At 31.8% G+C, this 53,279-nt stretch carries 47 protein-coding genes, 3 tRNA genes and 1 pseudogene (1 of these 51 only partly in view); 26 read left to right on the top strand and 25 right to left on the bottom strand.

Annotated features, from left to right (window positions below):
• Positions 1-249 (bottom strand): annotated as a pseudogene (locus BP92_RS0109250) (IS982 family transposase); the annotation flags it as partial.
• Positions 250-348: 99 nt separating this feature from the next.
• Here BP92_RS0109250 and BP92_RS0109245 point away from each other — a divergent pair.
• Positions 349-852, top strand: a complete 504-nt coding sequence (locus tag BP92_RS0109245) for a hypothetical protein (protein WP_026725805.1) — start codon at positions 349-351, stop codon at positions 850-852.
• A gap of 34 nt (positions 853-886) precedes the next feature.
• Here BP92_RS0109245 and BP92_RS0109240 read toward each other — a convergent pair whose 3' ends face one another.
• The 12 genes from BP92_RS0109240 to BP92_RS0109185 form a co-directional block, all read right to left on the bottom strand.
• Positions 887-1,318 carry a protease complex subunit PrcB family protein gene (locus BP92_RS0109240; RefSeq protein ID WP_026725804.1) on the bottom strand — a complete coding sequence of 144 codons (432 nt, stop codon included), beginning with the start codon at positions 1,316-1,318 and terminating at the stop codon, positions 887-889.
• Entirely contained in the window at positions 1,318-2,448 is a 1,131-nt protein-coding gene (gene bshA, locus BP92_RS0109235; RefSeq protein ID WP_026725803.1) for an N-acetyl-alpha-D-glucosaminyl L-malate synthase BshA, read from the bottom strand. The genes BP92_RS0109240 and bshA overlap by 1 nt, the downstream gene beginning before the upstream one ends.
• 65 nt (positions 2,449-2,513) lie before the next feature.
• Positions 2,514-2,969, bottom strand: a complete 456-nt coding sequence (locus BP92_RS0109230; RefSeq protein WP_026725802.1) for a DUF1801 domain-containing protein — start codon at positions 2,967-2,969, stop codon at positions 2,514-2,516.
• A gap of 39 nt (positions 2,970-3,008) precedes the next feature.
• Entirely contained in the window at positions 3,009-5,927 is a 2,919-nt protein-coding gene (locus tag BP92_RS0109225) for a glycoside hydrolase family 3 N-terminal domain-containing protein (protein ID WP_026725801.1), read from the bottom strand.
• A gap of 144 nt (positions 5,928-6,071) precedes the next feature.
• Complete coding sequence (gene serB, locus BP92_RS0109220) at positions 6,072-7,295, bottom strand: phosphoserine phosphatase SerB (RefSeq protein WP_026725800.1); 1,224 nt, start codon at positions 7,293-7,295, stop codon at positions 6,072-6,074.
• Between the two features lie 20 nt (positions 7,296-7,315).
• The gene (locus BP92_RS0109215; protein WP_026725799.1) at positions 7,316-7,798 is read right to left on the bottom strand and encodes a hypothetical protein; all 483 of its coding nucleotides are present in this window, start codon (positions 7,796-7,798) and stop codon (positions 7,316-7,318) included.
• Between the two features lie 2 nt (positions 7,799-7,800).
• Complete coding sequence (locus BP92_RS0109210; RefSeq protein ID WP_026725798.1) at positions 7,801-8,406, bottom strand: hypothetical protein; 606 nt, start codon at positions 8,404-8,406, stop codon at positions 7,801-7,803.
• Between the two features lie 13 nt (positions 8,407-8,419).
• Entirely contained in the window at positions 8,420-9,211 is a 792-nt protein-coding gene (locus BP92_RS0109205; RefSeq protein WP_026725797.1) for a (Fe-S)-binding protein, read from the bottom strand.
• A 32-nt stretch (positions 9,212-9,243) separates the two neighbouring features.
• Positions 9,244-10,566: a (Fe-S)-binding protein gene (locus BP92_RS0109200; RefSeq protein ID WP_026725796.1), complete on the bottom strand. Its 1,323-nt coding sequence runs from the start codon at positions 10,564-10,566 to the stop codon at positions 9,244-9,246.
• 10 nt (positions 10,567-10,576) lie between these two features.
• The gene (locus BP92_RS0109195) at positions 10,577-11,530 is read right to left on the bottom strand and encodes an MlaD family protein (RefSeq protein WP_026725795.1); all 954 of its coding nucleotides are present in this window, start codon (positions 11,528-11,530) and stop codon (positions 10,577-10,579) included.
• Between the two features lie 35 nt (positions 11,531-11,565).
• Positions 11,566-12,693: an N-acetylmuramoyl-L-alanine amidase family protein gene (locus BP92_RS0109190; RefSeq protein WP_051604434.1), complete on the bottom strand. Its 1,128-nt coding sequence runs from the start codon at positions 12,691-12,693 to the stop codon at positions 11,566-11,568.
• A 13-nt stretch (positions 12,694-12,706) separates the two neighbouring features.
• Positions 12,707-13,810, bottom strand: coding sequence for an N-acetylmuramoyl-L-alanine amidase family protein (locus BP92_RS0109185; RefSeq protein WP_026725793.1), 1,104 nt, complete (start codon positions 13,808-13,810; stop codon positions 12,707-12,709).
• 122 nt (positions 13,811-13,932) lie between these two features.
• Between BP92_RS0109185 and BP92_RS0109180 the strand changes: the two genes are divergently transcribed.
• The 3 genes from BP92_RS0109180 to BP92_RS0109170 all read left to right on the top strand — a co-directional run bounded on the left by BP92_RS0109180 (position 13,933) and on the right by BP92_RS0109170 (position 17,648).
• Positions 13,933-16,569, top strand: coding sequence for a putative LPS assembly protein LptD (locus BP92_RS0109180; RefSeq protein WP_026725792.1), 2,637 nt, complete (start codon positions 13,933-13,935; stop codon positions 16,567-16,569).
• Positions 16,570-16,580: 11 nt separating this feature from the next.
• Positions 16,581-16,961, top strand: a complete 381-nt coding sequence (locus BP92_RS0109175; protein ID WP_026725791.1) for a RidA family protein — start codon at positions 16,581-16,583, stop codon at positions 16,959-16,961.
• A 126-nt stretch (positions 16,962-17,087) separates the two neighbouring features.
• Positions 17,088-17,648, top strand: coding sequence for a hypothetical protein (locus tag BP92_RS0109170; protein WP_026725790.1), 561 nt, complete (start codon positions 17,088-17,090; stop codon positions 17,646-17,648).
• 786 nt (positions 17,649-18,434) lie between these two features.
• Here BP92_RS0109170 and BP92_RS0109160 read toward each other — a convergent pair.
• The 5 genes from BP92_RS0109160 to BP92_RS0109140 all read right to left on the bottom strand — a co-directional run bounded on the left by BP92_RS0109160 (position 18,435) and on the right by BP92_RS0109140 (position 26,422).
• Positions 18,435-18,806: a methylglyoxal synthase gene (locus tag BP92_RS0109160; RefSeq protein ID WP_026725788.1), complete on the bottom strand. Its 372-nt coding sequence runs from the start codon at positions 18,804-18,806 to the stop codon at positions 18,435-18,437.
• An 88-nt stretch (positions 18,807-18,894) separates the two neighbouring features.
• Positions 18,895-19,746: an N-acetylglucosamine kinase gene (locus tag BP92_RS0109155; protein ID WP_026725787.1), complete on the bottom strand. Its 852-nt coding sequence runs from the start codon at positions 19,744-19,746 to the stop codon at positions 18,895-18,897.
• Between the two features lie 74 nt (positions 19,747-19,820).
• Positions 19,821-20,831: a type I glyceraldehyde-3-phosphate dehydrogenase gene (gene gap, locus BP92_RS0109150; RefSeq protein ID WP_026725786.1), complete on the bottom strand. Its 1,011-nt coding sequence runs from the start codon at positions 20,829-20,831 to the stop codon at positions 19,821-19,823.
• 27 nt (positions 20,832-20,858) lie between these two features.
• Entirely contained in the window at positions 20,859-21,845 is a 987-nt protein-coding gene (gene pfkA, locus BP92_RS0109145; protein ID WP_026725785.1) for a 6-phosphofructokinase, read from the bottom strand.
• Between the two features lie 137 nt (positions 21,846-21,982).
• Positions 21,983-26,422 (bottom strand): translocation/assembly module TamB domain-containing protein, encoded by a 4,440-nt coding sequence (locus BP92_RS0109140; RefSeq protein ID WP_245598371.1) that lies wholly within the window; start codon positions 26,420-26,422, stop codon positions 21,983-21,985.
• A 162-nt stretch (positions 26,423-26,584) separates the two neighbouring features.
• Between BP92_RS0109140 and tsaD the strand changes: the two genes are divergently transcribed.
• The 9 genes from tsaD to BP92_RS16050 all read left to right on the top strand — a co-directional run bounded on the left by tsaD (position 26,585) and on the right by BP92_RS16050 (position 34,520).
• Entirely contained in the window at positions 26,585-27,607 is a 1,023-nt protein-coding gene (tsaD, locus tag BP92_RS0109135; RefSeq protein ID WP_026725783.1) for a tRNA (adenosine(37)-N6)-threonylcarbamoyltransferase complex transferase subunit TsaD, read from the top strand.
• A gap of 4 nt (positions 27,608-27,611) precedes the next feature.
• A complete protein-coding gene (locus BP92_RS16055) occupies positions 27,612-28,580 on the top strand; it encodes a prolyl oligopeptidase family serine peptidase (protein WP_150111903.1) in 969 nt (322 codons plus the stop codon).
• Between the two features lie 5 nt (positions 28,581-28,585).
• Positions 28,586-29,290 (top strand): 16S rRNA (uracil(1498)-N(3))-methyltransferase, encoded by a 705-nt coding sequence (locus BP92_RS0109125; protein ID WP_026725782.1) that lies wholly within the window; start codon positions 28,586-28,588, stop codon positions 29,288-29,290.
• Positions 29,283-29,921 carry a DUF4159 domain-containing protein gene (locus BP92_RS0109120; RefSeq protein WP_026725781.1) on the top strand — a complete coding sequence of 213 codons (639 nt, stop codon included), beginning with the start codon at positions 29,283-29,285 and terminating at the stop codon, positions 29,919-29,921. The genes BP92_RS0109125 and BP92_RS0109120 overlap by 8 nt, the downstream gene beginning before the upstream one ends.
• 225 nt (positions 29,922-30,146) lie before the next feature.
• Complete coding sequence (locus BP92_RS0109110; RefSeq protein WP_026725780.1) at positions 30,147-31,112, top strand: zinc metalloprotease; 966 nt, start codon at positions 30,147-30,149, stop codon at positions 31,110-31,112.
• A 79-nt stretch (positions 31,113-31,191) separates the two neighbouring features.
• On the top strand, positions 31,192-32,286 hold the full coding sequence (locus BP92_RS0109105; RefSeq protein WP_150111902.1) for an AI-2E family transporter: 1,095 nt from the start codon (positions 31,192-31,194) through the stop codon (positions 32,284-32,286).
• A gap of 2 nt (positions 32,287-32,288) precedes the next feature.
• Positions 32,289-33,467, top strand: a complete 1,179-nt coding sequence (locus BP92_RS0109100; RefSeq protein WP_026725778.1) for a class I SAM-dependent methyltransferase — start codon at positions 32,289-32,291, stop codon at positions 33,465-33,467.
• A 5-nt stretch (positions 33,468-33,472) separates the two neighbouring features.
• Entirely contained in the window at positions 33,473-34,042 is a 570-nt protein-coding gene (locus BP92_RS0109095) for a hypothetical protein (protein WP_026725777.1), read from the top strand.
• Positions 34,043-34,067: 25 nt separating this feature from the next.
• Positions 34,068-34,520 (top strand): NTF2 fold immunity protein, encoded by a 453-nt coding sequence (locus BP92_RS16050; RefSeq protein ID WP_150111901.1) that lies wholly within the window; start codon positions 34,068-34,070, stop codon positions 34,518-34,520.
• Positions 34,521-34,573: 53 nt separating this feature from the next.
• On the opposite strand, the gene BP92_RS0109085 is transcribed toward BP92_RS16050, so the two are convergent.
• The 3 genes from BP92_RS0109085 to BP92_RS0109075 form a co-directional block, all read right to left on the bottom strand.
• A tRNA-Arg gene (locus tag BP92_RS0109085) sits at positions 34,574-34,647 on the bottom strand.
• A 14-nt stretch (positions 34,648-34,661) separates the two neighbouring features.
• Positions 34,662-34,736 (bottom strand) — tRNA-Pro (locus BP92_RS0109080).
• Positions 34,737-34,751: 15 nt separating this feature from the next.
• Positions 34,752-34,835 (bottom strand) — tRNA-Ser (locus BP92_RS0109075).
• Positions 34,836-35,104: 269 nt separating this feature from the next.
• On the opposite strand from BP92_RS0109075, the gene BP92_RS0109070 reads away from it, so the two are divergent.
• Together BP92_RS0109070 and BP92_RS0109065 are read left to right on the top strand one after the other, a co-directional pair.
• Positions 35,105-36,283, top strand: coding sequence for an acetyl-CoA C-acyltransferase (locus BP92_RS0109070; RefSeq protein WP_026725776.1), 1,179 nt, complete (start codon positions 35,105-35,107; stop codon positions 36,281-36,283).
• An 86-nt stretch (positions 36,284-36,369) separates the two neighbouring features.
• The gene (locus BP92_RS0109065; protein ID WP_026725775.1) at positions 36,370-37,131 is read left to right on the top strand and encodes a C40 family peptidase; all 762 of its coding nucleotides are present in this window, start codon (positions 36,370-36,372) and stop codon (positions 37,129-37,131) included.
• A gap of 31 nt (positions 37,132-37,162) precedes the next feature.
• Here the strand turns inward: BP92_RS0109065 and BP92_RS0109060 are convergent, their stop codons facing one another.
• Together BP92_RS0109060 and gyrA are read right to left on the bottom strand one after the other, a co-directional pair.
• Positions 37,163-38,272: a tetratricopeptide repeat protein gene (locus BP92_RS0109060; RefSeq protein WP_026725774.1), complete on the bottom strand. Its 1,110-nt coding sequence runs from the start codon at positions 38,270-38,272 to the stop codon at positions 37,163-37,165.
• A 54-nt stretch (positions 38,273-38,326) separates the two neighbouring features.
• Positions 38,327-40,876, bottom strand: a complete 2,550-nt coding sequence (gene gyrA, locus BP92_RS0109055; RefSeq protein WP_026725773.1) for a DNA gyrase subunit A — start codon at positions 40,874-40,876, stop codon at positions 38,327-38,329.
• A 253-nt stretch (positions 40,877-41,129) separates the two neighbouring features.
• Between gyrA and BP92_RS0109050 the strand changes: the two genes are divergently transcribed.
• The 7 genes from BP92_RS0109050 (at position 41,130) to BP92_RS0109020 (ending at position 47,162) form a co-directional block, all read left to right on the top strand.
• Complete coding sequence (locus BP92_RS0109050) at positions 41,130-43,679, top strand: ATP-dependent Clp protease ATP-binding subunit (RefSeq protein ID WP_026725772.1); 2,550 nt, start codon at positions 41,130-41,132, stop codon at positions 43,677-43,679.
• A 78-nt stretch (positions 43,680-43,757) separates the two neighbouring features.
• Positions 43,758-45,125, top strand: coding sequence for a 30S ribosomal protein S6--L-glutamate ligase (gene rimK / locus BP92_RS0109045; protein WP_026725771.1), 1,368 nt, complete (start codon positions 43,758-43,760; stop codon positions 45,123-45,125).
• Position 45,126: 1 nt separating this feature from the next.
• On the top strand, positions 45,127-45,309 hold the full coding sequence (locus BP92_RS0109040; protein ID WP_026725770.1) for a GldL-related protein: 183 nt from the start codon (positions 45,127-45,129) through the stop codon (positions 45,307-45,309).
• Positions 45,306-45,821, top strand: a complete 516-nt coding sequence (locus BP92_RS0109035) for a DUF421 domain-containing protein (protein WP_026725769.1) — start codon at positions 45,306-45,308, stop codon at positions 45,819-45,821. The genes BP92_RS0109040 and BP92_RS0109035 overlap by 4 nt, the downstream gene beginning before the upstream one ends.
• A gap of 1 nt (position 45,822) precedes the next feature.
• Positions 45,823-46,404: a TMEM175 family protein gene (locus BP92_RS0109030; RefSeq protein WP_026725768.1), complete on the top strand. Its 582-nt coding sequence runs from the start codon at positions 45,823-45,825 to the stop codon at positions 46,402-46,404.
• A gap of 3 nt (positions 46,405-46,407) precedes the next feature.
• Positions 46,408-46,770: a DUF1304 domain-containing protein gene (locus BP92_RS0109025; RefSeq protein ID WP_026725767.1), complete on the top strand. Its 363-nt coding sequence runs from the start codon at positions 46,408-46,410 to the stop codon at positions 46,768-46,770.
• On the top strand, positions 46,767-47,162 hold the full coding sequence (locus BP92_RS0109020; RefSeq protein WP_026725766.1) for a hypothetical protein: 396 nt from the start codon (positions 46,767-46,769) through the stop codon (positions 47,160-47,162). Before BP92_RS0109025 ends, BP92_RS0109020 begins: the two co-directional genes overlap by 4 nt.
• Positions 47,163-47,202: 40 nt before the next feature.
• Here the strand turns inward: BP92_RS0109020 and hutH are convergent, their stop codons facing one another.
• Positions 47,203-48,705, bottom strand: a complete 1,503-nt coding sequence (hutH, locus tag BP92_RS0109015; RefSeq protein ID WP_026725765.1) for a histidine ammonia-lyase — start codon at positions 48,703-48,705, stop codon at positions 47,203-47,205.
• Positions 48,706-48,870: 165 nt separating this feature from the next.
• Here hutH and gcvT point away from each other — a divergent pair, with 165 nt between their 5' ends.
• The 4 genes from gcvT to BP92_RS0108995 all read left to right on the top strand — a co-directional run bounded on the left by gcvT (position 48,871) and on the right by BP92_RS0108995 (position 52,502).
• On the top strand, positions 48,871-49,953 hold the full coding sequence (gcvT, locus tag BP92_RS0109010; protein ID WP_026725764.1) for a glycine cleavage system aminomethyltransferase GcvT: 1,083 nt from the start codon (positions 48,871-48,873) through the stop codon (positions 49,951-49,953).
• Between the two features lie 255 nt (positions 49,954-50,208).
• Positions 50,209-50,928, top strand: coding sequence for a YebC/PmpR family DNA-binding transcriptional regulator (locus BP92_RS0109005; RefSeq protein WP_026725763.1), 720 nt, complete (start codon positions 50,209-50,211; stop codon positions 50,926-50,928).
• Positions 50,929-51,075: 147 nt separating this feature from the next.
• Complete coding sequence (locus tag BP92_RS0109000) at positions 51,076-51,972, top strand: hypothetical protein (protein WP_026725762.1); 897 nt, start codon at positions 51,076-51,078, stop codon at positions 51,970-51,972.
• 80 nt (positions 51,973-52,052) lie between these two features.
• Entirely contained in the window at positions 52,053-52,502 is a 450-nt protein-coding gene (locus tag BP92_RS0108995; RefSeq protein ID WP_026725761.1) for an SRPBCC family protein, read from the top strand.
• A gap of 22 nt (positions 52,503-52,524) precedes the next feature.
• Here the strand turns inward: BP92_RS0108995 and BP92_RS0108990 are convergent, their stop codons facing one another.
• On the bottom strand, positions 52,525-53,279 hold the 3' portion of the coding sequence (locus tag BP92_RS0108990; RefSeq protein WP_026725760.1) for an FUSC family protein. It continues 319 nt past the right edge of the window; the window shows 755 of its 1,074 coding nt (coding positions 320-1,074); the start codon falls outside the window, past its right edge; it ends in the stop codon at positions 52,525-52,527.

Genomic DNA, 53,279 nt, shown 5'->3' with positions numbered 1-53,279 from the left:
AAACAGCTTTTTTCGTCTTTTATTAAATTGACTACGCTCAATTAGATTGGAAATTTCACCTGGTAGTAGCTGTTTGAAAAGTGAATTTTCGCTGTCTATTGACATAAATTCTGCTGTCAAACTCAAGGCAACTACTTCTATGTCAGACATTTTTGGCTTTCTGCCAATTCCTGATTTAAAATCCAACTCAAAATTCAAAGAACTTATAACTTCTAATACTCTAAAATAATTTTTAACTATATTTGTCATAAATGTTGGTTGTTTTGCGACTTCAAGATACTGATTTTCAGTATCTTGACCAACATTTTTTCAATTTATTTTACTTCAAATAATTTCACCCAACGGGTTATGAAGAAATTAATTTTATCTGCTTTTATGCTACTAGGCTTAGCATTCAGCGCACAGGCTCAGGACATTTCTAAAAACGCATTAGGATTGCGTTTAGGTGACAACGATGGTTTTGGTGGAGAAATTTCTTACCAAAGAGGTTTGAGTAAAAATAATCGTTTAGAACTTGACTTGGGTTGGAGAGATGGAAAAGATTATAATGCATTCAAATTAACAGGTATCTATCAATGGGTTTGGAACATTGAAGGTGGTTTTAATTGGTATGCTGGAGTTGGTGGAGGAATTGGCTCATGGAGTGGTAAAGATTATACATTTAATGGTGTAAAATACAATGGTGAGAATGAAACAGTATTATTTGTTGCAGGTGACATCGGAATCGAATACAATTTTCAAGAAGCTCCAATACAATTATCATTAGACTTTAGACCTGAAATTTATTTTAATGATAACATTAATAATGATTTTGGTCCAGATATCGCATTAGGAATTAGATATAGATGGTAAAATATAAAAGTCCCGATTAATTCGGGACTTTTTTTTATTCTATTATTAATTTTTTGCCTTTTGGTATTAAAGCTATACAATAAGGTGACGTAATTACAGTTGTTGTAATTTCACCTGCTTTAGGTTGTATTTCTTTTTTCTTTACCACTATAGTGGAATTATCATTTACTACTGATTCAACATCAATTGAATAACCTCCAGATGTTTTTTGTCCTTGATATAAAACTAATACATCTTTCTTTTTAAAATCAACTTTTAAAAAATTAGCATATTGCGATTCGTCTAATTTTAGAGATTCTATAAATTGAATATACGATTCATTATTTTGTATTAACAAGTGACTCGATTTTTCGGCTCCACCTATTTCACTTTTAAAAATTACCGAAAAAGAAGAGTCTACTACTTGTTTTGGAGACGAAGTACTACAAGATATAATTACTAAAATTAAAGGTAAAAATTTGATCATTATTTTGAATTTAAAGCTTTAAAATAAACTTGCTCATATAAAGGCATGATATTTTGAATATCAAAAAGTTTAGCTGTTTCTAAAGCATTCACTTTAAATTGCGCTAATTTTTCCTCATCTTTTAACAACGAAATAGCATCACGACTCATTTTAGTGACATCGCCAACATCACTCAAATAACCAGAAAAGTCATCTTTATTTACTTCGGGAAGTCCACCAGAATTACTTGAAATTACAGGAACACCACAAGCCATAGCTTCTAATGCGGCTAATCCGAAACTTTCGGTTTCTGAAGGTAATAAGAACAAATCGGAGAAACATAAAATTTTATCAATTTCATTACTATTTCCAAAGAAAATCACTTTATTTTGAATTCCTAATTGTTCACATAATTGCTCTGCTCCTTCTTTTTCTGGACCTTCTCCTACCATCATTAATTTAGATGGCACTTCTTTCTGAATTTCATAAAAGATTTTTACAATATCTTCGATTCGTTTTACTTTTCTGAAATTGGAAATATGAGTTATAATTTTCTCATCCTCATTCGCCATTAACGAACGATGACACGGAATATTTTCTTTTAATTTATCTTTGTTTAACTCGATGAAATTCGGGATAACTTCAATTTCTTTTTTAATATCAAACAAACGATACGTATCGTCTTTTAAACTTTGTGAAACACTCGTTACCACATCTGATTTATTGATACTGAAACTTACTGCTGGTTTGTAAAATGGGTGATTTCCCACTAACGTAATATCGGTTCCGTGAAGCGTGGTGACCATTGGAATATGAATGCCTTCATCTGCTAACATTTGTTTTGCCATGTAACCTGCATAAGCATGTGGAATGGCATAATGCACGTGTAAAACATCAATTTTGTACAATTTCACCATATCAACCAACTTACTAGAAAGTGCTAATTCGTAAGGTTGATAATGAAACAACGGATATTCTGGAACGTGAACTTCATGGTAATGTACATTTGGATTTAACAATGCCAAACGCACGGGTTGACTGTATGTAATGAAGTGAATTTCATGACCTCTTTTAGCTAACTCCAAACCGAGTTCAGTAGCAACTACGCCACTTCCTCCAAATGTAGGATAACAAACTATAGCAATTTTCATTTATATAAATTTTGAAATAAAATTACCACTTCTAGCGTTGGCAACTCTAAAACATTTGTTAAAAATTATTTTTTAAAAGCTGCTTCATAAGTAGCTATCCAATCTTGTACTGTAACTTTTTTTACTAATTCCCCAATCAATTCAAACGGAATATTTTCAGGCTTTTTGATGCGCAAACAGCTTTTGCCAATGTCTAATTTTTGTTTAGAATGTTTTGGGTATTCGGTTACAAACCAATCATATAATTCAGGCTTAGCATAAATTCCCATATGATAAAAATTGATGCTATTCTTCTGACTTGCGAATGACATGAATGGTAAAGGCAATTCTGGAGTACAGTGATAACCTGGAGGATAGATTGAATGAGGAACAGAATAACCAATCATACCATAACCAATTCCTTCCTGAAAACCTTCTGGAAGATTTTCTAAAATTATATTTCTTAATTTGTGTAACGCTTCTCTTCTGTCTTCTGGAGCTTCGTTGATGTATTGTTCTACTGTTATTGCTGCTGATGTCATAGTTGTTCTTTTAAAATTAGAATATTAAATTTACAAAAATTACTCAACAATAGCTTCGTAAATTACTTTCTGAATATTCTCTCTGATATTTTCTTTAGATAATTTATTCGCAGCGTTAGAATCTGGATATGTCCTGTTAGATAAGAAGACATATACAATCTCTTTTTCTGGATCAGCCCAAGTCATAGTTCCTGTAAAACCAGTATGTCCGAAACTTGTTAGTGAAACGCAACCACATGTTGGACCTTCATTTCCTAATTGCGGTTTATCAAAACCAACTCCTCTTCTATTACCATCTTTACAGAAATAACAGGTATTGAACATATTAAACGTATTTTCAGAAATATAAGTTCTACCCCCATAACTTCCCTTTTGAAGATACATTTGCATCACTTTTGCTACATCTAAAGCATTTGCAAACAATCCTGCATGACCAGAAATTCCGCCTTGCATCGCAGCCGCCATATCATGTACATATCCTTGCACTAACTGATGTCTGAAATACGTATCATTTTCCGTCGGAATAATTCTATTTGCATTCATTTTTCGTAACGGATTGTACATAATAGAATTAGCACCTAAAGGCTCGAAAAAATTTGTATGAGCTAATTCTTCAAGTGATTTTTTGCTATGTAACTCTAAATATTCTTTAAAAAGAATAAAAGTAAAATCGCTGTATTTGTATTGTTTTTTTGGTAATAAATCACTTTTTAAAATAGTATTGATAATGGTATCATTATAATCTTTTCTCAAATATAATTTATCGGCAACGTGGATTGGAAAATCATCTGAAAATTCAGTTCTGTAAAAATGCGTACTCGGACGGTTCAAACTGTCTAAAGTAGCTTTATAAAAAGGAATCCAAGGTTGAAAACGAGCCTGATGTGTTAACATATCTAAAACTGTAGCATTAGCTTTATTAGAGTTTTTAGCTTCAGGTAACATGGTTTTTAATTTCGTTTCTAAAGTTAAATGACCTTGATCAAATTCTTGCATGACATTTGGTAAAGTTGCAACAATTTTTGTCAAAGAAGCAATATCATAAACATCCGTATTACTTACTTTTTGATTCGATTCATAGGTGTGATTTCCAAATGATTTTTGGTAAATAACTTTTCCTTTTCGAGCTACAACCACTTGAAGTCCAGGCGTCATTCTCTTAGAAATAGCATGATTAGCAATGGAATCAATTTTTGTTAATACTTTTGAATTCATGCCTACGTTTTCTGGAATTGTAAATCCTAAACGTTTGATTTCTAATGTTTCAATTCCTTCATTTACTTTGAATTCGTCATCAATTGAAACAGGTAGTTTTCCTTTAGCTCCCATTGCTCCAAAGATAATTTGTGGCGCAATCGTTTGGGCAATATCGTTGTTTTGATAAGCAACTATAATAGTTTCAATATCTTCAAAATTCTTTAAATTAGTTAACGAATATGGTTTCGTAAAACAAGTCAAAATCACATCATTTTGCTTCGCAATTTGATTAATCCAAAGCATTTCTTTAAAATTCAAATTGTGATTTCTCCAAGCACCATCTTGTTTGTGATATCCAATAATCACTTTCGTATAATCTTGTAATTGTACTAAAACCGAATCTAAATTCTTATTGGTAATTTCACTAATAGAAGCGTAATTTCTCAAATTTGCTAGAAAGGTATCGGATTTATCGTTTCCTAATTTAATGTAAGCGATTTTCTCTTTTTCAATATCGCGAACCGGAACTAATTTATCATGATTTTTGACAATAGTAACGGCATTTTCGTATAATTTATAATTTAAAGCATCATATTCTACTGCATTCAAATCTTTGTATAAATTATCTAAAACAATTGGTTGGTAGTTGTTCAAATTTGATTTGTATTTATAGGCTAAAATCTTTTTTACTGAATACATCAAACGATCTTCAGTAATAATTCCTGTATCAAAAGCTTCTTTAAATTTTTTAATCGCAACAGGAACATTTTCTGCAAATAATAAAACATCATTACCAGCTAAAAAAGCCTCCAAATCAATATCTCCTGGTTTTTTAAAATTACTTGCCCCTTTCATATTTAAGGCATCAGTAAAAATTAAACCTTCAAATTGCAATTCTTTTTTAAGAATATCAGTAACTACAGGATAGGAAATAGATGTTGGGTAATTTTCTCTTGGCTCTAAACTTGGCACATTTAAATGCGCCACCATAACACTAGTTAATCCGTTTTTAATCAATTCTTTATATGGAAAAAGTTCCACATCATTTAATCGATTTCTATCAAAATTTACAACCGGTAATGTATGATGTGAATCAGTTGAAGTATCGCCATGACCTGGAAAATGTTTCGCTGTTGCATAAACGCCTTCGTCTTGTAAACCTTTCATTAAAGCAATGGCTCTAGCGGTTACGTTTTCTTTAGTTTCTCCAAACGAACGATTGCCAATAATTGGATTTTTTGGATTCGTATTGATGTCAACAACTGGAGCAAAATTGAAGTGAATTCCCATTCGCTTTGATTGTTTTGCCATTTGATTTCCAGCTTTTTCAATCAATTTCATGTCTTGAACTGCACCTAATGTCATGTTCCATGGATAACAATAGGTAGAATCCAATCGCATGCTTAATCCCCATTCGGCATCAATTCCGATGAACAATGGCACTTTTGATTTTGCTTGATATCTATTGGTTAATTTTGCTTGACGCACTGGTCCGCCTTGAAAGAAAATCAAACCTCCAATTTTATATTCTTCAACTAATTTATCGATGGATTTATTGTGTGCTTCATCTTTATTGGAATACGCGGCAACCATAAACAACTGCCCCACTTTTTCTTCAAACGAAAATTGGTTGTAAATACTGTCCACCCAAACTTGTTGGGAAACCACTTTTTTAGCAGTTAAAACAGGTTTAGTTTTATTTTGGGAAAATGATATATGTATGAAAACTACCGAAAACAGTAGGGTGAGCACTCTTTGCATAAATTATTGTTTGATTTTTTAACTTAGAACTAAATCCATGCCAAAATACTACATCTTAGCTTTAAAATAAAGTGTTTTAGGTTTATTTTATGAAGAAAGTTGTTAACTAGGGATTCTATTCTTTTTTACGAAGACATGAATAGACTAATCCATCAAATCGATATGGCGGTCGTGGTAGCCTAACAAATACAAAACACCATCTAAACCAATGCTTGAAATAGAACTTTGAGCGTTGTCTTTTACTTTTGGTTTTGCATGAAAAGCAATTCCTAAACCAGCTAGATTCAACATAGGTAAATCATTAGCGCCATCACCAACAGCAATGGTTTGGTTAATATGAATTCCTTCTTTGTGTGCGATTTCTTTTAGATATTCGGCTTTTTTATTTCCGTCTACAATTTCACCAATATATCCACCGGTTAGAACTCCATCTTTGATTTCTAATTCATTGGCATAAACGTAATCGATTCCTAATTCTTTTTGTAGATATTTTCCAAAATAAGTAAATCCACCTGATAAAATTGCCGTTTTAAAACCATACGATTTTAAAGTATCGATTAATCGTCTTGCTCCTTTTGTGATGGGTAAATTAATGGCAACTTCTTCTAGAACTTCTTCACTTAAACCTTTTAAAAGTCGCATTCTTTGTTTGAAACTTTCTTGAAAATCAATTTCGCCTTGCATTGCAGATTCTGTAATGGCTTTTACTTGTTCGCCAACGCCTGCGAGTTCAGCTAATTCATCAATTACTTCGGTTTGGATTAAAGTGGAATCCATATCAAAGCAAACTAAACGTCTGTTTCTTCTAAAAATATTATCTTCTTGAAAGGCAATATCTAGATTTAATTCGGACGAAATAGCCATGAATTTTTCGGTAAATTCAGATTTATCATGAATTACTCCTCGAATTGATAATTGAATAGAAGATCTTGGATAATCATCTTCTTTAACTAGAGAAACTCTTCCTGTTAAACGCTTGATAGCATCGATATTTAAATTCTTTTCAGAAATAACCTGTGTTACACGAGAAATTTGTTCGGCAGTTAATTTTTCTCCTAAAAGCGTTACGATATAACGGTCTTTTCCTTGAAGATTAACCCATTTCTCGTAATCTTCAAGAGAAATGGGTTTAAATTTTGCTTTAATTCCTAATTCATAAGATTTGAATAAGATATCTTTTAAAACAGCAGCCGATTTTTTTCCAGATTTAATTTGGAATAATATACCTAATGAAAGTGTATCGTGAATATTAGCTTGGCCAATATCGAGAACATTTGCATCATACGCTGCTAAAACAGCTGTTAATGAAGATGTTAATCCCGGTTTGTCGTGACCAGAAATGCTTAATAAAAATATATCGCTATCCATGAGCTTTTTTGAAAATGAATCTAAAAAAATCTATTGTGCCAACTTTCACTAGCAGGAACTTCCCAGAAATCTTGCCACTCTCCTAAAGTATTTAAAAGATTATTGAAGACAATTGTATTTTCTGAAACAGCTTTTTCTTTAGCCATTTTTTTAAATTCGATAAGCGGTTTAAAAGCAACATGATCGCCTACTTTGAAAGTAACGTTCATTTTGTCTAATAAATCTACATTATATTTTTGTTCTAAGTTTTGGATAAATTGTACCGAAGCATCAATAGAACAACCAGTAGCAGCTTGTACTTCCTGATTTACAGCAATAATAATAAAACGATTATATCTTGTTACAAACGAAGCTTCAAGATGTTGACCATGAGCAGTCCAATTCTCTAAAAAGGAAGTCAAGTCTTTTTCAATTTCTTGAATTTCTTCATCAGAAAATTTTCTATTGGACTGATAAATCCAAATTTTTGATTCTTCTGGTAAGGTATCAAATGGTACAAACATGATTATTTTTTTGTGATATCAGTAACAATTTTATAAGATACGAATTTACCTAATTTAGCATCAAATAATTCCATTTCATAATAGGTAACATCAACAGCATCAGTAGCTTTTAATACTTTATCTGTTAATAAAAATGCATTATCAAAACTACTTAATAAAATAAATTGATTTGTTTTACCTGATTCTTCTTTAACAATAAAAGTTAAAAACTGTTCAGATTTAATTTCAGCAATTTTTCCAGTAATAGTAAGTTCATCTGAATCATCTACATCAGCACTATCACCTTCTTCATCCTCTAACATGAATTTAAAAACTGTTGGACATTTCAAACCCATTTTTTTTCCAATTTCATATCCCAACTCTTCCATTTTTTTGTCGTTAGAAATTACATCCTTACCATAATGTTTTTCTACATCTTTTTCGTAAGCATTAATACCTTCTAATAGACAAATTCCAATAGTTAATTCAAAATTATCTTTAGTAATCTCTTGCTTTTCAGCACAACCACAAGCTTTTTCAGCTAATTTTTCAGATAATTGATCTTTAGTTAGTTTTTGAGCAAATGCAACATTTCCTACAAGGACAAGTAATAATAAGATTTTTTTCATGTTCAGTTTTAAATTATAAATTTTGTGCGTTTGCTATTATTTCTGCAATATCTAACACTTTAACTTCGTTTTCTTTGTGTGCAAATTTTACTCCATCGGTCATCATTGTATTACAATAAGGACATCCTGTAGCGATAATATTTGGGGTAGTTTCAAGCGCATCTTGTGTTCTTAAAACGTTAATATCCATGTTTCCTTTTTCAGGTTCTTTAAACATTTGAGCACCACCCGCTCCACAACATAATGCAGAACTTTTACTTCGTTTCATCTCAACAATTTGAGCATTTGTTTGAGACAAAATTTCTCTTGGAGCTTGATATTCATTGTTTGCTCTACCTAAATAGCAAGGATCGTGAAACGTTATACGGCTTCCTTTATACGTATCTTTATTAAAATCAATACGCCCTTCTTTTAAAAGTTGTTGAATAAATTGCGTATGGTGTAAAACTTCATAATTTCCACCTAAACTTGGATATTCATTTTTTAAACAGTTAAATGAATGTGGATCACAGGTTACAATTTTCTTTACTTCGTAAGCATTAAGCAATTCAATATTCATGAAAGCTTGCATTTGAAACAAAAATTCATTTCCAGCTCTTTTGGCTATATCTCCTGTACAACTTTCTTCGGTTCCTAAAACTGCAAAGTTAACATTTGCTCTATTTAAAATTTTAACGAAAGCTCTTGTGATTTTTTTTGCCCTGTCATCGAAACTACCAGCAGAACCTACCCAAAATAAAATTTCAGGTTGTTTTCCTTCGGCCATCATTTGGGCCATTGTTGGTACAATTAAATTTTCTGACATATTATATACTATTTAAGATAGTTAATGTAAAATTATTCGTTTACCCAATTTAAACGATCCATTTGATTATAAGGCCAAGGCGCACCATTATTTTCAATATTACTCATCATATTGTTAAGTTCCATTGGGGCAGCACTTTGTTCCATTACTAAGTAACGACGCATATCGATAATAATTGATAGCGGACTAATATTGATTGGACATTCTTCCACACAAGCATTACAAGTTGTACAAGCCCATAATTCTTCTGTAGTAATGTAATCGTTTAATAATGATTTTCCATCATCAACAAATACACCTTTATTTAAATCGATATTTCTTCCTACTTCCTCTAAACGATCACGCGTATCCATCATAATCTTACGAGGTGATAATTTTTTACCTGTTTGGTTCGCTGGGCATGATGAAGTACAACGACCACATTCGGTACAACTGTAAGCGTTTAATAACTGCACCCAATTTAAATCTTGAACATCAGAAGCACCAAACTTTGCTGGAACAGCATCAGGATTTGCTGGCGCTGCGAATGGATCAGCATTTGGATCCATCATTAATTTAACTTCATTTGTTACACTTTCTAAGTTATTTAATTTCCCCTTCGCATTCAAATCTGCAAAGTACGTATTTGGGAAAGCTAATAAAATGTGTAAATGTTTAGAAAAATATAAATAGTTTAAGAAAACTAAGATTCCAGCAATGTGAAACCACCAAGCAGTTCTTTCAATAAGTACAACTGAACCTTCACTCATACCATTGAAAATTGGAGCAATAAATTGAGAAATTGGGAAACTTCCTGCTTGATTATAATGACCTATTCCTAAGTTTTGCAAATGGAAATCAGCTGCATTCATTACTAAGAATAACGTCATTAAAACTACTTCAAAATATAGAATATAGTTGGCGTCATTTCTAGGTTTTCCATCCAAATCTGAACTAGCGAAACGACCTAATTTGGTAACATTTCTTCTAATCCAGAAAACAATTACAGCTACTAATACTAAGAATGCTAATATTTCGAATGAACCAATTAACACATCATAAAATCCTCCCATGAAAGACAAAACACGATGCGTTCCGAAAAGTCCATCAATAATAATTTCAATTACTTCGATGTTGATAATTACGAATCCTACGTATACTATAATGTGTAAAAATCCTGCAACAGGACGCTTTACCATTTTAGATTGTCCTAAGGCAACCATCGTCATATTCTTCCAACGTTCAGAAGAATTATCAGTACGATCTATATCGTGACCTAATTTAATATTACGAATTAGTTTTTTTACATTGATTGTAAAATAACCTACACCTGCTGCTAAAAGCAATGCGAAGAAAATATTATCTAAAAATTGCATCGTATAAAATTTACTTTTTGATTGTATCGTTAACTGGAGCTACATAAGGTTTGTTTTTCTTTCCAAAAAGAGAAACGTTTACATAACGTGTTGGATTTAAGCGAAGATCTTGTAATAACAACTCTAATTCTTTAGACGTATTAGTGAAATTAGTATACATAGCATCGTCTTTCATCAATTTACCCATAGTGCCTTTACCACTATTGATATCGGCCATGATTTTATCTACACTTGCCAATGTTTTTTCTAAGTTTTTAACGGTTTGACCCAAGTTTGCTTTTGCAAGTGAGTCAGACATTTTAGAAAAATTAGCAGTAGTTTTATCTAAATTAGTCATTGTAGAATTGATTTTCGATTTGTTATCTGCAATCATTTCATTGATGTTTTTTGAAGCAACACTAAATTCAGAAAGTGTTTTGTTTAACTCCGCAATACTACTTTTCAGATTTTGTTTTGTTTTTTCATCTAATATATCGTTTACATTAGAAAATAAAACATCAGCATTATCTAATAACTTTTGAACTTTATCTTGTAAGGGTTCTAACTGTTGTGCTAAAGCATCTGTTAATCCTAGCTTACTACTTGCTTTCAAATAATCACCAGAAACAACTAAATTATTATCCGAATCATTTGGAATAATAATAATTTCTTTTCCCCCTAATGGAGATGATCCTCTAAGTTCTGCAACACTTGTTTTTGAAATTGGATAATCTGAAGTGATTGCTAATTCAACTACAACCTTTTTATTTTCTAAAAAAGAATATGAATTAACTCTTCCTACAGGAACTCCTTTAATAGTAACTATAGATGATGGAGCTAATCCTTCAACAGAATCAAACACTACATACAATTTGTTGCTATTATCGAAAAGGTTTTTTCCTTTTAAAAAATTATATCCCCAAATGAATAATAATATAGATACAATAACGAGGACGGCGGTTTTGATTTCTTTTGTTAGTTTCAAAGCTTAATAATTTTTAACAAAAATAAACTTTTATTTTATTTTATTGCATCGGTTACGCTTATTTTTATTCCATCTTTATAAGCAACAATAAAGGCTGTAGAATATCCTTTTTGCTTGGCCTCCTCCAATTTTTGCTTAGCAGCATCGTAATTTTTTTCGGACGCAAAAAAGTATTTATATAAACTTCCTGTAGATTCAACAGAAATTGGACTTAATCCTTTAAAGTTTGAAGGAGTTGTTGCTAATTCTTTAGTACTTGCCGAAATTTGAATTTTAAAAACAATTCCTTTCTCGGTAACTATTTCTTTTGCTTTAATTGGAACCTCTTTTTTTGGAGTGTCTTTAACTATTGTTTCCTCCTTTTTATCTACAACTTTTACCTCTTCTTTACCGTTATCATTATTAGAAGGATTGAAAAACTCATTTTTATAATCCATAATAGCACCCGCAATAGCTTCAGCTAATTTATCTTGACCTTCTTCTGAATTTAAAAATGCTCCTTCTTCTTTATTTGAAACGAATCCCATTTCAATCAAAACTCTTGGCATTGTAATTTGTCGTAATACTAAGAATCCTGCTTGTTTTACCCCTCTATTTTTGTTGTCGGTTTTCTTAGTAAAAAATTCCTGAACTCTTCCTGCTAATTCGATACTTTGATCTAAATGTTCTTCTTGAAGTATTGAAATTCCAATTACGGATTCTGGAGAATTTGGGTCGAAACCATCGTATTTTATTTTATAATCGGTTTCTAAAGTAACTACTTCATTTTCGTTTTTTGCTACTTCTAAATTGGAAGCATTACGAGTAATACCCATAACATACGTTTCATTTCCTGAAGCCGCTTGATTTTTATTAGCATTACAATGCATGGAAACAAAAATGCTCCCTTTAGACTTGTTGGCAATATTAGCACGTTGTTGTAATTCGATAAAAACATCTGATTTACGCGTATATACAACATCAATTTGAGGATCTTTTTCTAAAATAGCGCCAACTCGTAACACCGTTTGTAGGGCAATATTTTTTTCAATATTACCATGATACACTGCTCCATAATCTTTTCCACCGTGACCCGCATCTAAAACAACTTTAAATTTTTGGCTTTGACCGAATACTGGAAAAACACACATTGCAATCACTACAAAAACGATTCTCTTTAACATATGCAATTGATTATTAATTCTTAAAAGTTACAATATAAGCAGAAGTATATCCTTTTTTCTTAGCTTCATCTAATTTTTTCTTACAAGCATTATAATCCGTTTCTTCACCATAAAAATACTTGTATAGTTTGTTTTCTTTTTCAAAAGTAATTCCTTTTAAACCTTTAAAATTAGCAGGTTTTGTTTCCACTTTTTTATTTCCAGCACAAATTTGTACTTTGTAATAGGTTTTACTTGATTTTGAGTTATTCTTTTCTGTTGTAACTCTTTCTGAATCTGTACTTGTCTTAGTAGAAGTTGATGCTTTTGGCACAACAACAGTTTCTATTTCTGTCACTTCTCCTCCACTGAAAAAATCATTTTTGTAAGCCAAAATAGCATTAGAAATAGATTCTGACATTTCTTCTTTTCCGCTTTCAGAACTCAAATATTTAGCTTCATCAGGGTGAGAAACAAAACCCAATTCAATAAGAACACCAGGCATAACTGTAGCATCTAAAACCCATAAAGGTTGTTGATGAACTCCTTTATCTTTTCTTTTTAATTCATATCGAAATTGATTTTGAATTAAAGTTGCTAATTCAATACTCTGCAGCAATGACTCTTCTTGTATGATTTTTAAACCAATTAATGTTTCGGGATTATTGGGATCAAAACCTTTATATTTCGTTTTATAGTCTGTTTCTTGAAAAATTACTGCATTTTCTGTTTTTGCAATTTCTAAATTGGTTCCGGTTCTTGACATTCCCATTACCAAAGTCATTGCTCCAATTGGATTTCCTGTCTTAACCGAATTACAATGAACGGAAACAAACAAATTAGCTTTAGCTTTATTTGCGATGTTAGCACGTTCTCTTAATTCTATGAAAACATCTGTTTTTCTAGTGTAGATAACTTCAACATCTTTATTTTTTTCTAAAATTTTTCCAATTTTTAATACCACATCAAGTGCAACATCTTTCTCTTGCACTCCATTTTTTACAGCTCCTGGATCTTTTCCTCCATGACCGGCATCTAAAACCACTTTAAATTTAGCATTATTTTGACTAAATCCAAAGGTGATAGATAAAAGTAAAACCCATAAAAACAGCTTTTTAGTATTTTTTTTTGATGGCATAAAACAAATGATAGGTATTATAAGTTATAATTTTATTAAAACATTATTTTTGCAAAAAAATATATGTAAGTTTGACACTTCAAAAAGTGAGCCAAATTTTTACAAAAATACTATTAAAAGCATTGCATACAAAGTTATTTCATATCGTTTTTTCAGTAATTTTTCTAACACTAGGAACCACTTCTGTTTTTTCTCAAGATAATCCGATTCCGGGTACTGTAACTTTAACAAAAACGGATCTTCAAAAAGTAAAAGATTCTACTGTTGTTGATACCTCTAAAAAGAGTAAACCATTTTTAGAAGGCGTCGTTAACATGAAAGCGAAAGAATACGAAAAACTTGATCAAAAGAAAAAAACAGTAACCCTACACGACGAAGCAGAAATTTATTATACGGATTTTGAATTAAAAGCTGGTAAAATAGTTTTAGACTACGAAAAAAACCTTGTATATGCTGGAAGACTTAAAGATTCTGCAGGAAATTATATTCAACGCCCCGTTTTTAAACAAGGTCAAAATATTATTGAACCCGATTCGATTATTTTCCATACCAAATCAAAACGAGCAAAAGTTTGGAACTCAAGAACTACACAAGGTGAATTATTCATAAAAGCCGAAATTTCTAAAAAAGAAAATGATTCCGTATATTTTATGAAGAATGCCCGAATGACAACTTCAAAAAATATCGACGATCCTGAATATTATTTTTTAGTTAGAAAAGTAAAATTTGTTCCAAAGAAAAAAGTGGTGGCAGGATTAACGAATATGGTAATTATGGACGTTCCTACTCCCATAGGCTTACCATTTGCTTATTTTCCAATAACAGAAAAAAGTTTATCTGGATTTATTATGCCAACACCAGGACAAAATAACAGACAAGGTTATTTTCTTCAAAATGGCGGTTATTATTTTGCTCTAAGTGATTATTATGATTTAGCTGTACTTGGTGACTATTACACCAATGGAAGTTACGGTTTACGGGCAGAGAGTAATTATGCAAAACGTTACAAATTTAACGGACGTGTAAATATTAGATTCGAAAATAATATTGTTAGTGAAAGAGGCTTTCCTGATTATGTGAAATCTAGACAATATAATATTCAGTGGTCACATGCACAAGACGCAAAAGCTTCTGCTGATTCAAGATTTTCTGCTTCTGTAAATTTAGGAAGTAGTCAATACTTTAGACAGTCTATTAATATGAATAACGTTGGCTCTAGTTTAAACAACAACTTAAGTTCATCGGTATCTTTTTCTAAAACATTTAGAACTGTACCGCAAGTAAACATGTCTGTTTCAGCAACGCATTCTCAGAATACGAATACTCAAATCATTAACATGACACTACCTACATTTCAAGCTAGTGTTGATCGTATTTTTCCGTTTGCTCCAAAAGATGGTATCAAAAAAGGAATAATAAAAAATATCAATCTTCAATATAATTTAAGAGGAGAAAATCGAATCCAAACTAATGATTCTCTGTTTTTTACTTCTCAAATGTTTAGAGATGCAAAATCTGGTTTTCAACACTCTATTCCAATAAGCACTAATTTTAAAATATTTAAATATTTTAGTGTTTCTGCTGGAACAACTTATAATGAAGTCTGGGTTATGAATACCATAAAAAAGAGTTTTAACCCAACGGAAAACAAAGTTGTCACTCAAGATGTTAATGGATTTGAAGCTTTCAGAACTTATAACTTTACAGCGGGTATTGGAACTACGCTTTATGGAACCTTCAATTTTGGAGAAGATAAAAAAATTCAAGCTATACGCCATGTAATGCGTCCAAACATTGGTTATGGTTATACGCCAAATTTCAATCAGTATTTTGAAAAGTATGCTTTAGATGCCACGGGTATTAATTTTGCAGATTATACCAAATTTGAAGGTGGTCTTTTTGGATCTCCATCTAATAATTTTTCAAATCGAATGAATTTTTCGGTAAGTAATACATTTGAAGCCAAAGTAAGAGATAAAGAAAGTAAAAAAGGAGAAGCTAAAAAAGTAATGCTTTTGAACAATCTTAATTTCGCAATAGGTTATGACATTGCGGCTGATTCTTTGAAATGGTCAGAAATATCAGTATCTGGAGGAACACAACTTTTAAAACAAAAAATGAATGTGAATTTTGCTGCCATATTAGATGCTTTTGCAATAGACAATACAGGGAGAAGAATTGACAAATTAAACATTGATAATGGTGGTAGTTTATTGCGTTTGCCAAGAGCTAACATGACTATTAACTACAATTTTTCAAGTAATGATTTTGACAAAAAAGACAAAGAGTCGAAACAAAACTTACAAAATGGAGGAACAGGTGATGATTTGTTTGGAAGAAGTACCGATTTAAGTGATTCACGTCAAAGTTTATTTAACAAGGATAAAGAAAATGATAATAAAAATTTAGAATGGTACAGTTATAAAATTCCTTGGGATTTAAGATTGGCATATTCTGTAACTTACAATAATTCTAACAGACAAAATGAAATTCAATCTCATTCTGTTATGGCTTCAGGAAATTTTGAATTAGCGCCAAGATGGAAAGTAGGTTTCTCTTCTGGTTATGATTTCAAACAAAAAGGAGTAACTTTTACGCAACTACGTTTTGAACGCGATTTGGAAAGTTGGAGAATGAGTTTTAACTGGGTACCTTTTGGAACCAATACCTATTGGGGATTCTTCATCGGAATTTCCTCTTCAATATTTAGTGATATTAAATACGAAAAACGTCAGTTACCAGACCGAGTATTCAGATAATATATAACAACATGAAAAAAATCATTTATACCGACAAAGCGCCTGCTCCTATTGGGCCTTATAACCAAGCGGTTTTAGTTGGCAACACTTTGTATACTTCAGGACAAATTGCACTAAACCCAGCTACTATGGAGTTGGTTTTAGACGATATTGAAACCGAAACCAAACAAGTAATGGAAAACATGAAAGCCGTTTTAGCCGCAGCCGACATGACATTTGAAAACGTAATTAAAACCACCATTTTCATTATGAATATGGGAGATTTCACAAGAATTAACAGTGTTTACGGAAGCTATTTCGACGAAGCCACAGCACCAGCAAGAGAAACGGTACAAGTTGCGTGTTTACCAAAAAACGTAAATATTGAAATCTCAATGATAGCGGTGAAATAAACTTACTACACTTTATAATTTGAAATCCTCACAATTTTTGTGGGGATTTTTTTATATATTAGCTAATCGTAATAACTTTATGTTGTTATTTACTAGTTAACCGCTATTAAAACTCAACGAAACGTAATGAAATATCTATCGTATTTAACTCTAATAATTTTTACGCTTTTATCTTGCAATCCGAAGAAAATCGAAGCAGACAAAATAACTATTATTCCAAAAAAAATAATCGGAAAAAAATTCTTTGAATATGATCAAATAGATTATTATTTCAATGATTTTGATGAAAAAAAACTCAATGAACTATATGATAATCAATCTAAAACTGAAATTGATTCATTCAAAATGGGTGTTATTTTGGATCGAATTCCTAAAGATAGTTTAGATTTAAGTTTTATTGATAAACTAGAAAAAATTGGATACGTAAAAAGCAAGATTGAAAAATCAAAATTTAAAGAAATTGACAATATTTTTATCGAAAAATCAGTAAACGAACAAACAGCAACAGGTTGCATTTATGTTTACCGTGACATATTAATATTTAAAAAAAACAATAAAGTAATTGGAACAGCGAAAATCTGTTTTGGTTGTGAAGCAAGTCAAATAACTGGAACAAGCGCTAATACATTTAACTTTGGCCAAGATGGTGATTATAGTGTATTAGAAAGTGTTTTAAAAAGAAAATAAAATAAACAGCGGTTAACAGCGGTTTTAAGAAATGGCTAGGTCAGTGATTTTTTGGAAAAGCTAGTGTTTGCATTTTTTCTTAAAAAAGAAGTTTTTTCTTAAACACTTTTCGGTATATTTGTGATGGCTTGTGAAGAAAATTACGCCACTTCTTAAAGCCGCAAAACGTTAGCAAAGATTTAGAAAAACTAAACTAAAAATTGGAAGAATTATTTACATCAATACTTAAAATCTCTTTGGTTTTATTAATCGTAATTTATCTATATTACTTTTATAAAGCCTCAAAAGAACGAAAATTTATTAATTCAAAAATTAACTCTAAAACTTCGCAAACAGAAGATATTAGAATTTATACTAAAACTTCAAAAAAATCTTTTGAAGAATTCGATTATTGCAAATTTTATTTTATTGATAACGAAATCTTTTTAAAGTTTAGAAAATCGTGGCCGACAAATTTCTATAGTATTCCATTAGTTATAAAAAAAACTGAAACTAATAAATATTCTATTTTTAATTTATATACAATTACTTTTGTTGAATTAAATGAAACTAAATTAAAAATACGATTTGAAAGTAAATCATTTTTGAAGACAGAATTCTTTCTAAATCTAGAAAATATTTCAAATAAAGATTTTTTACTGCTGAAAGAAAACCTTTGCTAAAAGCGGTTTGCTTCAGTGGCTACTTCCGGATTTTCTATTGAAAATAAGCTGCTGAATGGAATGTTTAGTTGTATTTATAATGTTTGGTACTAACTAAACCTCAATGAAATCAAACCGCAAACATTCAAACTTCATCCAATCCCAATAACAACAACTGCGCCGTAGCTTCATTTGTCGCTAAAGGCACATTGTGAACATCACAAATACGAATTAGCATGTTAATATCTGCTTCGTGGGCGTGACTGGAATTTGGATCTTTGAAAAACAACACCATTTTGGTTTTTCCTTCTGCTACGCGTGCTGCAATCTGAGCATCTCCACCTAAAGGTCCTGAAAGCATTTTCTTTACTTTAAAACCGGCTGCTTCTGCCCTTCCGCCTGTGGTACCAGTAGCAATGATTTTTATTTTTTCTTTCGATAAAATGGTTTTGTTCTTATTTAAAAACTGCACCATATCGGCTTTTTTTCCGTCGTGTGCTATAATGGCTATTTCCATGAGTAACTAATTTCCTTACAAAGATAAAAAGAAAAAATCCCAAATCAATTGCTTCTGATTTGAGATTTTAACTACTTTAAATTTATTTTTATTTGTTTAAAATGTGATATTCAATTAAACCATCGATTGGTCTTCGTAACACATTTCCTATTGTAATTCCGCGTTTTTCAAGAATTGCTGTTAATTCGTCTTTCAAATAAAACGCAATCGAGCCAATAAAATGAACGGGAACTTCTTTGCAATTTTCGAACTGTTCAATATAATTTTCTACAAAAGCTTCCATTTCTTTTTGAATGAATTTTTGGCAGAATTCGGTGTCTTTATGACGAATTAAAAACTTAGCAAAAGTGGCTAAATACGCATTTGGATTGGGTTCTTTGTACAAATTATGTTTAATATAATCAGCATCCACATTGTATTCCTCTTCAAATTCTTGTGCTAATTCTTTTGGCATTTTGTTAAAGTAATAAGCACGAATCAAATGACGCCCAAAACGATTCCCAGAACAATCATCCATTGCAATATAACCCAGCGATTGTACTTTTTGATGCAATACTTTTCCATCAAAATAAGAACAATTAGAGCCTGTTCCTAAGATACAAACAATCGCTTTTTCATCTTTTGGAGTAGTAGCATATACCGCAGCATAGGTGTCTTCATGAACTACAACAGAAGCATTTGAAAAATAATCTTTAAAAACTAAGGTTAAGAAGTCTTTCATTCTATCGGTTCCACAACCTGCTCCGTAGAAGAACAAGTGCGTGGCTTTGTCTTTATTGTGCGAAATATCAAATTTATCGTCTAAACGATTGATAATTTCTTCTTTGTCTAGTACTTCAGGGTTTAATCCTAAAGTTTGAGTAGTGAATAATACTTTTCCGTTATCATCAATTGCAATCCAATCGGCTTTAGTAGAACCACTGTCAACAAGTAATTTCATTTGGTTGGTGTTAGTTTAGTTTAGGAAGCAAAAAATCCCGCACACAAATGTAACGGGATTTTTTAAAAGAAATATTATTTTAAACCAGCAACATGTACTGATAAATCAATTAGTTTGCTTGAATAACCATATTCGTTATCATACCAAGAAACCAATTTGAAGAAAGTTGAGTTTAATCCGATTCCGGCTTTAGCATCTACCACAGAAGTTCTTGAATCACCAACAAAATCTTGAGAAACCACATCGTCTTCTGTAAATCCTAAAATACCTTTCATTGAAGTTTCAGAAGCATTTTTTAGTACTTTCATAATTTCTTCATATGTAGTTTCTTTTGCTAATTTTACGGTTAAATCAACCACAGAAACATCAACTGTTGGTACACGGAAAGACATTCCAGTAAGTTTTCCGTTTAATGCTGGAATCACTTTTCCAACTGCTTTTGCAGCTCCTGTTGAAGATGGAATAATGTTTACACTAGCTGCACGACCGCCTCTCCAATCTTTTTTAGAAGGTCCGTCAGCTACCATTTGAGTGGCTGTTGAAGCGTGAACGGTTGTCATTAATCCTTCTACAATTCCGAAATTATCGTGAATTACTTTTGCTAATGGAGCCAAACAGTTCGTAGTACATGATGCATTAGAAACAATGTTATCTGTAGCTTTTGCTTCTGTATGATTTACTCCCATTACAAACATTGGTGCATCTGCTGAGGGAGCTGAAATTACCACTTTTTTCGCACCACCATCAATATGAGCTTGAGCTGTTTCTAAAGTGGTGAAAATTCCAGTACATTCTGCTACAACATCTACATCAACACTTGCATCGTCCCATTTGATTAATTTTGGATCTCTTTCCGCTGTTACACGAATAAATTTATCTTTTACATATAATTTTCCGTCTTTAACTTCTACTTTTCCATTAAAACGACCATGAACTGAATCGTATTTTAATAGATAAGCCAAATGCTCTACATCTAATAAATCGTTAATTGCTACTACTTCTACGTTATCTCTGTTGAATGTTTCTCTGAATACAATTCTTCCGATTCTTCCGAATCCGTTAATTCCTAATTTTACTTTTGACATTTTTATTTTCTTTAATTTACTAATTCATTATGATGATACGATATCGGATACTTTTACCAATTCCATATCGATTTCACTTTGTCCTTTGATGGCTTGTTCTAAAGGCGTTAAAGTGATTTTATCTTGATTCAAACCAACCATATAGTTAGATTTACCTTCTAACAAGGTTTCAACTGCTTTAACTCCTAATCTAGACGCTAAAACTCGGTCAAAACAAGAAGGAGAACCACCACGTTGCATGTGCCCTAAAACTGAAACACGAACATCATACTCTGGCATGTTCTCTTCGATATAATCTTTTAATTCGAAAACGTTTTTACCAATTTTATCTCCTTCAGAAACTACCACAATACTTGAAGTTTTTCCTGAACCTTTACTTCGTTTTAATGATTCTACAAGTCGATCTAAACCAAAATCTTCTTCTGGGATTAGAATTTCTTCTGCTCCTGCTCCAATTCCAGCATTTAGTGCGATATGACCTGCATCTCTTCCCATTACTTCTACGAAGAATAATCGGTTGTGTGAATTTGCGGTATCTCTAATTTTATCGATAGCATCAATTACAGTATTTAAAGCGGTGTCATATCCTAAAGTATGACTTGTTCCATAAATATCGTTATCAATAGTTCCAGGAATTCCAATCACAGGAAATCCGTATTCTTCATTGAAAATTTCTGCACCGGTAAAACTTCCATCACCACCAATTACTACAAATGAATCAATTCCAGCTGCTACCAAATTGTCGTATGCTTTTTTTCGCCCTTCAGCTGTACGAAAATCTGCCGAACGAGCCGATTTTAAAATAGTTCCTCCTTTATTGATAATATTTTTCACATCACGAGGTCCCATTTCTTTGAAGTCTCCTTCAATCATACCTTGGTAACCTCTATAAATACCTACACATTCCAAATTATAATAAGCACAAGCTCTAACAACTGCGCGAATGGCAGCATTCATTCCAGGAGAATCACCTCCAGAAGTTAAAACACCTACTCTTTTGACCTTTGTTGACATATTCTTTTTGATTGTTTATGTAAAGTTATAAAACGAAAAATAAAAAAACAGTGATTCTTGCAAACTATTTAATTATAGCTGCAAATTCAAACGTTTTCGTTAATAACTTTTTGATTTTTCTACTAAAAAACTACGAATTAATCGATTTCTGGAACTTTTACTGGCTCCTCTTTTACAGCTTCTATCGATTTTGTTTTTCGTTGGTTAATAAACTCTATAAATTCAGGTGGAAATTCTGAATCTGGTAATTCATCTTGTGATTTTGATGTATCGTCTTTCTTTTTGTTTTTGCCGAATATTTTTCGCATCATTTCTTTAAAATCATTGAACTCTACATTGTAGGTTATTCCTAATCCTTGAGTATATCCAATACCTTCTCCTACATAATTAATGTCGTTTTCACGATTAAATACGTGTGCATTAAGCGAACCATCTTCATTAATTTGAATTAAAACTTCTAAATTACCCACAATAACAGACTCAGTAACTCCACCAACAGGAACCCCTACTTTTCCATTTATCGAAATACGGTCATTAATTCTTGTATTCATTGTTACACCAACACGATCTGAAATCTCAGTTAGTCTATTTCCTTGTGAATAATCTAAACCTAATTGTAAATTACTATCTTCATCTGCAAACAAGCCATTAATGATTGAGCTTGCTCCTTCAATTAACGAACCATAAGCTGCGTTTCCTCCAGATTCTGCTGTTACAAACGTTCCTGTAGCCATCAATGCAAAAGCCTGTGTTTGACGTGTATCTTTGTCCTGCAATTTATAATCGATTTCGCTTTTTAATACTGAACTTACCGTTGGGAAATCAATGTTAAAATCAGGCTGTGGGTTACTTAAATTACCATTTAAAAGAATAGAAACATTGGTATCTACTTTTCTATTGAAAGAAGCGCTCTCAACTAAAACTGCAGGGTTTGCCATAGTTTTATAAGTTGCTTTTAAATCTAAAACCGCATTCATTGGTTGACCATCCCAACGAATAGTCCCTCCTTTTTCTACACTAAATTTTTTATCGATAATTCCTCCATATTTAAAATTATATTGCCCTTCTTGAACAATAAAATCGCCAAACATTTCAAATTTACCAAGTGTGTTTATATTCATTTGCATAGAACCTACTCCCGTTCCTTTCATAGCATGACCTGTTTCACGGTTTAGAATAATTTCAATATCGGCATCAGTGTCAATATCAAAATTAAAATCAAGTTCTAATCCTTGATATCTATTTTCTTTAACAATTTTACCTAAAAGAGATTTTTGATATTCTTCCACTGTCATAAAACTAATAAAGGAATTGTTTCCTAAATCTTCATCATCGTTTACCGGAATTTTTATAGAAGTTCCTTTCTCAGACTCACCTGCAACTTTAATATTTAATGCATCTACAGAGCCTGTTATACTCGCTTTTCCTTTCATAAAAGCTGTTCCGTAATAGTAGGCATCTTCTGAATCTTTTGTGTCTAATGCTAAAATATTATCCGAAATCAAATGCAAATCGAGTTCCCAATCGCCAAGGTTTTCATGACGTATCGTTCCATCAATTACTCCTTTTGTTTTGTATTTGGTATCGGTTACTTCAATTTTTCGAAGACTAAATTGATGCTCGGTTAAATCAACAATAGCATTTTTTTCAAAAGCATAATCCACATTCAAATATGGAACACGCATTCCGGCATCATTGAGATAAAGTCGTCCATCCATCTCAGGTTCGGTTAATGAACCACCAATGGTAGTTCTACCCGTGGCATTTCCTCTAACATCAGACAAAACACTTCCTAATAACGAACCAAATGGCGCTAAATTGAATTTTTCAAAACCAGCAACTAAATCTAAACTTGATTGTTGTCCCACAAAATTTATATTTCCATCCAAGAAAAAATGTTCTTGACCATCTTGTTTTAAACTAGAATTCACTTTAAACTGATTGAAATTTTCATTCCCTTCAATTTTAAAATCTAAATCGCCTAGTAAAAACTGATTGATTTTCAAGCTATCAATGGTTAAGTTTGAAATAGGCTCATACTTATTTCTATCTTGTTTGTAGGTAATATTTCCGTTGATTTTTCCGCCAAATGATAAACTATCTAATGCAGGCGTTACCTTATTTAAATCTACATCATCAAAGGATAATTTGAAATCTTTATAGGTAGAATCGCGCATGGTCCCAAAAAAATCAATCTTTTGATTGTTATGAGATAACGTTAACTTTTGAAAATCGAAATCTTTAAACTTTTTATCGAATACAATTTTATTGTCTTCTGTTTCTTGTTCGTTAATAAACCAAAGGTATTCTTTGAATTTAATCTCTGATTTTTTAAATCCAACTATAGATTGCTTATCTTCATTTATGGTATGATACAAGTTCAAATCATACGTATCTTCACTCTTAGGTCCACCTTTAAACTCAGAACGAACAAACAATGTATCTTTTAAGGTAACGTTAATTAAATTAAAATCAGCAATTTTATACTTACCATTTTTAATTGAATCAACTGTTATATAGGCATTATATAATGGATTCTTATTGTCGATTTCAATATTTACATTTTCAATAGTATTTTCATATGCAATGATATTTGGCGAAGTAAAATCGAACACAAATTTTCCTTCATCACCACTTATTTTTCCTTTAGCTTTTGTATTTTCAGATATTTTTACATCTGGTATAAAAACTTCAACAATTTTATCATAAATCGTTAAATCAAAATTTAAAAATTGTCCTTTTTCTAATTTATTTGGAGAATAATTGGCATACAAACTTCCTAATGCATTTTCTACCATTTTTTGCAATTGATTTACTTTGTATTTTCCAACAATTTGCCCTGTAATAATATCGGGAGAATTAATTTCAATAGTTCTAACTCGTTCCGCATCAAAAGAAGAAGTGATTTCAAAATCATCAAAAAAGTACGAATCTTTACTATTTTGGTACGAAACGTTATTAATTTTTAAAACTCCTGCTAAATCATCAATCGAATTTCCATCTGCTTTGAAATCGATAGTTCCTTTAAAAATAGATATAGAATCTGTTTTATAGAAATTTAAGATATGTAAATCAGCATAGTCAATTTGAGCTTTAAAATCATAATTTTTCGCTTTCAAACTTAAATCGACAGTTCCATCAAAATCCATTTTTAAATTGGGATCATTACTATTGAAATACCCTTTATAATAAGGCATTTTCATACTTCCATCAACCGTAATGTTTTGATAATTATATCCGTTATAATAAAATTTATCAATTTTTCCTTTTATAGCTGTATTCAACAATTTTTGCGTGAATCCTTTACCATCAACATCTAAATCTAATGTAACTTTGCCAATATCGTTTTGACTTAAAAGTGTTCCTAAATCAAAAGCGTCTAACTTAATATTTCCTTGATATGAAGCATTATCAATATTATTGATATTTTGCATTGCTAAATTACCTTCTAAATAACCCAATTGCGATAACATCGAAACATCGGCGTTGATGTATTTTTGAGTTAATTCTACAGCACCAGAAATATTTACATTTCCTAATTTAGCCAAAACCGATGGTAAATTATTGCCTAAAATTCGAGGTAAAATCGATTTTAAATCTTCATAATTGGAAGTAATTCGATCAAAGTTTCCTTTCATGTAAAACTCTTGATTTCCTTTTCCAAAAAGATTTCTAAAATTGGCAGTTCCAATAATTTCTGATTGATTCTTATCTACTAATTTTAAATTATGAGTTGTGAAATTATTCAATGTTCCAACTAAATGCGTATCAACATAAAAGACATTATTTTTCCCGAATTCATTGTAAAAATAATTCAAATCGTTTGAAGCAATCGTAGCTTTATCAAACTGAACATCAAAAATAACTTTGTTATTAAAATCTGAAAAATCTTTTCTGTTGTACTTCAACTCTACTCTACCTTTCATTTCAGATAAAGGAGTTTTCATTGCTAGTTGTTCTAACAATATATTTTTCTTGGTATACGTAAAATCAGCCGTAATATTTTCGACTAACAATCCGCGATGATCTTTGAAAGATAGCTTATCTATAAACGTGTAAACATTGGAGCCTTTGATAAAGAAATCTTCGATTTTACCATTTAATTGCGTAAAATCGAGCATTTTTGGCGTTTGAAGATTGTGGTCAATGTATTGAAAACGGCTGTTGTAAACCGTCATCTTATTGGCTTTCATTCTAAATCTTCCCGAAGAAGGAGAACCATCATCAAAAGCTTCAATGAATTTATCTAAGTTGGTATAATCTTCGTTTTTGTAATTTACAATTCTAACATCCATTCCATGCAAAACCACATCTTTCAAATAAGGATGACCCGGATCGTAAATTTTCTTAAAACTTAAAATAGAAGTATTTAATTTCTTGATATAAAACAAGGTGTCTTTATGATGATCTAAAACCAAAACATCTCCAAGTTTTACACTTCCGAAAGGCGTAATGGCAACTTTTCCTATTGCAATATTAGTACCGAAAGACTTATTTAAGCTATCAGTCGCGTATTTTCCTAAAGCAGTTTGCACAAAAGGTAACGACAAAAGAATACCCAATAAGAGAAACAGCAATAAAATTGCTATTAGGGAACGAAATAGTATTTTTTTAAATTTTTTGATACGTTCTTTTGTTTTAAATTTGCTACCAATTATTTAACTGGGTGTATAATCCAACAAAAATAAGGAAATTTGTAAGATAATTACAATATCCCTATTCCAAATTTCATGCCTAAAATGTCAGAAAGAAAAATATATACTTTAGCTATCGAAAGTTCGTGTGATGATACGTCCGCAGCCGTACTTTGTAATGATGTTGTTTTATCCAATATTGTGGCACGACAAGCGATTCACGAAGAATATGGTGGCGTAGTTCCAGAATTAGCTTCGAGAGCGCACCAACAAAACATTGTTCCGGTAGTAGATGTTGCTATAAAAAAGGCTGGAATTACCAAAAACGACTTGAATTGTATCGCTTTCACACAAGGTCCAGGATTAATGGGTTCACTGTTAGTTGGCGGTTCTTTTGCGAAATCGATGAGTATGGCTTTGGATATTCCGTTGGTAGCTGTAAATCACATGAAAGCGCATATTTTAGCTCATTTTATTGACGAAGAAGGTTTTGATAAACCTACTTTTCCTTTTTTGGCGTTGACTATTTCTGGCGGACATACGCAAATTGTGAAAGTGAATAGTTTTTTTGATTTGGAAATTATTGGAGAAACTACTGATGATGCGGTGGGTGAAGCTTTTGATAAATCGGCTAAGATTTTAGGACTTCCCTATCCTGGCGGGCCATTGATTGATAAATTTGCACAAGAAGGAAATCCAAAAGCGTTTCCATTTACCAAACCAAAAGTAGATGGTTTGAATTTTAGTTTTAGTGGTTTAAAAACCCAAATTCTATATTTCATCCAAAAAAATGTAGCGCTTAATCCCAATTTTATCCAAGAAAACAAAGCGGACATTTGTGCTTCTATCCAATACACTATTATTAATATTTTGATGGATAAATTGAAATTAGCTGTTGCTGAAACTGGAATTAATCAAATTGCGATTGGTGGCGGCGTTTCGGCAAATTCCGGAATTCGAACTACATTGAAAGAAGCCGAAAAAAAATACGGTTGGAAATCTTATATTCCAAAATTTGAATACACAACCGATAATGCAGCAATGATTGGAATTGTAGGGTATTATAACTTTTTAGAAGAAAATTTCAGTCAAGCTGATGTTACTTCTAAAGCACGAATTGAATTTTAAAACTATGAATAAAGCTTTCTTTCTTCTCTTAATTTCTTTAACAACTTTTGGTCAAAAAAAACCAGAAGATTTTGGATATAAACATATAATCTTCACATATAATAAAACAATTGTTGATGTTTTAATCCAATCAAAAAAAGGAGAAGAAAATATAAAAAAACCTTTATTTTTATTTTGTCAAGGAAGCATGCCGCAACCTTTGTTAAAATATGATGAAACTGGTTTGTATGGCACCTTTCCTTTTGATGTTAACGATTTTTTAGATGAATTTCATGTAGTTATAGTTGGAAAACCAGGTATTCCTGTAATTTCTGATGTTAAAGATTTAAAAAATAATTATCAATATTTAGTTGAAAACGATAGTGTTCCAAAAACATATTCCGATAACAATTATTTAGATTATTATGTTAACCGAAACAATTTTGTAATCAACAAATTATTGAAAGAAAATTGGATTTCTAAGAATAAATTAGTTGTTGCTGGACATTCTGAAGGAAGCACAATTGCAGCCAAATTAGCAACTAAAAACAATAAAGTAACCCATTTAATTTATTCAGGTGGAAATCCTTATGGTAGATTTTCAAGTATGCTTGAAGAAGAAGTTTACAAACGAAAAAATTATGAATTAATTGAATATTGGAAATTTGTTGTTGAGAATAAGAACAATTTAGAATACAATGGTGGTGATACTTACAAAGCTACATATGATTTTTCTCAACCATCAGCTGTGTATCTTAAAAAAATTAAAATTCCGGTTTTTATAACTTATGGTACTAAAGATTGGAATGCACCTTATAACGATTTATTGCAAATTGAAAGTATTCAATCTGATTTAAAAAATTTAACGTTCAAACCCTATTTCGATGTAGAACATAATTTTTTCCCAGTTAATGAAAATAGAGAACCAAACTATGAAATATATAATTGGGAAAATGTTGGAAAAGATTGGAAAAATTGGTTAAATAAAAATTAAAAATTATGCAACTATTCTATAATTCCGACATAAAACAAGGCGATGTCACCTTCTTTTTCGATAAAGAAGAAAGCAAACATATAGTTAAAGTTTTACGTAAAAAAGAAAACGATAAAATATTTATTACTAATGGATTAGGATATCTATTTGAATCGGAAATTATTTTAGCTTCTGAAAAAAAATGTGAAGTAAAAATCACAAAAGTAACCTTTCAAGAACCTGATAAATTTTACACACATATTGTCGTTGCTCCAACTAAAATGAACGACCGATTGGAATGGTTTTTAGAAAAAGCAACCGAAATTGGTATTCACGAAATCACTCCAATTATTTGCGATCATTCGGAACGAAAAGTGTACAAAATTGATAGAGCGGAAAAAATTATTCAAGCCGCAATGAAACAATCGTTACATTATTATATTCCAAAAATAAATGAACCGATTTCGTTCGCTCAATTCGTAAAATCGAATATAGAAAGACAAAAATTTATCGCACATTGTGAAGAAACGGATAAAAAATCGTTTAAAAACGAGGTCAACAAAGACGAGAAAGTTACTATTTTGATTGGACCAGAAGGTGATTTTTCTACAAAAGAAATCAATTTGGCCATTGAAAATGGATTTATTCCAGTAACTTTGGGAAACACAAGATTGCGAACAGAAACGGCTGCTTTAGTAGCTTGTCATACAATTGCTTTGATAAATGAATAAAATCTTAGTCCTTATAATATTGGTTTGGAATTTGGGTTATGCCCAAGAGATTGCTGTTGCCAAATATTCTGGTGGTGGTGATTGGTATGCGAATCCGACTTCTTTACCTAATTTGGCTAAATTTTGCAATCAAAATATCAATACTAAAATTAACACTAAAATTGCTACTGTTGAAGTTGGAAGTTCGGAAATATTCACCTATCCCTTCGTGCATATGACAGGTCATGGAAATGTTGTTTTTAGTCCGAATGATGTTATAAATCTTCGCAATTATCTTACTTCTGGAGGATTTTTACATATTGATGATAATTACGGCATGGATGAATTCATCCGAAAAGAAATTAAAAAAATATTTCCTGATAATTCGTTAACGGAAATTCCTTCTAATCATATTTTATTTCAAGAACCATTTAATTTTCCTGGTGGATTACCCAAAATTCACGAACATGACAATCAAAAACCACAAGCTTTTGGAATTTTCATCGAAGGGCGAATTGTTCTTTTATACACTTATCAAACAGACTTAGGAGATGGTTGGGAAGACGCAGAAGTACACAATGACCCTATTCAAGTTAGAGAAAAAGCACTAAAAATGGGTGCTAACATTTTAAACTATGCATTTAAAAATTAATTTGAAAAAATTTAATTTTTATTAAAATATGTAGAAAAACTACAGCAATATATTTTTCGATACCTTTTAATTTTGATTTGTTAAAATTTTGAAACGAAACATTAATGTTACACAATTTTTAAAGAAACTTTGATTTACTTTAAAAAAACACAAACATTATACTAAAACTTTTAGAATCTCGTTTTAAAATTATTAACATAATCAACTAACTAAAATGTATTATTTATGAAAAAAATTCTTTTATCAGCAGTTTCTTTGCTGCTATTGATTTCTTGTAGTAACGACGAAACAAGTTCTTCTACTAATTTAGCAACAACAACTTCAGGCCATGAACATCATAGAGGTTGCGCTTCACATGAAGTTCTTGAACAACAATTAAGAGAAAACCCTGAATTAGCAGCAAAAATGCAGGAAATTGAAAGATTTACTCAAAATGCAATCACTAATGGAAGATTAGTTAACGGAAAAATTGAAATTCCTGTTGTAGTAAATGTTTTATATAGAACTACTGCTGAAAACATTTCTTTAACACAAATACAATCTCAAATTGATGTATTAAATAAAGATTTTAATGCTTTAAATAGCGATTTCAATCAAGTTCCAACAACATTTTCGGGTGTTAAAGCTAACGTTGGAATTTCATTTGTATTAGATGCGGTTTACAGAAAATCAACTACAAAAACATCTTGGGGAACTCGTGATGCAATGAAAAAGACAAATCAAGGAGGGATTGCTCCTACTTCTCCAACAACAAAATTAAACTTATGGGTTTGTACTATTGGTGGTGGAATTTTAGGCTATGCACAATTCCCAGGTGGTTCTTCTGCAACTGACGGAGTTGTAATTGATTCTAAATATTTTGGAACTACTGGAACTGCAACAGCTCCTTTCAATAAAGGAAGAACAGCTACTCACGAAGTTGGTCACTGGATGAATTTAAGACACATTTGGGGCGATGCTACTTGCGGAAGCGATTTAGTAAGCGACACACCTACTCACAATACAGCTAACTACGGAATGCCTGTATTCCCTCACTACTCTACTTGTACAGGAACACCTATCGAAATGACAATGAACTACATGGACTATACAGATGATGCTGGAATGTACATGTTCTCAAACGGACAAAAAAGCAGAATGTTAGCTATTTTTGCCTCTGGAGGATCAAGATTTTCATTTGCTCAACCATAAATCAAATGAAACATTTGAGTTAATTAATAAAACTCACCATTTTATGGTGAGTTTTTTTTATTTTAGCAAAAAAGAAATAATGACATCAAAAGAATTATCTCTAGGAATTGTAAGAGCAGTTGGAATAATTGCAGCTATTTCACTTCTCTTATTTTTCTTATATAAAATTACTACAGTAATTGTCTACTGCATTGTATCTGTTGTTTTTACACTTTTATTGTACCCATTTGTTTTATTTTTAAGAAGAAAACTAAAATTCAGAAACACATTAGCCGTTGTTACTACATTAATATTAGTGATTCTTTTAATTTCGGGAATCATTTTACTTTTTGTACCTTTAATTGTTTCACAAGGAGAAAACTTATCGCTTTTAGATATCAATTCTCTTGAAAATAATTACAACCAACTATTATCCGATGTTACACTTTATTTGAATTCTCACAATATAGATTTACAACAAATTGCTAAAAGTTCTAATTTAACGTCATTTTCAAATTTTGAATTCATTCCTAATTTTTTAAATAACATAGTAAGTACCATTGGAAATATCGGAATGGGTTTAGCATCTGTTTTATTCATTTCTTTTTTCTTGCTTAAAGAAAGAATCGCTTTTGCTACCGCTTTTAAAAATGTTTTACCATTAGATCAAAAAGAAAAAGTTTTAAATTCAGTTGAAAAGATAAACGAAATGCTTTCGAGATATTTCTTAGGACTATTACTTCAATTGTTTATTATTTTAGTATTATATTTTATTGTTTTTTTAATTTTCGGAGTCGATAACGCTTTAATAATTGCACTTTTGTGTGCCGTTTTCAACATTGTTCCTTATGTAGGTCCAATTATTGCCACCTTTGTAGCTAGTGTTTTAATCATGATTAGCAGTATTGGAACTGGAGCCGATTTTAGCACAGAAACTTTACCTACGACCATTTATGTTTTAATTGGTATGTTCGTTGTACAATTAATTGATAACAATGTCAGTTCGCCTTTAATTTTTTCAAAAAGCACCAATTCGCATCCTTTAGAAATCTTTTTAGTGATTTTGATTGCTGGAATTTTATTTGGCATTACCGGAATGATTATCGCTGTTCCGTTTTATACCTCATTAAAAGTAATTGGAAAAGAATTTTTACCCGAAAATAGAATCATCAAAGCCCTTACCAAAAACTTATAGTTTTGAATTTAGAATCTCTTTTACAAACGAAAATACAAGATTTTATTAATCAAAATCTGAATGCTGATAGTACGAAATTAGCTTTGAAAAAAAATCCATTTCCCGAAGTTAATTATTCCGTTATCATCAATCAAATTATTGCGAAAAAGAAAGCGAAAGACAAACTTCCAACTTGGTTTTCAACTGAAAATATTATTTATCCTGAGAAAATTTCTATTGAACAAACTTCGTCAGAAACTACAGCTAAGTACAAAGCTTCATTAATTTCTGGCGAAAAATTAATAGATTGTACGGGTGGATTTGGCATTGACGATTACTACTTTTCTAAACAATTCCAATCCGTTATTCATTGCGAATTAAATACCGATTTATCTCAAATCGTAAAACATAATTTCGAAGTTTTAAAAGTTTCAAATATCGAGTGTTTTCATGGCGATAGTTCAGAAATTTTAGAAAATTTGAATCAAAAGTTCGATTGTATTTACATCGATCCATCGAGAAGAAATGATGCTAAAGGCAAAGTCTTCATGTTAGCAGATTGTTTGCCTAACGTAGTCGATTTACAAGATTTTTATTATCAATTCACTAATACTATTTTAATCAAAACGGCTCCTATTTTAGATCTTCATGCTGGATTATTGGAATTAAAAAATGTATCTGAAATTCACATCGTAGCTGTGGAGAACGAAGTAAAAGAGTTGCTTTGGAAAATTGAGAAAAAATTCAATGAATCTCCAATAATTATTGCAGTTAATCTGGAAAATGAAAAACAAACGATTACAAAAATTGAAAGTTCAAAATCCTATTTTGCTTCTTATAGTTTACCCAAAAAATATCTGTACGAACCTAATGCTTCTCTAATGAAATCAGGCGGATTTGAAGCGGTTTCCGAATTGTTTACTGTTGGAAAATTGCATCAACATTCGCATTTGTACACTTCGGATAAACTTATTGATTTTCCGGGAAGAAAGTTTCAAATTGATGTGATTGTTCCGTTCCAGAAAAAAGAAATTTCGCAACATATTCAATGCAAAAAAATGAATGTTTCTACACGAAATTTCCCCATAAAACCAGAAGAAATCAAGAAAAAATACAAAATTACAGATGGTGGAACAGTTTTTGCTTTTTTCACCACAAATATGAATAATGAAAAAATAATTTTACTTTGCACCAAATTATAATCCAAATGAAACACCTTTTATCGCTGCTATTGTTACTTACACTAAGTGTTAACGCTCAAAAAAAAGATTGCATTTACGATATTGAAGAAAAAACAGATTCAACTTCATTAAGAGTTTTGCCAAACGTTTTAATGCATGAAAAAATATTTGGAAACACCAATGAATACTTATTCTTTACTCTTTTAAACGACAACGGAACACCTATGTTAAGTATACAACAATTACAAAAAAGCAAAGATTTTATTAAGACAAATTGTATTGCCAAAAATTCAAAAATTGTTTTACAATTAATGAATGGAAAAATTATAAACTTAATAAGTTCCGATGAAGAATCTTGTAGTGTTTTAACTTACGATGCGAAAGAACAAGACAATATTAGAGTTTTAGATGGTTATTTTTACTTCACCAAAACCAATTACGAAGAATTAAAAAATAGTCCGATTAGTTTAATGCGTATTCAATTTGCAGGGGAAACAAAAGATTACGTTTTAAAAAGCGAATTAAACTCCGAAACATTAAAAACCACTTCTAAACCAGATAGTTATTTTTTGCAGTTTTTAAAGTGTGTGGAGTAACTTAGTTATAAAATTTAATAAAATCATGAAACCAATTTATCTATTTATTTTAAGTTTAGTTCCTAGCCTAATAGTTTCTCAAGAAATTAATTTAAATACGCCATCTGAAATAACCTTAGAATTTATCAAAGATTTCAAAAAATGGAATGATTTTGCTTACAACCTAAGCTTAAACAATAATAATAGCGATGATTTAATAGAATTCGAATACAAAAAAATAATTACTAAATTCTGTCAAGCAACTAAATCTCATCAAGGGATTTCTTTTGGAAGTCACTCTGATCATTGTCCAGAAAAAGAAAAAATAAGCAAAGAGATTATTAAAAAAAATAGTGCAATAATTAAAACTAAATTTAAAGATCCAAAAAATAGTTTTCTAGATGCTGAATACGAATATCACTTTATTAAAATCGAAAACAATTGGTTTTTAGAAGAAGTGTATCTTATCGATGAAGATGGGAAATATGAAGGACTTTGAGATAATCTGAATTAATTAAAAACAAAAAAGCCTTGCAAATGCAAGGCTTTTTGTGATCGCGCCAGGATTCGAACCTGGGACCTACTCATTAGAAGTGAGTTGCTCTATCCAGCTGAGCTACGCAACCTAAAGTTGTTATCGTCGGGGTGGCAGGATTCGAACCTGCGGCCTCCTGCTCCCAAAGCAGGCGCGATAACCGGGCTACGCTACACCCCGCAAAAAACAAAAAAGCGGAGAGACAGGGACTCGAACCCTGGCGACGGTTACCCGTCGACAGATTAGCAATCTGCTCCGTTACCACTCCGGCACCTCTCCTATTATTGTTGTAAGAACTTATCTTTTTTGCGGTTGCAAATGTATATTTTCATTCTTAATTATACAACATTTTCGGGAGTTTTTTTCAATATATTTTTCTAATTTCTAAAAAAACGCTTACAATCAATACAATAGCTTTTCATTAAAAATGAAATCAAATTAATAATATCAAAATAAAATTCGATTTCAACTCAGAATATCAACAAAAACCTTGCCTCAATTCGAATAAAAATAGTAAATTCGCAATTCAAATAAAAAACCTTTCTATCATGAATAAAAAAGTAGTTATCGTTTCTGCCGTAAGAACTCCAATCGGAAGTTTCATGGGAGCTTTATCTAGTGTACCTGCTACAAAATTAGGTGCTGCTGCCATCAAAGGCGCTTTAAATAAAATCAATTTAGACCCTAAATTAGTTGACGAAGTTTTAATGGGTAACGTAGTTCAAGCTGGAAACGGCCAAGCTCCTGCCAGACAAGCTGCTTTATATGCGGGTTTATCTGAAAGTGTAGCTTGTACTACTGTAAATAAAGTTTGTGCTAGTGGTATGAAAGCCGTTATGCAAGGTGCTCAAGCTATCATGGCTGGCGATGCTGAAATCGTTGTTGCTGGTGGTATGGAAAATATGAGTTTGATTCCTCATTACGTTCACTTAAGAAACGGAGTGAAATTCGGACCAACTTCTTTAGTTGACGGAATGCAGAAAGATGGTTTAACTGACGCGTACGATAACAATGCTATGGGTGTTTGTGCTGACTTATGTGCAACAGAATACAACATTACAAGAGAAGATCAAGATAACTTCGCAATTCAATCATATGAGCGTTCTGCTGCTGCGTGGGAAGCTGGTAAGTTTGATGCAGAAATTGTTCCGGTAGAAGTTCCTCAAAGAAGAGGTGAGGCTATCGTAGTTTCTAAAGACGAAGAATACACTAATGTTAAATTAGATAAAATTCCTTCATTAGCTGCAGTTTTCACAAAAGAAGGAACGGTTACAGCGGCTAATGCTTCTACTATTAATGACGGAGCTGCGGCTTTAGTTTTAATGAGCGAAGAAAAAGCACAATCTTTAGGATTAACTCCTTTAGCTTATATTAAATCATACGCTGATGCGGCTCAAGAACCAAAATGGTTTACAACTGCGCCTGCAAAAGCATTACCAAAAGCATTAGACAAAGCTGGTTTAACAGTTGCTGATGTTGATTTCTTCGAATTTAATGAAGCTTTCGCTGTGGTTGGATTAGCTAATGCACAAATCTTAGGATTAGACAATGATAAAATCAATGTAAACGGAGGAGCAGTTTCTTTAGGTCACCCTCTAGGATGTTCTGGAGCTAGAATTATCGTTACGTTAATCAATGTCTTAAACCAAAACAATGCTAAAATTGGTGCGGCTGCTATCTGTAATGGTGGTGGTGGCGCTTCGGCAATTGTTATTGAAAGAGCATAATTTATAATTTTATTAATGGTGAATTTTGAATTTTAGTTACATTTGTAATTAAATTCTTAATTCATCATTTCTTATTTTGAACCAACATGTTTGGAATTTGTAATTTAGCCATAGTTCCTGCAAGAGCAGAAGCCAGCGACCGAAGCGAACAAGTTTCGCAATTACTCTTTGGAGAACACTTTAAAATTATTGAAATGACTGCCAAATGGGTGCAGGTGGAATTGGCATATGATAACTACATCGGTTGGATTGACTCGAAGCAATATCAGGCTATTTCAGAAGAACAGTATCAAATTTTAAACAATACTCCTATTGTTTTAAATGCTGATTTGGTGGAATATATTACCACTCCAAACAATCAATTAACTTCAATTACATTGGGCGCTTCTCTATCATTTTTGGATATTGAAGAAATTAATACTAATAAATATAGTTTTGAAGGTATTAAAGTTTGCGGTGAAAAACCAAAATCAGATTTAGTTAAAACTGCTTTCATGTATTTGAATGCTCCTTATTTGTGGGGAGGAAAAACGCCTTTTGGAATTGATTGTTCTGGATTTACACAAATGGTATATAAATTAAATGGTCATAAACTTTTACGAGATGCTTCACAACAAGCTACACAAGGAGAAGCTCTAAGTTTTATCGAAGAAAGTGAACCAGGCGATTTAGCCTTTTTTGATAACGAAGAAGGAAACATTATTCACGTAGGAATTATGATGGAAAACAACTACATCATTCACGCTTCAGGAAAAGTACGAATTGACAGACTAGACCACTTAGGAATTTACAACGCAGAAACTAATCGCCACACTCATAAACTAAGAGTTATTAAAAAAGTAATATAAAAAAATCCCGATTAAATCGGGATTTTTAGTATTAGTTGATAGCTTTTGCTTTTTCAGGTTGTCCTACTATTTCGTAAGTCATTTTTAAAATACTCTTTGTATTTTCATCTTTCGGATTAATTGAATATGCTTTTTCAAAATCAGGCAAAGATTTAGCAAACATCTCTTTTCTTTTTTTCATCAATTCATCATACTTCTTTTTATCAGCTCTTGAATTATTGATTTCGTTAACTAATTTATCATCTTCAGCTAAACCTGCGTATCCAGCGTTAAAATAAATATCAAATTCTCCTTTTTTCAATTCCTCATCATTTGGAGATAGTTTTCTTGCTTCAGCATAAGTTGCTTTTGCTTTTTCAATTTCTCCATTTGATGAATAAAGAATCGCTAATATTTTATAAACATCTGGTTTTGTAGTACTGTTTTTTACATCTTTAGGTTTCTCATGAGTTCCCAAAGTTGTTATAAATTTCGATCTTTCTTCTTTAGAATTAAACTCTTCCTCTGCTCCATTTGCTTTATTAACAGCAAAAAATGTTGTACCGTTATTTAAATAATCACTAACCGCATATTCTTCATACATTTTTTGAGCCAATTTATAATCTTGACTTTGAACTGCTAAAATAGCTGCGTTTTTCAATGCTTTTCCTTCAGATTTAGGATCAAATTGATATAAACTATAAAAGAAAACAGAAGCTTCTTTAAACTTTGAACCAGTATTTAAATTTAAAGCCAATGTTGTTAATGTTTGTTTGAATTGATTTTTTTCTTCAATCAATTCATCTGTATAAATCTTTTTTCCTGATTTTTTTTCAAACTCAATTGTTTCATCAATTACTACTCCATATTCTTTAATAAAATCTGGGCTATACAATTTCATTTGATCTTGAATTGTAGCTTTTTCTCCTTTTGATGCCAAAACAACTGTAGGATACATAACTCTATAAAATTTAGCATACACTTTATCAGATTCCTCTGTAGCTAATCCATCTAAAGCTGTGCTAGCTGCCTTATAAGCTTCTAAATCTTTATCTGATATAGTTTCTTTAGCATAAATCTTCTTTAAAACTTTAAGCTCCTCTTTTTGAGCAAATGTGGCAACTGACAATAAAAGTGCTGCACTTAATACTAGTTTTTTCATTGTTTTTTAAATCTGGGTTAAACAAAAGCCCAAAAAAATTTGGGCTCTTTCTATTTATTCTTGTGTTTCTGTTGAATCAATATCTGTGCCATTTTCAGCATCTGAAATATTTTCATTTTCATCCAATTCTACTTCTTCATCTTCACGAAGTACTTTAGTAACTGCCGCGATTGAATCGTTTCCTTTGATGTTGATTAATCGAACTCCTTGAGTAGCTCTTCCCATTACACGTAAATCAGAAATTTTCATTCTAATGGTTAATCCTGATTTGTTGATAATCATTAAATCATCTTCATCAGTAACGTCATTAATAGAAATTAATTGACCTGTTTTTTCGGTAATGTTAAGTGTTTTAACTCCTTTCCCACCTCGATTTGTGATTCTGTACACATCTTCTCCGTCTTCGTCTACCAACTTAGTACGTTTTCCGTAACCATTTTCAGTAACCACTAATAGTTGAGAATCGTTTACATGATCTTTATCGATAGAAACTAATCCAATTACTTCATCTTTTTCGTCAGCTAAAGTAATACCTCTAACTCCAGAAGCCGTTCTACCCATTGGACGTGTTTTCTCTTCTTCAAAACGAACTAACTTACCAGATTTCACTGCAATTAATACTTGACTGTTTCCTGTAGTTAATTTTGCTCCGATTAATTCATCATCTTCTTTAATCGTAATCGCGTTGATACCATTTTGACGTGGACGTGAATATTGTTCTAGCGGCGTTTTCTTAACTTGACCTTGTTTTGTAGCCATAATTACATAGTGACTATTGATGTAATCTTGGTCTTTTAAGTCTTGCGTACAGATGAATGCTTTTACTTTATCATCTTGCTCAATATTAATTAAGTTTTGGATGGCACGACCTTTACTTGTTTTTGTTCCTTCTGGAATTTCGTAAACACGCATCCAATAACACTTACCTTTTTGAGTAAAGAACATTAAATATTGATGATTAGTTGCCACAAATAAATGCTCTAAGAAATCTTGATCTCTTGTTCCTGCCGATTTTTGTCCAACTCCTCCTCTATTTTGTGTTTTGTATTCTGATAAAGAAGTACGCTTGATATAACCTGCATGAGAAATTGTAATTACAACACTCTCATCAGCAATTAAATCTTCGATACTTACATCACCACCAGAATATTCAATTTGAGAACGACGCTCATCCCCATATTTATCTCTAATCTCAATTAATTCGTCTTTAATAACTTGCATTCTCATTTCTTTACTTGCAAGTAATTCTTTTAAATACGCGATCAATTTCATGATTTCTTCGTATTCAGCACGTAATTTATCTTGTTCAAGACCTGTTAATTGTCTTAAACGCATTTCTACAATGGCACGCGCTTGAATTTCAGATAATTTGAAACGCTCAATTAATTTTGCTCTAGCTTCATCACCATCTTTAGAAGCTCTGATTATTTTGATTACTTCATCAATATTATCAGATGCAATAATTAAACCTTCTAAAATATGTGCTCTTTCTTCCGCTTTTCTTAAATCATATTGCGCTCTACGAACTACAACATCATGACGGTGTTCAACAAAATGATAAATCAAGTCTTTAAGATTTAACATTTGCGGACGACCTTTTACCAGTGCAATGTTATTTACACTGAATGAAGATTGTAATTGGGTATATTTATAAAGTGTATTTAAAACTACGTTTGGAACAGCATCACGTTTTAATTCATATACCACACGCATTCCATTTCTATCCGATTCATCACGAATATTGGAAATCCCTTCAATTTTTTTATCGTTAACTAAATCCGCTGTTTTCTTAATCATTTCAGCTTTGTTAACCTGATAAGGAATCTCGGTAACTATGATGGCTTCTCTACCATTAACTTCTTCAAAACCAACTTTTGCACGCATTACAATACGTCCTCTTCCCGTTTTGAATGCTTCTCTTACTCCTTCATAACCATAGATAATTCCTCCTGTTGGAAAATCCGGTGCTTTTATATAATTGATTAATTCATCAATCTCAATATCATTATTGTCGATAAATGCCAATGTTCCATCAATAACTTCAGTCAAGTTGTGAGGCGCCATATTTGTTGCCATACCAACCGCAATACCAGAAGCACCGTTAATCAATAAAGTTGGTACTTTTGTAGGCATAACTGTTGGTTCTTGCAACGTATCATCAAAGTTCAATTGAAAATCAACTGTTTCTTTGTCGATATCTGCCAACATTTCTTCCGAAATCTTTTTCATTCTGGCTTCGGTATAACGCATTGCTGCAGGACTATCACCATCGACAGAACCAAAGTTACCTTGACCATCAACCATTAAGTAACGTAAACTCCATTCTTGAGCCATACGCACCATTGCATCATATACTGAAGTATCACCGTGTGGGTGATATTTACCTAAAACTTCTCCAACAATCCTTGCCGACTTTTTGTGGGCTCTGTTCGAAAGAACTCCTAATTCGTACATTCCAAATAAAACTCTTCGGTGTACAGGCTTTAAACCATCTCTAACATCAGGAAGTGCACGTGACACAATAACAGACATCGAATAATCGATGTAAGCTGATTTCATTTCTTCCTCAATGTTAATAGGAATTAACTTTTCTCCTTCTGACATAAGTATTTATATTAAATTATATATTAGTACTAAAACGTGCCAATATACGGCTTTTTGAACTTTTACCACAAATTTTAAAACACTTATTTCGACTATTTATTAACAATTTTGTTTACAAATTGCTTATAATTCACTTCAAAGAAACTTTCATTTTTGAAATATTTTTTGTCATTTAGCCTATCTGTACTTTTATAAGGTATGATTTTTGTATTTCCTTATAGAATTTTGTACTTTTACTTATATTACAAATGCTATGGACGATAATTTTTCACCACGAGTTAAAGACGTAATTACCTACAGTAAAGAAGAAGCTTTACGACTAGGTCACGACTTTATTGGTACCGAACATTTAATGCTAGGAATACTTCGAGATGGCAATGGAAAAGCTATTAATATCTTGAATAATTTAGCTGTAGACTTAACTCACTTAAGAAAAAAAGTAGAGATTCTAAGCCCAGCTAACCCGAATGGTATACAAAATCTTGAAAAACAAAATCTTCACTTAACACGTCAAGCGGAACGTGCCTTGAAGACTACTTTTCTAGAAGCAAAACTATTCAATAATTCGGAGATTAGTACCGCTCACTTATTGCTATGTATTTTACGCAATGAAAACGACCCAACAACCAAGTTGTTGAACAAAATAAAAATTGATTACGAAACCGTTAAAGAACAGTATACAGCCATGATGACAAACGAAGACGATTATTTAGAAAACTTGCCAAAAGCAGAGTCGTTTAATGACGATTCCGGACAAGATGACAGTTTAAAGGAAAGCTCATTTAACAATCCTTCATCAGGAAGTAAGACCAATAAAAAATCAAAAACTCCTGTTTTGGATAACTTTGGGCGCGATTTAACTGAAATGGCTGAAGAAGGAAAATTAGACCCAGTTGTAGGACGTGAAAAAGAAATTGAACGTGTTTCGCAAATCTTAAGTCGAAGAAAGAAAAACAACCCTCTTTTAATCGGAGAGCCTGGAGTTGGAAAATCAGCAATTGCTGAAGGTTTAGCATTACGAATTATAAAGAAAAAAGTATCTCGTAATTTATTCAACAAACGTGTAGTTACACTTGATTTAGCAAGTTTAGTTGCTGGAACAAAATATCGCGGTCAATTCGAGGAACGAATGAAAGCCGTAATGAATGAATTAGAGAAAAATGATGATATCATTTTATTTATTGACGAAATTCACACTATTGTTGGTGCTGGAGGCGCAACAGGTTCGCTTGATGCTTCAAATATGTTCAAACCAGCATTAGCAAGAGGTGAAATTCAATGTGTTGGAGCAACTACTTTAGATGAATACCGTCAATATATTGAAAAAGATGGTGCTTTAGAAAGACGTTTCCAAAAAGTGATTGTAGAACCAACTTCAGTTGAAGAAACAATTACGATTTTGAATAATATCAAACCTAAATACGAAGATCATCACAACGTAATTTACACGCCAGAAGCTATTGAAGCTTGTGTAAAATTAACCAATAGATACATGACAGACCGCTTCCTTCCAGACAAAGCCATTGACGCTTTAGACGAAGCTGGTTCTCGTGTTCATATCATCAACATTGATGTTCCAAAGCAAATTTTGGAATTAGAAAAGAAATTAGAAGAAGTTCGCGAACTTAAAAATACGGTTGTTAAAAAACAGAAATACGAAGAAGCCGCAAAACTTCGTGATGATGAAAAACGCATCGAAAAAGATTTAGCAATCGCGCAAGAACAATGGGAAGAAGATTCTAAAAACAACAAAGTAACCGTTACAGAAGATAACGTTGCAGATGTAGTTTCTATGATGACTGGAATTCCTGTAAATCGAATTGCTCAAACTGAAAGTAATAAATTAGCTCACTTACCAGAACTAATTAAAGGTAAGGTAATTGGGCAAGACGAAGCAGTTCAAAAAATCGCAAAATCTATTCAAAGAAACAGAGCAGGTTTAAAAGATCCAAACAAGCCAATTGGTTCGTTTATTTTCTTAGGCCAAACCGGAGTTGGTAAAACACAATTAGCAAAAGTTATTGCAAAAGAATTATTCGATTCTGAAGATGCATTAGTTCGTATCGACATGAGTGAATACATGGAAAAATTTGCGATTTCAAGATTAGTTGGAGCGCCTCCAGGATACGTTGGATACGAAGAAGGTGGTCAATTAACTGAAAAAGTAAGAAGAAAACCATATTGTGTAGTGCTTTTAGACGAAATCGAAAAAGCGCATCCAGACGTTTTCAATATGATGCTTCAAGTTTTAGATGACGGTCATTTAACCGATAGTTTAGGTCGTAAAATCGATTTTAGAAATACGATTATCATTATGACTTCTAATGTTGGTGCACGCCAATTGAAAGATTTTGGAACTGGTGTTGGATTTGGTACAGCTTCAAAACAAGCTCAAACCGAAGAACATTCTAAAGGAATTATCGAAAATGCCTTGAAAAAAGCATTCGCTCCAGAATTCTTGAATCGTATTGATGATGTAATTGTGTTCAATGCGTTAGAAAAACATGATATTGATAAAATTATCGATATCGAAATGGATAAATTGTATTTAAGAGTCAAAGAATTAGGATACACTTTAAAACTTTCTGAAGCTGCAAAAGATTATATTGCTGAAAAAGGTTTCGATAAACAATTTGGTGCACGACCTTTAAAAAGAGCGATTCAAAAATATGTTGAAGATGCGCTTGCCGAGGAAATCATCACACACAAAATACATGAAGGTGACCAAATTTTTATGGATTTAGATGAAACTGCACAAGAACTCAAAATAGAAATTAAAAAATTAGAAGAACCAAGCTCTTAAGCTTGGTTTTTTTTATGTATCGAAATGATAATTGTATTAAAAAAAATACTACATTAGTTCTAAATTACAATTTCATTTATGCAAGACAAAGTTATCGTAGGTAGCGAAGAATGGTGTTCCTTCCCTGCTTTAGGAATTCCAACTATCAAAGCTCGTGTTGATTCTGGTGCAAAAACATCGGCATTGCACGCCATCAATATTGTTACATTTGAAAAAGACAGTGAGAGTTGGGTTAAATTCGATATTAATCCTATACAAAATAATGCAAAAGCAGTAATCCATTGCGAAGCACCATTAATTGACAAAAGAGTTGTTAAAAGTTCGAGTGGCTTTAGAGAACAACGTTATGTAATCAAAACCAAACTTGAAATTGGTGGCAAAACTTGGGAAATCGAAGTTACGTTAACTAATCGCGATTCGATGGGTTTCAGAATGTTATTGGGTCGTGAAGCGATGTCAGGTCGTGTTTTAGTCGATCCTGAAAAACGTTATTTATTGGGACAACCTACAACCGAAAAACTTAAAGAATACTATTACGCAAGTAGTGAAACAAAAAAAGGATTAAAAATTGGTTTATTAGCTAGTAATCCTGAATTATACAGCAACAAACGTATTTTAGAAGCAGGCGAATTAAGAGGTCATGAAATGCATTTCTTAAATTTGAAATACTGCTACATGAAATTAGACGCCACCAAACCTGAGATTCACTATCGTGGCGGAAAAGTTTTGAACGATTTTGATGCCGTAATTCCAAGAATTCGTCCAAGCATGACGTATTATGGTTGTGCTTTAACGCGACAATTTGAAGCGTTAAAAGTATTTGCTTTAAACAATGCTTCTGCAATTACACAATCGAGAGATAAATTATTTTCATTACAATTGTTATTAAACAACGGCGTTGATATCCCAACGACCGGATTCGCGAACTCACCTTTAGATACCGACGATTTAATTAAAATGGTGGGAGGTTCGCCTTTAATCGTAAAATTATTAGAAGGAACACAAGGAAAAGGTGTCGTTTTGGCAGAAACCAAAAAAGCTGCTGAATCGGTTATCAATGCTTTCAAGAGTTTAAATGCTAATATTTTAGTTCAAGAATTTATTAAAGAAGCAAATGGTAAAGATTTGAGGCTCTTTGTTGTAGATGGAAAAGTTGTTGCAGCCATGCAACGTGAAGCTGCTCCAGGAGAATTCAGAGCTAATATTCACATGGGAGGAACTGCTTCTGTGGTAAAAATTACTTCTGATGAAAAGAAAATCGCAATCAAAGCAGCAAAAGCAATGAATTTAAAAGTGGCTGGAGTTGACATCATTCGTTCGTCAAAAGGTCCGTTATTGTTGGAAGTGAATTCTTCTCCTGGTTTAGAAGGAATTGAAGGAGCTACTCAAAAAGACATTGCTGGCGAAATGATTAAAGCGATTGAGAAAAACTTTAAGTGGAAATAATATGAAAAAGCAATATACAATACCGTTGTCTTTGTTTCTTTTAGGAATGGCAATAACAATAATTGGCGCATTATTTAAAATTATGCATTGGCCTGGAGCTGGAATTACACTTACGGTTGGAATGCTGACAGAAGCAATTGCTATCATCACTTTAATTGTTGTTTTACTTAAAAATACGAAATGAATCCGTATATCGACATCACATTAAGAAGTGTAGCTGTTTATTTTTTCATGATAATTGCTTTGCGAATATTTGGAAAAAAAGAGCTTTCACAACTTAATACGGCTGATGTTATTCTGATTTTATTAATTAGTAATTCCGTACAAAATGCAATGGTTGGCGCTAATACTTCTTTGTATGGAGGAATTATTGCCGCTTTTTCACTTTTCTTAATCAATTCTGTTTTTAAGAAAGTGATGCTAAAATCCAAATTCATTAAAGAATTAGTTCAAGACAAACCCGAAGTTTTAATACACAACGGAAAGATTGAATTTAAAACCCTTGCTCGATTGGGAATTACATCAGAAGAACTTGAAGAAGCCATGCGTGAACACGGAATTGAATATTATAAAGATGTAAAATTAGCCATGTTTGAAATCGATGGTAATATCAGTATTATTTCAGGAAATGAAAATCTAAAACAAACCCATCACAAAAGAAAAATTCATAAAACATTAGGCGAACTAAATAATTAATATGAATAAAAACCGATTAGAAGCCTTTAGCGATGGCGTTTTAGCTATTATAATCACTATCATGGTTTTGGAATTTAAAGTTCCGAATGATACAACATTTGAAGCTGTAATTAAATTATCACATAAATTTCTGAGTTACATTTTAAGTTTTATTTATGTCGGAATCTATTGGAACAACCATCATCACATGATGCATACCGTAAAAAGAGTGAATGGTAAAATTCTTTGGGCTAATTTGCATTTACTGTTTTGGTTGTCTTTAATTCCATTTACAACGGCTTGGATTGGAGAACATCATTTTAATTCATTTCCAATGATGTTGTATGGTTTGGTTTTGTTAATGAACGCGATTGCTTACTTTATTTTACAAAAAATAATTTTAATCGACCACGGAAAAGACTCCGTATTAGCCAAAGCTATTGGTAAAGATTATAAAGGAAAATTATCGGTGGTTTTATATTTAATTGCTGTAGTTTTGACTAAATATTATGTCGAAATTTCTGGAGCGATTTACATTTTAGTGGCTTTAATTTGGTTAATTCCAGACAAACGAATCGAACGAATTTTTAACGAAAACGAATAAATTATGCACATCATCAGCAAAACACTTATTATCGTCATAGCACTACTCCACTTGTATTTTCTATGGCTAGAAATGTTTGCTTGGACAACAGCTGCCAAAAAAGTATTCCGAACCATACCTGAAGACTTATTCGAAAAAACAAAAGTTTTAGCTGCAAATCAAGGTTTGTATAACGGATTTTTATCTGCAGGTTTACTTTGGTCTTTAGCTATTTCTGATGAAAATTGGAGCCAAAATATTGCTGTCTTTTTTCTTTGTTGTGTTGCTGTTGCTGGAATTTTTGGAGCTTACTCCGCTTCAAAGAAAATATTTTATGTACAAGCGTTACCCGCTATTATAACTATCATTTTAATCTTTACTTTATGAAAAAAATTGTTACCCTACTTTTATTAATAAGTTCATTATTTTCTTTTGAATCAGGCTTTGCTCAAAAAAACAATTGTAAGAAATTTAAAAACGGAACTTTCAAATTAGTTGATGAAAAATCTGGAACTACTTTTATAATTGAGCGCAAAGGAAAATTACAAATTGAGCAAATTAAAGGAAACGATTTAAAACTTACTTTTAATGTAGAATGGATAGACGAATGCACTTATATAGTTACTGCTACAAAAGAGACTTTAAAAATTAAACCCGACTTTACCTATCCTATTAAAGTTGAAATACTAGAAACAAAAGACAAATCTTATATATCAAGATCTACAATACCTGGAATTGATAATTTTTCTAAAGAAGCCGAAATATTTCTTACAGAATAAAATAAAAAAAACGCTATTGGAAATCAATAGCGTTTTTTCTTTAATCTTCCATTTCAATTTGAAAACTATTCAAAAACGAAACCGATTTTTCAATATCATAATGTAAAATTCTATCTTCTGAAACAAACGAAACTTCTTCTCTGTACGATTTTACGAAACTTTCAATGAATTCACTTGATTTTAACGGTCTTCTGAATTCTAAAGCTTGTGAACCGTTTAATAATTCGATTGCTAAAATACGTTCTACGTTTTCAACAATTCGTAAGGTTTTAGTTGCAGCGTTTGCTCCCATGCTCACGTGATCTTCTTGTCCGTTTGAAGAAACAATACTATCAATACTTGCTGGTGTTGCTAATTGTTTGTTCTGACTTGCAATACTTGCCGCAGTATATTGTGGAATCATGAAACCTGAATTCAATCCTGGATCGTTTACCAAAAACGCTGGTAAATTTCTCAATCCCGAAATCAACTGATACGTTCTTCTTTCCGAAATACTTCCTAATTCTGATAACGCAATTCCTAAGAAATCTAATGCTAAAGCCAATGGTTGTCCGTGGAAATTTCCTCCTGAAATAATCAAATCTTCTCCTACGAAAATATTTGGATTATCTGTAACCGAATTGATTTCAGTACGGAATACTTTCTTCACATAATCAATCGTATCTTTCGAAGCGCCATGCACTTGTGGAATACATCTAAATGAATATGGATCTTGCACATGTACTTTTGGTTGCGCAATGATTTCACTATCTTCTAACAAATCGCGCATTCTTTCAGCCGTTTGTACTTGACCTTTGTGTGGGCGAACTAAATGAATCAAATCCGTAAATGGTTCAATTCTTCCATCAAAACCTTCTAATGAAACTGCTCCAATGACATCCGCTAAATACGAAATTTTCTCAGCTTTAATCAAACAGTAAACGCCATAAGCGCTCATGAACTGCGTTCCATTCAACAATGCCAATCCTTCTTTTGATTGTAAAACGATTGGTTCCCAACCAAATTTTGCTAATACTTTTGATGCTGGCTGTCTGAAACCATCAACATAAACTTCACCTTCTCCTAATAATGGCAACGATAAATGAGCTAACGGAGCTAAATCTCCCGAAGCTCCTAACGAACCTTGTGTGTAAATTACTGGAAAAATATCATTGTTGTAAAAATCAATCAAACGTTGCACCGTTACCAACTGAACACCTGAATGTCCGTAGCTTAACGATTGGATTTTCAATAATAACATGATTTTTACAATTTCATGAGGTACTTCTTCCCCTGTTCCGCAAGCGTGCGATTTTACTAAATTCTCTTGAAGTTTTGATAAGTTTTCATTCGAAATTTTCACATTACATAACGAACCAAATCCGGTGTTGATTCCGTAAATTGGATCAGAGTTTAATTTCATTTTATCATCTAAGTATTTTCTACATTTCTCAATGTTTACGATAGCTTCCTCTGATAATGCCAACTGTTTTCCTTGAAAAACAATCTCGTTAATCATGTCAATCGACAATAAATCTGAACTTATATAATGTGTAGTTTCCATTTGGTTAATTTTAAAAGTCCAAAATTCTGCAAACAATTGTTAAAATGCAAGATTTATCAGCATTATTAACAAAAAATAAATATCTCTCAAATTTTAAGGGAAATCTGGGTGCATTTTTAAGAATTTTCAATAAATTAGCGCTCTCTAATAATACAACATCAAATCATGAAAAATACAGCGTTAACGCACATTCACGAAAGTTTAGGAGCTAAAATGGTTCCGTTTGCAGGATACAACATGCCTGTGCAATATGAAGGAGTAAATGCAGAACACGAAATCGTTAGAAATGGCGTGGGTGTTTTTGACGTTTCTCACATGGGAGAATTCTTCTTAAAAGGAGAAAATGCGTTGGCTTTAATTCAGAAAGTAACTTCAAATGATGCTTCTAAATTAGTTGATGGAAAAGCACAATATTCTTGTTTACCAAATAATGAAGGTGGAATTGTTGACGATTTAATCGTTTATAAAGTTGCTGATAATCACTATATGTTAGTTGTGAATGCTTCTAATATTGAAAAAGATTGGAATTGGATTTCTTCGCACAATGATTTAGGTGTGGACATGCAAAACCTTTCGGATGACTATTCTTTATTAGCGATTCAAGGACCAAAAGCGGCAGAAGCTATGCAATCTTTAACTTCTATCGATTTATCAAATATGGGATATTACACATTCCAAATTGGTGATTTCGCAGGAAAAAGCGATGTAATTGTTTCGGCTACTGGTTATACTGGTTCGGGAGGATTTGAAATTTACTTCAAAAACGAAGATGCAGAATACATTTGGAGCAAAGTTTTTGAAGCTGGAGCAGCATTCGGAATCAAACCAATTGGATTAGCAGCGCGTGATACGTTACGTTTAGAAATGGGATTCTGTTTGTATGGAAACGATATCAACGATACAACTTCGCCATTAGAAGCAGGTTTAGGTTGGATTACGAAATTCGACAAAGAATTTACCAATTCAGAAAACTTGAAAAAACAAAAAGAAGCAGGCGTTTCTCGTAAATTAGTTGGTTTCGAAATGGTAGAAAGAGGAATTCCTCGTCACGATTACGAAATTGCGGATGCAAACGGAAATGTAATCGGAATCGTAACTTCTGGAACACAATCACCTTCTATGGGAATTGCTATCGGAATGGGTTATGTGCCAACGGCTTTAGCTACACCAGATTCTGAAATTTACATTAGAATTAGAAATAAAGATATTAAAGCAAAAGTGGTTAAAATGCCATTTTACAAAAAGTAATCAAGAACAAGGGCAAGTTCAAAATTCAAGTACAAATTTGAAAATTGAAATTGACCATGAATTTTTAAACATATAAGTCATATAAGTTTTCAAGTTGAATTAGATTGCGAATAGAAGTTCATATAAGATTTTTTGATTTTTTTGAATTTCTTTAATCTGTGTTTCAAAAATTTAAAAATTAAACTTGATTTTTTACATTTGCACTGAAATTTTGAATATTGAACAACGAATTAAGAATATTGAAATTATATAGAAATGGGAAGAGCGTTTGAATTTAGAAAAGCCCGTAAAATGAAACGTTGGTCAGCAATGGCAAAAACGTTTACACGTATAGGAAAGGATATTGTAATGGCCGTTAAAGAAGGCGGACCAAATCCTGAAACCAACTCCCGTTTAAGAGCGGTGATTCAGAATGCGAAGGCTGCGAATATGCCTAAAGATAACGTAGAACGCGCTATTAAAAAAGCATCGGATAAAGACACGGCTAACTTTAAAGAAGTATTGTTTGAAGGGTATGCACCTCACGGAATTGCGATTTTAATTGAAACGGCTACGGATAACAATAACAGAACGGTTGCTAACATTAGAAGTTACTTCAACAAATGCAACGGAACATTTGGAACACAAGGTTCGGTTGAATTTATGTTTGATCATACCTGTAATTTTAGAATTCCAGCAGAAGGACAAGATGTAGAAGAATTAGAATTAGAAATGATTGACTTTGGAGTAGAAGAAATCTTTGCTGATGATGACGGTATTTTAATGTACGCTCCTTTTGAAAGCTTTGGTGCTATCCAAAAAGAATTAGAATCAAGAGGTATTGAAATCTTATCTTCTGGATTTGAAAGAATACCGCAAATAACAAAAGAATTAACACCCGACCAAGTAGCTGATGTTGAAAAACTATTAGAAAAAATTGAAGAAGACGATGACGTAATGAACGTATATCATACAATGCAAGAAAGCGCTGAGTAATTCTTTTTCTATTTCATATACGAAATCCTCGCAAGAAATTGTGAGGATTTTTTTATATATTAGCGTATCTTAAAGACATCATTTAGATAATATTTGATAGTTAGTGATATTTTTATAAATCGAAAAAATTTTAAAAACTTATTTAAAATGAGAAAAAAAATATTAATTATTATTCCATTAATCATAATTGGAGTATTATACTTCCAATTTCGACATCATATAACTCAATATTTCTTCAATCAACATGTAATCTACTGGTCAAAAGATGTAAATATAAATTTTTCAGATTATGAACAAAAGCCAAAAGCTGAAAGTCAATTAAAAATTGTTGATTTTCATGGCTTAAATTTGTACGCAGAGAATATTGAAAAAGCTAATGTTCGTGCTTATTTTGACAAAAACCGTTCTTGGGTAAAGGACTCAACTAACTTTAATATTGAAGCTGTTAAACAATTTCAAAAGTTACGCTTTGATCTTTATGAAGTTTATGCACGAAAATTTAATTCAGAAATTGATAAAATTAGACATAATCCTAAAACCTCATTTAAGGATTTGGAAAATATAGGAAATAGGATATATCAAGAATTACAAATGTTCGAAGATGAAATTTATTCTGGAGAATATTCAACTCAAGAAAGAATAGAAATATGGAGACCAAAAATCAACCAATTACTTGAAGATGATACAAAACAAAGTAATAATTCTGATAAATCAATAAATCAGCAAAATGAATATGATGGCAGACAAATAACTCGTAAATATCATCCTAAAGAAATGAGAATCAAATTAATACACGAGAAAAATAATGGAATAAAAGAAAATTATAAACTAACCCTTATCAAAAGTGATTTTCTAGATAATAATTTTGATAATATTAATAAATATTCAAACGAAATTGTAATATTATATTATGATATTTTAATGAAAAATAATACTCATTTAAACTTTGATAAAATAACTATTGAAATTATACATAATAACGGAAAAAAAAGTAGGTTTGATTATAGTTATGAAGACATTAAAGAAATCACAAAATTAAACTAATGAACCCGATAACGCGAAATTACATTCCGTACACACAAAACAAAACCAATCCTTTTTTCGTAAATTAGTAAAAAAAATATATGGCAGATAATTTTGTATCGTTACATCGCGTAGTAACGGCTCCACCTGAAAAGGTGTTTCGCGCATTTACAGCCGCAAATGCAATGGCTTCGTGGATTCCACCGTATGGTTTTTTGTGTGAGGTTCATAGTATGGAAGTGAAAATTGGAGGTAGTTTTAAAATGTCGTTCATCAACTTTACAACTGGTAACGGACATTCTTTTGGTGGAACTTATCTCGATGTCAAACCAAACGAGTTTTTAAAATACACCGACACTTTTGATGACCCCAACTTACCAGGCGAAATGACGACATCGGTTTGGTTAAAAGAAGTTTCGTGTGGCACAGAAATCAAAATACTACAAGAAAACATTCCCGAAATGATTCCTACAGAGATGTGTTACTTGGGTTGGCAAGAATCTTTAGAAAAATTAAAGAAGTTAGTAGAACCGAATATTCCGGATAATTAATTTTTAAAAATATAATAGTAACTCATTTTTTACGCATCATTACTCTAGTCTTTCGTAATTGTTGTGTGGCTTTGTGTTTGAACCGTTGATTGTAAATAAACCATCCGCCAAGAGCTCCTAAAATGCTACCAATAGCTATGTCTAAAAAACGGGCAGAAACAATAATTTCAGTATTAGCGGTAAATGAACTTCCTATTTCGGCTAATAAAATGGTCATTGGCGTAATAAAAATAATAGCCAAAGCATAATTTTTTACAATTAACACTTCTACTAAGTATTGCAATACAAAAATTGTTATGCAAATACTTAATGGCGTATCACAAAACAATAAAATAATCCAACAAAGTCCAATTCCTATAAATGTTCCTACAATACGATGAAGCATTCGTTCCCAAACGTGTTGCTTTGAAATTCCTTGTAAAATTGCAAGGCAAGAAATAGGAATCCAATACGGGTTTTTCATTTCGAGTAAATACCCTACAAGTAAAGAAATCGCAATAAATACTCCAATAACTATTGAGTCAATTAGTGAAACAAATTTTCCTTTTTTAATTTGAATGGTGAAGATTTCTGTTGTTTGTTCTTTTTTAATCGTAAGCAATCCGTGACATAAAGCTAAAAAACACGCTAACATTGTTCCTAGAAATAGAAAACCAATTTTTTCAGGAATCATCTCTAAATTATAACTTTGACAGCTTGCCATGGAAGCAATCATAATAAAGAAAAAATTACCAGGTGGTTTAATTTTAAAATAGGTTGTAACTAAATGAATTCCCA

Source organism: Flavobacterium sasangense DSM 21067 (assembly GCF_000686885.1).
Classification (GTDB): Bacteria; Bacteroidota; Bacteroidia; order Flavobacteriales; family Flavobacteriaceae; genus Flavobacterium; species Flavobacterium sasangense.
Note: the sequence above shows the minus strand (reverse complement) of the source record. Positions and strands in the feature narration are given on the sequence as shown.

Excerpts from the sequence above, each read along its gene's own strand:
- gyrA (WP_026725773.1), bottom strand. The coding sequence starts at position 40,876 with ATGTCAGAAGGAGAAAAGTTAATTCCTATTAACATTGAGGAAGAAATG.
- BP92_RS0109160 (WP_026725788.1), bottom strand. The coding sequence starts at position 18,806 with ATGGAAATAGCCATTATAGCACACGACGGAAAAAAAGCCGATATGGTG.
- BP92_RS16050 (WP_150111901.1), top strand. The coding sequence starts at position 34,068 with ATGAAACCAATTTATCTATTTATTTTAAGTTTAGTTCCTAGCCTAATA.
- BP92_RS0109200 (WP_026725796.1), bottom strand. The coding sequence starts at position 10,566 with ATGCAATTTTTAGATAATATTTTCTTCGCATTGCTTTTAGCAGCAGGT.
- BP92_RS0109005 (WP_026725763.1), top strand. The coding sequence starts at position 50,209 with ATGGGAAGAGCGTTTGAATTTAGAAAAGCCCGTAAAATGAAACGTTGG.
- BP92_RS0109185 (WP_026725793.1), bottom strand. The coding sequence starts at position 13,810 with ATGCCATCAAAAAAAAATACTAAAAAGCTGTTTTTATGGGTTTTACTT.
- BP92_RS0109020 (WP_026725766.1), top strand. The coding sequence starts at position 46,767 with ATGAAAAAAATTGTTACCCTACTTTTATTAATAAGTTCATTATTTTCT.
- pfkA (WP_026725785.1), bottom strand. The coding sequence starts at position 21,845 with ATGTCAACAAAGGTCAAAAGAGTAGGTGTTTTAACTTCTGGAGGTGAT.
- bshA (WP_026725803.1), bottom strand. The coding sequence starts at position 2,448 with ATGAAAATTGCTATAGTTTGTTATCCTACATTTGGAGGAAGTGGCGTA.
- BP92_RS0109215 (WP_026725799.1), bottom strand. The coding sequence starts at position 7,798 with ATGTTTGTACCATTTGATACCTTACCAGAAGAATCAAAAATTTGGATT.
- BP92_RS0108995 (WP_026725761.1), top strand. The coding sequence starts at position 52,053 with ATGGCAGATAATTTTGTATCGTTACATCGCGTAGTAACGGCTCCACCT.
- BP92_RS0109210 (WP_026725798.1), bottom strand. The coding sequence starts at position 8,406 with ATGAAAAAAATCTTATTATTACTTGTCCTTGTAGGAAATGTTGCATTT.
- BP92_RS0109030 (WP_026725768.1), top strand. The coding sequence starts at position 45,823 with ATGAATAAAAACCGATTAGAAGCCTTTAGCGATGGCGTTTTAGCTATT.
- BP92_RS0109050 (WP_026725772.1), top strand. The coding sequence starts at position 41,130 with ATGGACGATAATTTTTCACCACGAGTTAAAGACGTAATTACCTACAGT.
- BP92_RS0109225 (WP_026725801.1), bottom strand. The coding sequence starts at position 5,927 with ATGCAAAGAGTGCTCACCCTACTGTTTTCGGTAGTTTTCATACATATA.
- BP92_RS0109110 (WP_026725780.1), top strand. The coding sequence starts at position 30,147 with ATGAAAAAAATTCTTTTATCAGCAGTTTCTTTGCTGCTATTGATTTCT.
- BP92_RS0109025 (WP_026725767.1), top strand. The coding sequence starts at position 46,408 with ATGCACATCATCAGCAAAACACTTATTATCGTCATAGCACTACTCCAC.
- hutH (WP_026725765.1), bottom strand. The coding sequence starts at position 48,705 with ATGGAAACTACACATTATATAAGTTCAGATTTATTGTCGATTGACATG.
- gcvT (WP_026725764.1), top strand. The coding sequence starts at position 48,871 with ATGAAAAATACAGCGTTAACGCACATTCACGAAAGTTTAGGAGCTAAA.
- BP92_RS0109125 (WP_026725782.1), top strand. The coding sequence starts at position 28,586 with ATGCAACTATTCTATAATTCCGACATAAAACAAGGCGATGTCACCTTC.
- BP92_RS0109245 (WP_026725805.1), top strand. The coding sequence starts at position 349 with ATGAAGAAATTAATTTTATCTGCTTTTATGCTACTAGGCTTAGCATTC.
- BP92_RS0109205 (WP_026725797.1), bottom strand. The coding sequence starts at position 9,211 with ATGTCAGAAAATTTAATTGTACCAACAATGGCCCAAATGATGGCCGAA.
- BP92_RS0109095 (WP_026725777.1), top strand. The coding sequence starts at position 33,473 with ATGAAACACCTTTTATCGCTGCTATTGTTACTTACACTAAGTGTTAAC.
- BP92_RS0109065 (WP_026725775.1), top strand. The coding sequence starts at position 36,370 with ATGTTTGGAATTTGTAATTTAGCCATAGTTCCTGCAAGAGCAGAAGCC.
- BP92_RS16055 (WP_150111903.1), top strand. The coding sequence starts at position 27,612 with ATGAATAAAGCTTTCTTTCTTCTCTTAATTTCTTTAACAACTTTTGGT.
- tsaD (WP_026725783.1), top strand. The coding sequence starts at position 26,585 with ATGTCAGAAAGAAAAATATATACTTTAGCTATCGAAAGTTCGTGTGAT.
- BP92_RS0109040 (WP_026725770.1), top strand. The coding sequence starts at position 45,127 with ATGAAAAAGCAATATACAATACCGTTGTCTTTGTTTCTTTTAGGAATG.
- BP92_RS0109105 (WP_150111902.1), top strand. The coding sequence starts at position 31,192 with ATGACATCAAAAGAATTATCTCTAGGAATTGTAAGAGCAGTTGGAATA.
- BP92_RS0109155 (WP_026725787.1), bottom strand. The coding sequence starts at position 19,746 with ATGAAATTACTTGTTGACAGTGGTTCTACTAAAGCCGATTGGATTGCA.
- BP92_RS0109240 (WP_026725804.1), bottom strand. The coding sequence starts at position 1,318 with ATGATCAAATTTTTACCTTTAATTTTAGTAATTATATCTTGTAGTACT.
- BP92_RS0109000 (WP_026725762.1), top strand. The coding sequence starts at position 51,076 with ATGAGAAAAAAAATATTAATTATTATTCCATTAATCATAATTGGAGTA.
- BP92_RS0109035 (WP_026725769.1), top strand. The coding sequence starts at position 45,306 with ATGAATCCGTATATCGACATCACATTAAGAAGTGTAGCTGTTTATTTT.
- BP92_RS0109070 (WP_026725776.1), top strand. The coding sequence starts at position 35,105 with ATGAATAAAAAAGTAGTTATCGTTTCTGCCGTAAGAACTCCAATCGGA.
- serB (WP_026725800.1), bottom strand. The coding sequence starts at position 7,295 with ATGGATAGCGATATATTTTTATTAAGCATTTCTGGTCACGACAAACCG.
- rimK (WP_026725771.1), top strand. The coding sequence starts at position 43,758 with ATGCAAGACAAAGTTATCGTAGGTAGCGAAGAATGGTGTTCCTTCCCT.
- BP92_RS0109120 (WP_026725781.1), top strand. The coding sequence starts at position 29,283 with ATGAATAAAATCTTAGTCCTTATAATATTGGTTTGGAATTTGGGTTAT.
- BP92_RS0109230 (WP_026725802.1), bottom strand. The coding sequence starts at position 2,969 with ATGACATCAGCAGCAATAACAGTAGAACAATACATCAACGAAGCTCCA.
- BP92_RS0109170 (WP_026725790.1), top strand. The coding sequence starts at position 17,088 with ATGAAATATCTATCGTATTTAACTCTAATAATTTTTACGCTTTTATCT.
- BP92_RS0109175 (WP_026725791.1), top strand. The coding sequence starts at position 16,581 with ATGAAAAAAATCATTTATACCGACAAAGCGCCTGCTCCTATTGGGCCT.
- BP92_RS0109060 (WP_026725774.1), bottom strand. The coding sequence starts at position 38,272 with ATGAAAAAACTAGTATTAAGTGCAGCACTTTTATTGTCAGTTGCCACA.
- BP92_RS0109190 (WP_051604434.1), bottom strand. The coding sequence starts at position 12,693 with ATGTTAAAGAGAATCGTTTTTGTAGTGATTGCAATGTGTGTTTTTCCA.
- gap (WP_026725786.1), bottom strand. The coding sequence starts at position 20,831 with ATGTCAAAAGTAAAATTAGGAATTAACGGATTCGGAAGAATCGGAAGA.